Origin of the sequence: Paenibacillus sp. FSL R5-0519, from assembly GCF_037974275.1 — a bacterium.
GTDB lineage: Bacteria > Bacillota > Bacilli > Paenibacillales > Paenibacillaceae > Paenibacillus.
In genome coordinates this window covers 6,052,450-6,110,120 of sequence record NZ_CP150234.1, presented here as the reverse complement: position 1 = coordinate 6,110,120, position 57,671 = coordinate 6,052,450, and the positions used below count along the sequence as shown (strand labels likewise).

At 47.6% G+C, this 57,671-nt stretch carries 55 protein-coding genes and 2 riboswitches (2 of these 57 only partly in view); of the genes, 42 read left to right on the top strand and 13 right to left on the bottom strand.

Going from position 1 to position 57,671, the window contains the following annotated elements; all coding sequences use genetic code 11:
- From MKY73_RS27385 to nfsA, 4 genes are all read left to right on the top strand, one after another.
- Positions 1-747, top strand: partial view of a heavy metal translocating P-type ATPase gene (locus tag MKY73_RS27385; RefSeq protein WP_339308771.1) — the final stretch only. Its footprint begins 1,740 nt before the window's first position; only the last 747 of its 2,487 coding nucleotides appear in the window; its start codon lies beyond the left edge, outside the window; its stop codon occupies positions 745-747.
- 353 nt (positions 748-1,100) lie between these two features.
- Complete coding sequence (locus MKY73_RS27380; protein WP_339304551.1) at positions 1,101-2,261, top strand: ABC transporter permease; 1,161 nt, start codon at positions 1,101-1,103, stop codon at positions 2,259-2,261.
- A 169-nt stretch (positions 2,262-2,430) separates the two neighbouring features.
- Positions 2,431-3,030, top strand: a complete 600-nt coding sequence (locus MKY73_RS27375; protein ID WP_339304549.1) for a TetR family transcriptional regulator — start codon at positions 2,431-2,433, stop codon at positions 3,028-3,030.
- Positions 3,023-3,766 (top strand): oxygen-insensitive NADPH nitroreductase, encoded by a 744-nt coding sequence (nfsA, locus tag MKY73_RS27370; protein ID WP_339304547.1) that lies wholly within the window; start codon positions 3,023-3,025, stop codon positions 3,764-3,766. The genes MKY73_RS27375 and nfsA overlap by 8 nt, the downstream gene beginning before the upstream one ends.
- A gap of 124 nt (positions 3,767-3,890) precedes the next feature.
- On the opposite strand, the gene MKY73_RS27365 is transcribed toward nfsA, so the two are convergent.
- The 5 genes from MKY73_RS27365 to MKY73_RS27345 form a co-directional block, all read right to left on the bottom strand.
- Entirely contained in the window at positions 3,891-4,697 is an 807-nt protein-coding gene (locus tag MKY73_RS27365; protein ID WP_339304545.1) for a TatD family hydrolase, read from the bottom strand.
- Between the two features lie 105 nt (positions 4,698-4,802).
- The gene (locus MKY73_RS27360; protein WP_339304543.1) at positions 4,803-5,711 is read right to left on the bottom strand and encodes an ABC transporter ATP-binding protein; all 909 of its coding nucleotides are present in this window, start codon (positions 5,709-5,711) and stop codon (positions 4,803-4,805) included.
- A gap of 39 nt (positions 5,712-5,750) precedes the next feature.
- Positions 5,751-6,509 (bottom strand): ABC transporter permease, encoded by a 759-nt coding sequence (locus MKY73_RS27355; RefSeq protein ID WP_339304541.1) that lies wholly within the window; start codon positions 6,507-6,509, stop codon positions 5,751-5,753.
- Positions 6,509-6,799, bottom strand: coding sequence for a thiamine-binding protein (locus tag MKY73_RS27350; protein WP_017690996.1), 291 nt, complete (start codon positions 6,797-6,799; stop codon positions 6,509-6,511). The genes MKY73_RS27355 and MKY73_RS27350 overlap by 1 nt, the downstream gene beginning before the upstream one ends.
- Before the next feature lie 264 nt (positions 6,800-7,063).
- Positions 7,064-8,104 (bottom strand): ABC transporter substrate-binding protein, encoded by a 1,041-nt coding sequence (locus tag MKY73_RS27345; RefSeq protein WP_339304539.1) that lies wholly within the window; start codon positions 8,102-8,104, stop codon positions 7,064-7,066.
- Positions 8,105-8,323: 219 nt separating this feature from the next.
- Positions 8,324-8,436: riboswitch (TPP riboswitch) on the bottom strand.
- A gap of 244 nt (positions 8,437-8,680) precedes the next feature.
- Between MKY73_RS27345 and MKY73_RS27340 the strand changes: the two genes are divergently transcribed.
- The gene (locus MKY73_RS27340) at positions 8,681-10,081 is read left to right on the top strand and encodes a phospholipase D family protein (RefSeq protein WP_339304537.1); all 1,401 of its coding nucleotides are present in this window, start codon (positions 8,681-8,683) and stop codon (positions 10,079-10,081) included.
- A gap of 893 nt (positions 10,082-10,974) precedes the next feature.
- Here MKY73_RS27340 and MKY73_RS27335 read toward each other — a convergent pair.
- Positions 10,975-12,210, bottom strand: a complete 1,236-nt coding sequence (locus MKY73_RS27335; protein ID WP_339304535.1) for an MFS transporter — start codon at positions 12,208-12,210, stop codon at positions 10,975-10,977.
- Between the two features lie 388 nt (positions 12,211-12,598).
- Here MKY73_RS27335 and serS point away from each other — a divergent pair, with 388 nt between their 5' ends.
- On the top strand, positions 12,599-13,897 hold the full coding sequence (gene serS, locus MKY73_RS27330) for a serine--tRNA ligase (protein WP_339304532.1): 1,299 nt from the start codon (positions 12,599-12,601) through the stop codon (positions 13,895-13,897).
- Positions 13,898-13,962: 65 nt separating this feature from the next.
- On the opposite strand, the gene MKY73_RS27325 is transcribed toward serS, so the two are convergent.
- Positions 13,963-14,580, bottom strand: coding sequence for a hypothetical protein (locus tag MKY73_RS27325; protein ID WP_339304529.1), 618 nt, complete (start codon positions 14,578-14,580; stop codon positions 13,963-13,965).
- 16 nt (positions 14,581-14,596) lie between these two features.
- Positions 14,597-14,800, bottom strand: a complete 204-nt coding sequence (locus tag MKY73_RS27320; protein WP_339304527.1) for a hypothetical protein — start codon at positions 14,798-14,800, stop codon at positions 14,597-14,599.
- 181 nt (positions 14,801-14,981) lie between these two features.
- Between MKY73_RS27320 and MKY73_RS27315 the strand changes: the two genes are divergently transcribed.
- The 25 genes from MKY73_RS27315 (at position 14,982) to sdaAA (ending at position 40,175) form a co-directional block, all read left to right on the top strand.
- Entirely contained in the window at positions 14,982-16,088 is a 1,107-nt protein-coding gene (locus MKY73_RS27315; RefSeq protein WP_339304525.1) for an Ig-like domain-containing protein, read from the top strand.
- 381 nt (positions 16,089-16,469) lie between these two features.
- Entirely contained in the window at positions 16,470-17,021 is a 552-nt protein-coding gene (locus MKY73_RS27310; RefSeq protein WP_339304523.1) for a GrpB family protein, read from the top strand.
- 4 nt (positions 17,022-17,025) lie between these two features.
- Positions 17,026-17,433, top strand: coding sequence for a DUF2809 domain-containing protein (locus tag MKY73_RS27305; RefSeq protein ID WP_339304521.1), 408 nt, complete (start codon positions 17,026-17,028; stop codon positions 17,431-17,433).
- Positions 17,434-17,461: 28 nt separating this feature from the next.
- Positions 17,462-18,019, top strand: a complete 558-nt coding sequence (locus MKY73_RS27300) for a GNAT family N-acetyltransferase (RefSeq protein WP_339258532.1) — start codon at positions 17,462-17,464, stop codon at positions 18,017-18,019.
- 51 nt (positions 18,020-18,070) lie between these two features.
- Entirely contained in the window at positions 18,071-18,400 is a 330-nt protein-coding gene (locus tag MKY73_RS27295; RefSeq protein ID WP_339258533.1) for a DUF952 domain-containing protein, read from the top strand.
- A 67-nt stretch (positions 18,401-18,467) separates the two neighbouring features.
- Complete coding sequence (locus tag MKY73_RS27290; protein WP_339304519.1) at positions 18,468-19,058, top strand: DUF1572 family protein; 591 nt, start codon at positions 18,468-18,470, stop codon at positions 19,056-19,058.
- Positions 19,055-19,648, top strand: coding sequence for a histidine phosphatase family protein (locus tag MKY73_RS27285; RefSeq protein ID WP_339304517.1), 594 nt, complete (start codon positions 19,055-19,057; stop codon positions 19,646-19,648). The genes MKY73_RS27290 and MKY73_RS27285 overlap by 4 nt, the downstream gene beginning before the upstream one ends.
- Entirely contained in the window at positions 19,649-20,482 is an 834-nt protein-coding gene (locus tag MKY73_RS27280; RefSeq protein WP_339304515.1) for a DUF2785 domain-containing protein, read from the top strand. It abuts the gene before it with no gap.
- Positions 20,483-20,519: 37 nt separating this feature from the next.
- Positions 20,520-21,236, top strand: coding sequence for a 5-oxoprolinase subunit PxpB (pxpB, locus tag MKY73_RS27275; RefSeq protein ID WP_339304512.1), 717 nt, complete (start codon positions 20,520-20,522; stop codon positions 21,234-21,236).
- Positions 21,233-22,267 (top strand): biotin-dependent carboxyltransferase family protein, encoded by a 1,035-nt coding sequence (locus tag MKY73_RS27270; RefSeq protein WP_339304510.1) that lies wholly within the window; start codon positions 21,233-21,235, stop codon positions 22,265-22,267. Before pxpB ends, MKY73_RS27270 begins: the two co-directional genes overlap by 4 nt.
- Complete coding sequence (locus MKY73_RS27265; protein ID WP_339304508.1) at positions 22,264-23,061, top strand: 5-oxoprolinase subunit PxpA; 798 nt, start codon at positions 22,264-22,266, stop codon at positions 23,059-23,061. The genes MKY73_RS27270 and MKY73_RS27265 overlap by 4 nt, the downstream gene beginning before the upstream one ends.
- Complete coding sequence (locus MKY73_RS27260) at positions 23,058-23,516, top strand: NUDIX domain-containing protein (RefSeq protein ID WP_339304506.1); 459 nt, start codon at positions 23,058-23,060, stop codon at positions 23,514-23,516. Before MKY73_RS27265 ends, MKY73_RS27260 begins: the two co-directional genes overlap by 4 nt.
- A 693-nt stretch (positions 23,517-24,209) precedes the next feature.
- Positions 24,210-24,626, top strand: a complete 417-nt coding sequence (locus tag MKY73_RS27255) for a pyridoxamine 5'-phosphate oxidase family protein (protein ID WP_074093246.1) — start codon at positions 24,210-24,212, stop codon at positions 24,624-24,626.
- 475 nt (positions 24,627-25,101) lie between these two features.
- On the top strand, positions 25,102-27,351 hold the full coding sequence (locus MKY73_RS27250; RefSeq protein WP_339304504.1) for a bifunctional 2',3'-cyclic-nucleotide 2'-phosphodiesterase/3'-nucleotidase: 2,250 nt from the start codon (positions 25,102-25,104) through the stop codon (positions 27,349-27,351).
- Between the two features lie 216 nt (positions 27,352-27,567).
- On the top strand, positions 27,568-28,626 hold the full coding sequence (locus tag MKY73_RS27245; protein ID WP_339304502.1) for an EAL domain-containing protein: 1,059 nt from the start codon (positions 27,568-27,570) through the stop codon (positions 28,624-28,626).
- A 173-nt stretch (positions 28,627-28,799) separates the two neighbouring features.
- A complete protein-coding gene (locus tag MKY73_RS27240) occupies positions 28,800-30,890 on the top strand; it encodes a methyl-accepting chemotaxis protein (RefSeq protein ID WP_339304499.1) in 2,091 nt (696 codons plus the stop codon).
- Between the two features lie 186 nt (positions 30,891-31,076).
- A complete protein-coding gene (locus tag MKY73_RS27235) occupies positions 31,077-32,369 on the top strand; it encodes an arsenic transporter (RefSeq protein WP_339304497.1) in 1,293 nt (430 codons plus the stop codon).
- A gap of 568 nt (positions 32,370-32,937) precedes the next feature.
- Positions 32,938-33,864 carry a phosphate ABC transporter substrate-binding protein PstS family protein gene (locus MKY73_RS27230; protein ID WP_339304495.1) on the top strand — a complete coding sequence of 309 codons (927 nt, stop codon included), beginning with the start codon at positions 32,938-32,940 and terminating at the stop codon, positions 33,862-33,864.
- Positions 33,865-34,006: 142 nt separating this feature from the next.
- Positions 34,007-34,915 carry a phosphate ABC transporter permease subunit PstC gene (gene pstC / locus MKY73_RS27225; RefSeq protein ID WP_339304493.1) on the top strand — a complete coding sequence of 303 codons (909 nt, stop codon included), beginning with the start codon at positions 34,007-34,009 and terminating at the stop codon, positions 34,913-34,915.
- A 2-nt stretch (positions 34,916-34,917) separates the two neighbouring features.
- Complete coding sequence (gene pstA, locus MKY73_RS27220) at positions 34,918-35,805, top strand: phosphate ABC transporter permease PstA (protein WP_339242887.1); 888 nt, start codon at positions 34,918-34,920, stop codon at positions 35,803-35,805.
- A gap of 12 nt (positions 35,806-35,817) precedes the next feature.
- On the top strand, positions 35,818-36,573 hold the full coding sequence (pstB, locus tag MKY73_RS27215; RefSeq protein ID WP_253429470.1) for a phosphate ABC transporter ATP-binding protein PstB: 756 nt from the start codon (positions 35,818-35,820) through the stop codon (positions 36,571-36,573).
- A 240-nt stretch (positions 36,574-36,813) separates the two neighbouring features.
- Positions 36,814-37,791, top strand: coding sequence for a phosphotransferase (locus MKY73_RS27210; RefSeq protein ID WP_339304491.1), 978 nt, complete (start codon positions 36,814-36,816; stop codon positions 37,789-37,791).
- Between the two features lie 353 nt (positions 37,792-38,144).
- Positions 38,145-38,267: riboswitch (glycine riboswitch) on the top strand.
- Positions 38,268-38,309: 42 nt separating this feature from the next.
- Positions 38,310-38,456, top strand: a complete 147-nt coding sequence (locus tag MKY73_RS27205) for a hypothetical protein (protein WP_339239268.1) — start codon at positions 38,310-38,312, stop codon at positions 38,454-38,456.
- Between the two features lie 62 nt (positions 38,457-38,518).
- Positions 38,519-39,208, top strand: coding sequence for an L-serine ammonia-lyase, iron-sulfur-dependent subunit beta (gene sdaAB / locus MKY73_RS27200; RefSeq protein ID WP_253429474.1), 690 nt, complete (start codon positions 38,519-38,521; stop codon positions 39,206-39,208).
- Positions 39,198-40,175 carry an L-serine ammonia-lyase, iron-sulfur-dependent, subunit alpha gene (gene sdaAA / locus MKY73_RS27195; protein WP_339304489.1) on the top strand — a complete coding sequence of 326 codons (978 nt, stop codon included), beginning with the start codon at positions 39,198-39,200 and terminating at the stop codon, positions 40,173-40,175. The genes sdaAB and sdaAA overlap by 11 nt, the downstream gene beginning before the upstream one ends.
- A gap of 167 nt (positions 40,176-40,342) precedes the next feature.
- Here sdaAA and MKY73_RS27190 read toward each other — a convergent pair whose 3' ends face one another.
- Positions 40,343-42,103: an alpha-glycosidase gene (locus tag MKY73_RS27190; protein WP_339304487.1), complete on the bottom strand. Its 1,761-nt coding sequence runs from the start codon at positions 42,101-42,103 to the stop codon at positions 40,343-40,345.
- A gap of 233 nt (positions 42,104-42,336) precedes the next feature.
- Here MKY73_RS27190 and MKY73_RS27185 point away from each other — a divergent pair, with 233 nt between their 5' ends.
- The 5 genes from MKY73_RS27185 to MKY73_RS27165 all read left to right on the top strand — a co-directional run bounded on the left by MKY73_RS27185 (position 42,337) and on the right by MKY73_RS27165 (position 47,037).
- The gene (locus MKY73_RS27185; RefSeq protein WP_339304485.1) at positions 42,337-43,020 is read left to right on the top strand and encodes a response regulator transcription factor; all 684 of its coding nucleotides are present in this window, start codon (positions 42,337-42,339) and stop codon (positions 43,018-43,020) included.
- Between the two features lie 56 nt (positions 43,021-43,076).
- Positions 43,077-44,588, top strand: a complete 1,512-nt coding sequence (locus MKY73_RS27180; protein ID WP_339304483.1) for a HAMP domain-containing sensor histidine kinase — start codon at positions 43,077-43,079, stop codon at positions 44,586-44,588.
- A gap of 85 nt (positions 44,589-44,673) precedes the next feature.
- Positions 44,674-45,588, top strand: a complete 915-nt coding sequence (locus tag MKY73_RS27175) for an ABC transporter ATP-binding protein (protein WP_339239272.1) — start codon at positions 44,674-44,676, stop codon at positions 45,586-45,588.
- The gene (locus MKY73_RS27170; RefSeq protein ID WP_339239273.1) at positions 45,585-46,301 is read left to right on the top strand and encodes an ABC transporter permease; all 717 of its coding nucleotides are present in this window, start codon (positions 45,585-45,587) and stop codon (positions 46,299-46,301) included. The genes MKY73_RS27175 and MKY73_RS27170 overlap by 4 nt, the downstream gene beginning before the upstream one ends.
- Position 46,302: 1 nt before the next feature.
- Positions 46,303-47,037 (top strand): ABC transporter permease, encoded by a 735-nt coding sequence (locus tag MKY73_RS27165; protein WP_339304481.1) that lies wholly within the window; start codon positions 46,303-46,305, stop codon positions 47,035-47,037.
- 95 nt (positions 47,038-47,132) lie between these two features.
- On the opposite strand, the gene MKY73_RS27160 is transcribed toward MKY73_RS27165, so the two are convergent.
- Entirely contained in the window at positions 47,133-47,693 is a 561-nt protein-coding gene (locus MKY73_RS27160) for a DapH/DapD/GlmU-related protein (protein ID WP_339304479.1), read from the bottom strand.
- Between the two features lie 335 nt (positions 47,694-48,028).
- On the opposite strand from MKY73_RS27160, the gene MKY73_RS27155 reads away from it, so the two are divergent.
- Complete coding sequence (locus MKY73_RS27155) at positions 48,029-50,737, top strand: PAS domain S-box protein (protein WP_339304477.1); 2,709 nt, start codon at positions 48,029-48,031, stop codon at positions 50,735-50,737.
- A 155-nt stretch (positions 50,738-50,892) separates the two neighbouring features.
- Here the strand turns inward: MKY73_RS27155 and MKY73_RS27150 are convergent, their stop codons facing one another.
- The gene (locus MKY73_RS27150; protein WP_339304475.1) at positions 50,893-51,846 is read right to left on the bottom strand and encodes an L-lactate dehydrogenase; all 954 of its coding nucleotides are present in this window, start codon (positions 51,844-51,846) and stop codon (positions 50,893-50,895) included.
- A gap of 543 nt (positions 51,847-52,389) precedes the next feature.
- On the opposite strand from MKY73_RS27150, the gene MKY73_RS27145 reads away from it, so the two are divergent.
- On the top strand, positions 52,390-53,076 hold the full coding sequence (locus MKY73_RS27145; protein ID WP_339304473.1) for a hypothetical protein: 687 nt from the start codon (positions 52,390-52,392) through the stop codon (positions 53,074-53,076).
- Between the two features lie 137 nt (positions 53,077-53,213).
- Positions 53,214-54,035 (top strand): protein kinase, encoded by an 822-nt coding sequence (locus MKY73_RS27140; RefSeq protein WP_339304471.1) that lies wholly within the window; start codon positions 53,214-53,216, stop codon positions 54,033-54,035.
- A 221-nt stretch (positions 54,036-54,256) separates the two neighbouring features.
- On the opposite strand, the gene MKY73_RS27135 is transcribed toward MKY73_RS27140, so the two are convergent.
- Complete coding sequence (locus MKY73_RS27135; protein WP_017690946.1) at positions 54,257-54,466, bottom strand: hypothetical protein; 210 nt, start codon at positions 54,464-54,466, stop codon at positions 54,257-54,259.
- A 206-nt stretch (positions 54,467-54,672) separates the two neighbouring features.
- On the opposite strand from MKY73_RS27135, the gene map reads away from it, so the two are divergent.
- On the top strand, positions 54,673-55,419 hold the full coding sequence (map, locus tag MKY73_RS27130; protein WP_339304469.1) for a type I methionyl aminopeptidase: 747 nt from the start codon (positions 54,673-54,675) through the stop codon (positions 55,417-55,419).
- Positions 55,420-55,593: 174 nt separating this feature from the next.
- Positions 55,594-56,607 carry an NADP-dependent oxidoreductase gene (locus MKY73_RS27125; RefSeq protein ID WP_339304467.1) on the top strand — a complete coding sequence of 338 codons (1,014 nt, stop codon included), beginning with the start codon at positions 55,594-55,596 and terminating at the stop codon, positions 56,605-56,607.
- Positions 56,608-56,726: 119 nt separating this feature from the next.
- Here MKY73_RS27125 and MKY73_RS27120 read toward each other — a convergent pair whose 3' ends face one another.
- Positions 56,727-57,212, bottom strand: a complete 486-nt coding sequence (locus MKY73_RS27120) for a cytochrome c biogenesis protein CcdC (protein ID WP_339304465.1) — start codon at positions 57,210-57,212, stop codon at positions 56,727-56,729.
- Between the two features lie 217 nt (positions 57,213-57,429).
- Here MKY73_RS27120 and MKY73_RS27115 point away from each other — a divergent pair, with 217 nt between their 5' ends.
- A protein-coding gene (locus tag MKY73_RS27115; protein ID WP_339304463.1) for a HEAT repeat domain-containing protein crosses the window boundary here: on the top strand, positions 57,430-57,671 show its start. The gene runs 913 nt beyond the window's last position; only the first 242 of its 1,155 coding nucleotides appear in the window; it begins with the start codon at positions 57,430-57,432; the stop codon falls past the right edge of the window.

Sequence of the window (57,671 nt, the reverse complement as noted above, 5' to 3'; positions counted from 1 at the left end):
TTTGAGAACATACCGGGATATGGCGTGCGAGCTTCATTAAAAGGGCAGGAAATTCTGGTCGGCACACGGCGGTTGCTTGCGGATGAACAGGTAAATGTCTCAGAGGAAACCGTTCAGCAGATGAACCGACTGGAAGAGCAGGGACGTACAGCGATGTTGGTTGCGGTGGATGGTCAGTGGGCAGGGATCGTGGCTGTGGCTGACACCATCAAGGATACCTCTCGAGAAGCCATTGGTCGTCTTCAGGCGATGGGGATTGATGTCATCATGATCACGGGAGACAATGAGCGGACTGCTCGCGCTGTAGCAGAACAAGCAGGGATTGGTAAAGTTCTGGCTGAGGTTCTGCCGGAAGGCAAAGCCGCGGAAGTGAAAAAACTTCAGGAGAGTGGTCTGAAAGTTGCCATGGTAGGTGATGGCATAAATGATGCTCCGGCACTCGCTACTGCTGACATTGGGATGGCCATTGGAACAGGAACGGATGTAGCGATGGAAGCGGCGGATATTACCTTGATGCGTGGTGATCTGAACAGCATTGCAGATGCGATTGAGATGAGTCGGCGCACGATGGGTAACATCAAACAAAACCTGTTCTGGGCACTCGGATACAATGTTATTGGTATTCCTATTGCGGCAGTTGGTTTCTTGGCTCCATGGCTGGCAGGGGCGGCGATGGCGTTCAGCTCCGTGTCGGTTGTCCTGAATGCGCTGCGTCTGCAACGCATGAAGCTGAATAGAAATGGCTGACCGGCCCATGTTTACAAAGATATTCAATACCTCATTGTAACAAAGTGAGGATAATACATGCGCGGTTCGCTGCAGGCGGGCCGTGCTTTTTGTTGAGAAGAAACAGTTTGAATCGTGAGAGAAGTACGGCCTGAATCGTTGGTCTAGATGTCCTTTTCTATGGAGAAAAGTTGGTATTATGCTATTTTGTGAAAATGAATTAATTACATTCATGAATAAATCTTATATTTTCTGAATATTTCAAAAATGAGTTGACAATATGGTCATATTCACATAAAATTTAAACGATCGTTTGATTCAAACAACTGTTTAAATCAAATTAGAACTATTTTGAGTAATGGAGGACACCTTTTATGTTACAGGCTTTACGTACATTGTTTAAAAAACCGCCAGTGATTGTAGGGATCGTAACAGCACTTATGTTCCAAGTGATCTTTAGCGTGATCTGGATGACCGCATATTCTGGAGTAAATGACCGTACGAAAGAATTAACGGTTGCGATTGTGAACGAGGATGGTGAAATGTCCAAAGGAATTGCGGATTCGCTAGCAGGAACACTGCCTTTTCACACCGTATCCAATCTGAGTGCAGCTGAAGCGTTGGATCAGTTGAATCATCACAAAGTACACATGGTGCTGGATATTCCGGCTGGATTTAACGAACTGCTTCAGACGGCTGGCTCAACCGCCGAGATTAAATACACCATTAATGAAGCGAACCCGGTTACGATCAAAAGCATGATGCAAGGTGTATCACAAAGTGTGACAAACACGATTAACAAACAAGCTACAGCACAAGGCGTTCAGACGGTGTTAACTGCTTCAGGTGCGCCTGCCGATCAGGCTGCTGAAGCTGCTGCGAACCTGGCTACCCGAGTGGAAGGAACGACAACATCGATCAACCCGGTTAACGGGATGAATAATCAGATGGTGCCGATGATGATGGTACTGGCTTCCTATGTAGGTGCCATGATCATGGGGATGAACCTCCAGACAGCCATGGGTATGCTGTCATCTACCTATTCCCGATTGACTTTGTTTGGCGCGAGAGTAGTCATTAACGTGGGTTCTGCATTGGTCGTTTCCTTGCTGGGATCTTCACTGATTGTGGCACTGGGAGGACAGATTGCACAAGGATTTGTCGCATTTTGGTTGTTCCAGGCGCTCTTCCTGTGCACGTTCATGTTCTTCTCCCAGTTCTTCCTGATCTGCTTCGGACCTGCAGGAAGTCTGTTCAACATTATCTCACTGTCCTTGCAACTGGTATCTTCCGGTGCAATGGTACCACGTGAATTGCTGAACAGCTTCTATAGCGGCATTGGGCAGTACCTGCCTGCAACATACGCCGTTCAGGGTATTCTAAGCGTGCAGTTGGGAGGCCCAGGGGTTCAGTCTGCTGCGGGCTCTATCGTCATTGTACTGTTGGTTGCTGTTGCTTTGTCACTGGTCGTGACGTTGTTGAAAAAACAACGCATGCCAGCTGGTGCACCACGCCCGGTTCAAGCACACAACTAATACAACAGATGCATGTAACGGCTTCATAAGATAGGACAATAGGATAGGACAAGCACCCCGATGATTTTCATCGGGGTGCTTGGTGTAATATAATAGACAGATGATTCGCTGGCTGCAGTCCTTGAGCTAGAGGCGAATGAGATGAACGGACAAGAGGGAGCGGGACGGAATGACGGAACCGGAGTTGGATATCAAAACGAGGATATTGCTTGCAGCCAAGAAGCTTTTTGCACAGCAGGGGTATGACGGGACGAGTGTTCGTCAAATATGTGATGAGGCAGGTGCCAATGTATCGCTGGTGTCTTATCATTTTGGCGGCAAAGAAAAGGTGTTCGAAGCATTATTTGAGCATTTCTTCCCGGGGCATATGATGAACGCGCTGGCTGAAGAGTCCATGTCCTCGCCTGTGGAAGGTATCCGACGGATTATTGGTGAAGTTGTGAAGTTCACGATGACGGACCGGGAGATGAGCGATATTGTGCAGCTGGAGATTACACTGCGTACACATCGCACAGCTACCGTATTTCGTTTTTTGGACCCCGTCTGGACCCGAGTCAGGGAACTGCTGCAAGAGGGTAAGGATCAGGGATTGTTCCAGATCGAGTCCGTGTCTTATGCGATGCTTCAGGTTATGGGTGTGGCTTTGGCGCACAAACGGGCCAAGAATTCACGATTTGGCTTTGATTATCAGCATATGAATACAGACGAACTCGCTGAGCAGACCATTGAGTTCGTACTTCGAGGATTGGGAGTGAACCGCCATGAATGAAACCATTGAGTTGATGATGAAACACCGCTCTGTACGCAAATTCAAGCCAGACCCGGTAAGTGAAGAGCAGCTTGCAGCCATCGTAGCGGCTGGGCAGATGGCCTCCTCTTCTAGCAGTGTACAAGCATATACCGTAATTGCCGTGACGGACATAGAGCAGAAAGCCAAGCTGGCTGGATTGGCAGGCAATCAGGCCTACGTTAATGAATGTCCCGTGTTTCTCGTATGGTGTGCTGATCTGTATCGACTGAGTGATGCTGCGAAACGTCATCTTCCTGAGAAGGAATCGTATGCCGATTCGACCGAGAATTTCATGGTAGCCACCATTGATGCTGCACTGGCTTCCCAGAATGCTGCTCTTGCAGCAGAGTCGCTTGGTTTCGGAATCGTATATATTGGGGGGCTTCGTACCCGGATTGAAGAAGTCGCTGAGCTGTTGGGATTGCCGGAGGGCGTATATCCAGTGTACGGCATGTGTATTGGTGTTGCAGATCAGGAAACGGGGATTCGGCCACGTCTGCCACTGGATGCAGTTCTGCATCATAATCGCTATAATGCCGAGCAGAGCATCAAAGGTGTTGAGCAGTATGATGTGACAACGACGGCGTACATGAAAGAACGGACCAATGGTGAGCGAACGACTCCATGGTCCGAACTGATGGCGAAGCGCCTGACTGAGCCGGCACGGTTGCAGGTGAGACCGTTCCTGGAAAGCAAAGGATTCTTGAAACGTTAAATTATATATGTAAAATTAGAAGCCAGTCGTGGTGAAAACGACTGGCTTCTTTGTGCTTTGTTGTAATTCGCTGTGTTAGTAGGGCAAGCGAGAGTGCTTGCTGCTACCCAATTTTGAATTTGAATTAAGTTAAGCCGTAGAAACGCTTTGTATTCTGATAAAAGAGACGGGCGGCCCGCTCGGTTCCCATGCCGGTGATCTCACTCCATGCCTGAATGACCTGTCTGGTCATGGCCGGGTGTGTCATTCGTCCCTGAAACGGCCCTTCGAAGGGCCACGGTCCGTCGGTCTCGGCCATGACTTGTTCTGCCGGATATTGCCGGGCGAGTTCACGAATCTCTTCTTCATAACGAATATCCGGCGTGAAAGAGATGAAATAACCGTTGTCTGCCATGCGTTTTACCGTTTCGGGGGACCCTTTGAACCAGTGGAAATGAGCACGTCGGAAATGATTTTGCTCCAGCAGATCACAGACGATATCCGCATCTTCGTATACCGCATGAAGGACAAGCGGTTTGTTGTGCTTTTTCGCGAGTTGGATGAAACGTTCAAGCAGCTCGATATACCCGCTCTGATCGAAGCGCTGTCCTGCTTGCTCAGCCTCCAGTCGATTGTAATAGGGAAGGCCGACTTCTCCGATGGCTGTGGCTTGTCCCATATGCTGCTCAATCCATTGGAAGAACAGGTCCATCTCTGCGGTGGATGGCAGTTCCTGTTCCGGATGAAAGCCGAAGGCCGGATATATAGTGCGTGGATATTGATTAGCAAGCTCCAGATTGGCCTGGGCAGAAGCCAGATTCATGGATACCGCAATGACCGCTTCGACCTGCTGAGACGGGAAGGATAGAAGCATCTCGCGTTGTTCGTCAGGGGTATACTGATCCAAATGAATATGAGCATCAATTAATGGTGCAAAAGCTTGAGAATGCACGAGGGGATTCCTCCTTGTATTCCTATATATTTTAACTATGGTACGTCAGATTTCCTTTAACGGATCACCCATTAAAGGAAAAAAATAACTTAAAAGCCCGCGCTATTAGGATAGGCGGGCTTTCTGCTGTTCTTCTCTCATCCACTGTGCAATCTGCCGTTTACGTTCAAGAAATGCCGATTCCTCCGTAATTTCTTCTCGTCTGGGGCGATCAAAAGGAACGTACACCTCGTGCAACACCGTTGCAGGCCGGTTGGATAATACATAGACTCGATCCGCAAGCAGCAATGCCTCTTCGATATTATGAGTGATGAACAGCACCGAACGACGGTTCTGTTCCCAGATATCGAGCAGCCAGCGCTGCATGTCGCTACGTGTGAGTGCATCCAGCGCGCTGAAGGGTTCGTCCAGCAGCATCAACTCCTGCGGACTAAGCAGGGCGCGCAGGAATGCAGCGCGTTGCTGCATACCGCCCGACAGCATATGCGGGTATGCCTGCTCGAATCCGGCAAGACCCACGCTGCTTAACCATTTTCGAGCCTCCGCAAGTGCTTCGGCCCGGGGTGGAGCATCCATAGCTACTTCACCAGCTAGCAGTACATTGTCTTCAATGGTACGCCAAGGGAAAAGGGCAGGCTGTTGTGGCATATAACTGATCTTGCCTCGCTGCCCAGTAACATTATGACCGTTCATGAGCACTTGCCCTTCCTGTGGCTTCAGCAGACCACCGATGATATGGAACAGGGTGCTTTTGCCACAGCCGGACGGCCCAACGATAGCGACAAACTCACCTTGCTTCACAGTCAGGGACAGGCCGTTCAACACTGGTAGCCTGCTCCGTCGTTCACGGAATGATGCATGAACATCCACGACGTCCAGTGCAGGTGGAACCGAAGCAGCAGTCGTATATGTCGGTAGCCCAGAATTAGTCGAGTGAATTTTTTCACCGTGCTTTGGTTCCAATGTGCGTGCTCCCCGTTCAGGCTGGACGTGTTCGTCCTGTTGCTGATTCATATGCTCATCACTTCCTAATATATAGACTTACATGCTTTGTTATCGCTTCTGTGGCCGCCAGCGTACGAACAGCTTCTCCAGCAGCGCGATGAGCAGGAAGAGCAGCAAGCTGAGCGCAACAATAATCATGATTGCCACGAATAAGCGATCTGTGCGATAAGCTGATTTTTGCAGCATCATATAATAACCAATGCCCTTGTCTGCACCAATCCATTCGGCAATGATGGCGCCCATCACGCTATAGGTAGCGGCGATTTTGATACCGGAGAATACTGATGGTAGTGCATGGGGAAGCTCTAGCTTCCAGAAGATATGACGACGTTTGGCACCAGCCATGCGCATATAGTTCATCATGGCCGCGTCAGTACGGGTCAAGCCGTCCATGGCCGCCACCGCAACGGGGAAAAAGCAGACTAATATGATGGTAATCAGCTTGGGCAACAGCCCGAATCCAAACCAGATTAACAGGAGCGGTGCGAGCGCGATGGTCGGGATATTTTGACTAAGAATAAGTAAAGGATACAGGGCTGACTTGAGAAAAGGGACCAAATGCAGCACCATCGCAATCAGCAATCCGACCGCTGTGCCAGCTGCGAATCCGATCAGGGTTAACTGAATGGTTGCGGAGGCATGCATGCCAAGTCGCTCGGCCTGGGATGCTGCTTCGCGGGCGATATCGGACGGTGCGGGTAGCATCCATTTCTCGATATGGAACAGGGAAACGGCTCCCTGCCATATCGCTATAAAGAGAATAACCGCCACGAAGGGCGGCCATACACTTTTGAAATAGGCATTCATTAGCGGTACTTCTCCGTCAGGGTATCCATGCTGAAACCAGTAGGGCTATGGGCGATTTTGATCTGGGAGATGATGCTTGGGCTGCCAGCCTCCACAAGTACCTCGTGCATCTTACGGACAACCTCCAGCAGTTCCTCCAATTCCCCCTCCATCGTGGTGTCGAGCGCGTTCACCTGATATTTCAGGCCAGATTGCTGAATAACTTCAATGGCGCGATCTACGTATGGATATGAGTTCTCGCCATTTGGCGTTTTTGGAATAACCTGAATGCTAAGTAGTGTGCTTGCCATGAGAGATCACTTTTCCTTTCGGGTTGGGTTATATAAGCTGAACCTAGGGAATTTACACTTTACCACTTCGATTGCAGTACCCTCTTCCGATCGCTGTTATCCCCAGATTTCTTGAATCCATTTTCAATGGGGAAATCCGGGGATAGCGTATGCTTCCGATGAAGCTTTCTTTCAGAAAGCTTTTAGGCGAACACTCCGTTTCTTCAGATGGGTTCTGCATTCTTCGTTCTTGTGCACATAAAGGTCAACTTAACAGCTAGATTATTATTGGGGTAGAAACTCGTTCGTATATGCTTTGCTCACATCGATCTGTTCATCCAGCAGTTTTTTGCTAAACATCCAGTCCGTGTAGTTCTGCCACACTTCCTGTTTCTGTTCTCCCCAGCGCGGGGCGTCATCCGTGTACTTCGGACTCAGCCATTTCTGGCTTGCCAGTACCAATTCCTTGTCCAGATCCGGGACGGCTTTGACCAGGATGTTCGCTGCTTCTTCGGGATGATCAATCGCGTATTGATACCCTTCGGAAGTGGCTTTCAGGAATGCTTTCACCAGCTCAGGGTCGTTCTGAATCGTCTGCTCGTTCGTTACGAGGACAGGCGTGTAGTAATCCAGTGCATCGGAATAATCCTTCACATATAACATGTCGATCGGTTCCCCGCGCAGTTCAGCTTCAATCCCCGTCCAGGCATAGAAAATCCACGCAAAATCAATGTCCCTTTTTACTGCGGTGAAAAAGTCGGCGTCACCCATGTTAATGTTTTTTACTTTGGATACATCCGCACCTTCGCCCTCCATAATGGATTGCATCACGGCTTCTTCCACAGGGGAACCCCACCCGCCATAGGTTTTGCCTTCAAAATCTTTCGGCGACTTGATATTCCGATCCGCAGGAGCAGCGAACCCGGATGTATTATGCTGAATCACTGCTGCGATGGAGACGAGTGGAACACCCTGTGTGCGGGCTTGGGTTACACTCTCCTGATAACTTACGCCAAAAGGCACTTCATTGGATGCAACCATCGTATCTGCGCCGCCGGCACCTGGCTGAACAATCTCCACGTTCAAGCCTTCGGCCTTATAAAAACCTTGGTCTACGGCCGCATACAAGCCGGTATGATTCGTGTTTGGTGTCCAGTCGAGCACCACTTTAATATCCTTCAGGGCTGCGTTGTCGCCCTCATTGCTGCTCTCCGTATTCGTGCTGCCGTTCTGTTCAGCCGGGGCAGCTTCTTTACCGCCACATGCGGCCACAGTCACCAGTAGTACACATAAGAGCAATAGTCCCATTGTTTTACGCCATTTCATCTGTGATTCTCTCCTTCGGTATGTCCGGCCAGTGGCACGGGTACTCCTTGGCTTCATATCCAAGCTTCTTGCATAAATCGACAGATTTATACCAGCTATGATCCGGATAACGTCACTTTTTTTAGCTCTCTGGCTATATAAAAGAACATTAAAAAAGCGCCCCGTAATCCGGGACGCGTGCAGGCGTTAGAGAGGTGGCGTTCAGCCATAGGGCTGTGCCATTTCGATATACTCCGATTCCTACGCTGGCATGATCCAGATCAGGTCTAAGGGTTAGTATCTTGGTGGGATACACTCTCAGCCGGCCAATTCCGACTCCCCTGGGAAACTATGAAGTTACGGGCATTACTAGGTGTAATTATAGGCCAGAGGCCCAGTTGTGTCCAGTCAAGAACTGGATGGGAACGGATTTCGGGTCATCGTCTACTTGCTTCTAAGCCGCTTCGGTGATTAGTTTTTGATCGTTTGGCCTTGAGCCGAGCAGCTTGATTCATTTAAACAACATAATTTAGAGACAAAAGGAGATAGTACTGCTATACCAATAATTACTTTTACATAAAAATGGGGGAGTACTGAATGATCCTTAAAACCATAATCGCAATGATTCTGTGTTATAGTGCCTACGTTTTTTTCACAGCCTACCTTTTATTTTTGGTTCCGTCTCCATCTGCTATTGAAAATACGGATATACAAAAATCGTTAACAGAAGGAAGTACAACAGATCGTGTAATGCTCCTGGAGGACGGCTTTCAATCGGGTCAGGTGAGAATCCAGACCATTCGAGAGGCAAAAACAAGCATCGACCTGGCCTATTACTCCATTCAAAAAGGAAAAACATCTCAGCTTTTTTTTGCTGCTTTATTCGATGCGGCTGATCGGGGGGTTCAAGTTCGAATCATTTTAGACGGGATTTTTCACAGCATGCGCGGAGAATTGCGTGATATTCCAGATGCCATTGCAGCTCATCCCAATGTGGAATTAAGATATTATGAACCACTCCACCTATTTATGCCATGGACATGGCATAATCGTCTGCATGACAAGATCCTTCTTGTAGACAACACATATGGCATCATTGGCGGCCAAAATATTGGTGATAAATACATGGCATTGCAACCCCCAAAAGACTATGTTTTTGATCGCGATGTCCTTGTTTACAATGCAAACGATAATACGAACAGCACGGTTGTTGAAATGAAACAATATCTAGATCAGTTATGGAACCATCCATTCACCAAACCAGAAAAACATGCAAAACGTCAGCATCATGCAAAAGGGTTAAAAGAGCTGGCTCAACTGGCCGAGTTATATAAAGAAGCACAGGCTCAGAGCGATCCTTTTGTGAAAGTGTTGCCTAAGGAGTGGGTTCGAGGAGCGCTTCATTCCGACCACGTTGCTTTCATTCACAATCCAATCAAAAGACTGTATAAAGACCCGATCATGTGGAGAGCATTTGTTCATTTCGCCAATCAAGCAAACTCGAAAGTATACTTTCAGACGCCATATGCCATTCCCACTAAGAAAATGGAGAAAGCAGTACATCTGTCGATGAATCCAAAAGCAGAATGGATCATGCTAACCAATTCAATCCAGCAGACCCCTAACCCTTTGGCTTTCGCGGGATACTTAAGCTCTAAGGAAATGTTGCTTGATACCAGTCTGGCCATTTATGAATACCAAGGCCCTTATTCCATACACGGCAAATCATTTGTCATGGATGATTACCTCAGCATGGTTGGTTCGTATAATCTTGATCCCAGATCTGCCTTCCTCAATACCGAATCCGCTGTGGTCATTTCCGGTTCTGCATTCGCCAACCAACTAACAGAGGCTATGGATATCAAACGTGCGCATAGTACACTTGCGGTTAAAGGTGAACATCCAGCAGAATCTACGAATCAGAAAGGCTCTGTTTTCAAACGAATAGCAATCACAGCGTTATCCAAACTGTCTTTTCTCTGGAAATTTATGTTGTAGTAAAAAACAGGGTAAACAGAGAGGATGAGAGAATTGCCAACGAGCAAGAAGGAACAAATTATTTCGGCTTAATGATGTGTACAGGAATGGTCCTGGTGATGATGACTTTCAATCTGTGGCACACTGGGATACTTGGCAAGTTGTCCCCGCTTGAGATTCTGTTTCAATTCCTATTGTGTTTTGTCGTCGCTTTTCTGGTGGAGTCCTTCATTGTTGGCCCTGTAGCGAGAAAAATTTGCATTTTCCATCCCTTTTGACAAGTCCAACAAGATCCTTGGTGTGCTGGTCATGTCATTTTTCATGGTGATTGGTATGGTTCTGATCATGTCCTTGTATGGAATGATCTCGGCGTATCTCGCGGACCAATTAAATGGGTATCTGTACTTGGTACGTATCTTCATACTATTACTCGTAATTTCAGTCTGGCACTTCCATATCAGTTGATCATTCTGGGGCCACTCGTCCGATATGTATTCGGTAAATTCATCAAGAGCAACGGTCATATAATGCCTGCTGTTAAAAAAAAGTATGTAATTCCGATGGCCTAAAGTATTTCCTGGGCAATCTTGTGCAAATGAATAGATCGTAACGAATCGAGAACACCTTATTAGGTCGGTTCTTGGGAATGAAAAATCTAACGAATCTCAGCGGCGTTAATATGCCAAAAAACTGCAACAAGACCTTGATTTGAAGCTAATTATCTACAATAACGTTTCTGGGATTCGTTAGATTTCAAACATACAGAAATGGAGCGGAATAGCGTGTGATGGGTTCGTAAAAAACAGAGTAACGCTACCAAAAATGTCTACCGTCAAGTCATGACAGTAGACATTTCGATTTCTTTAATAGGTAATTCTGATTCTATGGCTCTGGACTCTATCGACCCATAGCTGTTAAGTCGCTGGATCGACAACATGTTTGTTCTGCCAATGATACGTGATCACGCTAATGACAAGCAGGCCAACTGCAAAGATAGCAAGCATCCATGCAGACTGATTAACTTCCAGATGATCAAGACTCCATCCCGTGGTCAAAGGCAAAATGGCACCGCCAACCCCACCTGAGGCAATCAAAATGCTGGGTGTGGATTCTTCGGTTCCAGGCAACAGTTTACTGGCGAAGACAAGGGCAATGGAGAAGATGCCTGACATCGCAAGTCCGAGTAGCAAGATAATGAGAAACGCAGACCAGATTTGGTCTGTAAATGGAAACACCATTAACAAAAGCACAGACGCAAGACAACTGTACAGCACATAGACGCGGTACTGGAATTTCTCTGCGATATATCCCGCGAAGAGTCGTCCTACAGACATGGCAATCCAGAAGCAGGTGACACTAAGCGCTGCTCCGGCTTCCTTCATGTTCATTTTCTCAATCAGGATCGCTGGCATGAAGTTTGCAAGGCTCATCTCGGTGCCAACATAAAGGAAGAAGAACAGGACGAACAGAACCAGAAGAGTCAGGTTGCGTCCACGATAGGTTGAACCGGGTATACGGGGATCTGCGGAATGCGGTTCACCTGATGCCCCGGCAGTGTGACTGTGTCTCGAAGCATCGGCTGGCTTCCGTCGCTCCAGAACCTTGTCCAGCTCACCGAATGATCCTTTCGCCCAGAAAGCAAAGGTCAGCGCTGCACAGATCGCAACAACGAGAAAGGATAAACGCCAGTATCCGGCAGCAATCAGACCGCTGGCCATGAGCGGCATGACCATCGCTCCGATCCCGAATAACACTTCCAGTCGGCTCATGGCAACGGCGGTATTGTCTTTGATTGCAGCGATGATAATGGTGCCAATGACAGCTTCAACCATTCCGAATCCGAAACCGGCAGCGGGTGCGATGACGAACATCCAGCCCCATGGCGGCAGCAGCATGTAGGATAATTCTGCAATACAGAGCAACGCTGTGGCGATTAACAGGCCTCCCCTTTTACCGAAGCGTCGGTTCAGCCACGGAGATAACAATACACCGCCCAGGAATCCGGCAAATTGAGCAAAGATCAATGTCCCGCCCTGGCTGTAATCTTTGCCGTAATGTTCAAGTGCAACGGGCAGAATGGAACCGAGCACAACGTGGGCAAGTCCAATGAGGAAATAGGAGAGACACCCGATCCAAAGTAATTTTTTCATAAAGAACTCCTTCTAGATGTATACATAGATTGAGGATCACGATAAAGCGCAACCATGAAGACAAAGTCTATCATAACAGGACAGGTTACGTTGTGCCATGAATTCCTGATTGATCCAAAAGGTTGCAATTGGGTCTATCGTTCGTATATACTGAGACACAACAATTACAGATCGGACCATGCCGTTGAAGAGCATCCAACTCGGAGGCGTTTTCGCCAGGGGAGCGATATTTCCCCAAGTTAACCGGAACCGCCCGTTATCGCGGACCAAGAGGCTGGAAGCAGGATATCCTGATTCAGCAAGTTGGGTGGCACCGCGAGCAGAGCGCTCCTCGTCCCAAGGGATGAGGGCGCTCTTTGTATTTTTACAGCCAAAGGAGACGGTGACCATGTTGGAAATGAAGTGGATTCGTGCACATGCTGATGAGGTTCAGGCAGCAGCAGACGGGAAAAAAATCAAGATTAACATTCGCACATTGCTGGAGCGGGACGAGGAACGCAGAGCGCTTTTGCAGGAATCGGAAGAAGGGCGCAGATTGCGCAATACGTTATCCGCAGACATTGGCAAACTCATGCAAGCCGGTGATCGGGAAGAGGCCGAGGGTTTGCGGGCGCAGGTGAAACAGATCAATGAACAGTTGGAACAGGTGGAAGCGAAGCTCGCCACTGTGCAGGAGGAAGTAACCAGGCTGCAATGGCTGGTACCTAATATCGTATCCCCGGATACCCCGAAAGGCACGTCGGATGAGGATAATGTGGAATTGCGACGTGTGGGAGAGGTTCCAACGTTCGAGTATACCACCAAAGATCACGTGGAACTTGGGGAGTTGCATGATCTGATCGATATTCCCCGTGGCGTTAAGATTGGTGGTACAAGAAGCTATGTATTGAAAGGCGCTGGCCTGTTATTACATCGGGCAGTACAACAACTGGCGCTGGATCTGCTGCTGAAGCACGGCTTTACACCAATGGAGGTTCCGCTGATGGTCAGGGAGGATGCGCTGGTGAACACCGGATTCTTCCCAACGGGTCGAGATCAGGTCTACGAACTCGAAGGGGAGAACAAGTGGCTGGTGGGGACTTCTGAAGTACCGCTCGTCTCGTATTATGCGGATGAGATTGTCGATGTGAAGGAGCCGGTGAAGCTGGCCGCGGTATCGACGTGTTTCCGTAGTGAGGTTGGCTCCGGCGGACGTGATGTACGCGGATTGTACCGTGTGCATCAGTTTGCCAAAGTCGAGCAGGTCATTCTCTGTGCCCCTGATGCGGAAGAATCGGAGCGCATGCTGCAAGAGATTACGGGACACGCTGAGGAATTGCTGCAATTACTTGAACTGCCGTATCGTGTTGTCGCCGTGTGCACCGGAGATATGTCGCAGAAAACGTACAAACAGTATGACATCGAGACCTGGATGCCGAGCCGTGGTGCATATGGGGAAACCCATTCGTCGTCGAATCTGCATGATTTTCAGGCTCGCCGTTCGAATATTCGTTGCCTGGATGCCGAGGGTAAGTTGGCCTATTGTCACACGCTGAATAATACGGCGGTGGCATCGCCGCGTATCCTGATTCCGTTGCTTGAGAATCATCAGCAGGAGGATGGAAGCATTCGTATCCCCGTAGCCCTGCGACCCTATATGGGCGGCGTGGAGAGCTTGATTTTACCAGAGCAGGATGAAGCGAAGTAGAGAGGATATAATGTTTTAAGAAATGAAGAAGAATCAGAAAAGGAACCCCTTGACGGGGGTTCCTTCTAATTAAACATATGATCTGTTACCCACTGGTACTCTTGTTCAAGTCGAGCTGCCAATTTGGGATCCTCCTCGGCTGCAACTTTTCTCATGTATGTTAAGTCAATCGTATCAAATTGACTGTAAATCAGGTAACGTGCCCATTCCAAGCTTCGGGCATCTGTCCAGTACTCGGAGGCTCTCAATCGATCCAAAATAAGGTCGTCTATTCCAATTACGTAACAGTAGCCTTCAGGTGTTAATAATTTGATAATCTTATCTTTTGAACCTTCCAGTGTATCAGAAGGAATTTCGATAGGGATGTCCATTTCGGAGACATAATAATGTCTTCCCTCGCGGACGAAACCCAGATGATCAAATAAACTTCGGGCCAAATCATCTCTGATCATGACCAGATCAACATCAGCTGTCTTGTAACTTCCAGAAGTGTATAGTTCAACAGCATGTCCTCCAACAATAATGGCTGGATCTGCATCTAATTCATCAAGAATAGGAGTAATAATACCCATCACATAGAACTCTTTTAAATCATTTTTGGTCACATCAGCTGCAAGTTCCTTCAATTTTCGTTTAGCCCATTTAATTCTTTCCTGCATTTCTGGTGTTTGAATACGTTCCATAGTTCACCTATATTCTTTAACGCAGCTTCCATTCACGCTCGTTAATGATTTCAATTTGTCCAGATTCAAGGGCTTTTTTGAAACGATTGCGGGCTGTTTTCATCAATACAACCATTTCGTCTTCAGGACGAATCTTGGTGGATGTCGAAGTGACGATGGCTTTCATACGTTTACGGTTATTTTTGGGTGAAACCATATCAAGCAAATTCTTTTCAATCATATATATCCCACCCCCATCTTTTAGGACTATTAAAACAGTATTACGCGACCTTCCCATATTATACAATGAAAATCATGAAATGTTCCAAGACTCCCACTTATGTTATTCAACTTTATGCCAATCGTATCCGATATAATATAATAGAAGTAAAATATTGGATTATGGGAGATGGAGATAAGAAATGAGTAGAATCAAACTGGCGCTTCGAGGCACGCTTGCCCTTATTATGGTATTAACATTACTTGTTCCTTCGTTGGCCTTGGCGGCTACAGGTGATGTGACATCGATTGAAATAACCAATACCAGTCCGCAGAAGATGAGTGTAGCCGAAACAGCTACACTTCAGGTGATGGCAACGGTAGAAGGTTTTGATAACAAGCAGGATGTTACCGAAGGTGTGACTTGGTCCACCAGTAATGCAGCGGTTGCGACGATGGTGAAAGGCAAAGTCAAGGCTGTGGCCGCGGGCGAAGCAACCATTTTTGCAGAGGTAGACGGGTCCAAAGCCCAGTTGGTTGTACAGGTGCAGGAGAAGATCAAAAGCATCAAAGCATCCCCAAATTCCTATAATTTCGTTAAAGGCAGTGAAAGCACCCTACCGAAAGTAAGCATCACCCGTGCGAATGGTAAGGAAGAGGATGTGACGTCTGAAATTGTATGGTCCGTATCAAGTAGCTCGGCTGTGCTGGAAAACGGTAGAATTAAAGGTGTTACGCCTGGCAGAGTATTGCTTCAAGGCAAATACGGAACAACGATCGTGAAAGTGCCCGTTGCAGTGACGGACGAGATTACCAAAGTTGAGGTTACCCCTGCCTCAATGCAGCTGAACATCAAGAAGTCCAAAGCGTTGAAGGTGATCGGCACCTACGCGAATGGCAAAACGATCAACTTGTCGAAACAAGTGATATGGACCTCTTCCAATACAAATGTAGCTATCGTGAAAAATGGAGCAGTCAAGACACTGACTGAAGGACAAGCGACCTTGACAGGAACTTATCAAAATCAGACAATAAAGGCAGAGGTTACCGTTGTACCTTTGCTCAAAAAGCTGATTACGGGCCAGAAAAAACTGGTCTTGTCTCCGCAGGGAAGTACAACGCTGAGTGTGATGGCCCAGTATGATACGGGCAAGACCACTGTTGTGACCAACAGTGCGGTGTGGAGCAGCACAAAGCCGGGCGTAGCGACAGTAACAAATGGCAAGATTGTGGCTGTAGGCAAAGGTAAAACGTCCATCACCGCCAAGTGGGGCAACAAAAAAGTGACGATCCCTGTTACGGTAAAATAAATATATATATAATGAAGCACTTTGCATCAATCCAAAAATTCAGTACATCATCACGTTAAATAGCATTATATGATCAAGGGTATCAGACAATTAGGGGCGTAGACATACGCTCCTTTTTGGATATATAGAAATAGGGATCTGGAATGCCTTCTGTTCTAACAACAATATAAAGGGAATGGGTGGGATGAATATGAAAGCTTCGATTATAAGCGCGGACCCTAACTCTAGTGATCTGGCTTACCTGAAATATCTTCTTCTATCCCTAAGTTCCATACTTACATTTCAACGGAGTACTACGATTAAGCGCATGAAGCAACGCACCTATGAAAAATACAGAGAAGGTTACCATTTAAAATGTCATGGTGAAGAGGAGATAGCTAAATGACAGATCCAATGCAACCGGAAAGCTGGCCGGCCTGGGCGACAGAGTCGGTAGAGATCGCTCCGGCCAACCCCAATTGGGATGCACAGGCTCAGGAAGAAATCCGGCAACTTAAACTTCTTCTACAGCAGTTTAATATCCATCAATTTGAACATATCGGAAGCACTTCCATTCCGGGATTACCCGCCAAACCCATTATTGATCTGATGGCACAGGTACAATCATGGGATGACATGGATCGGATTGCCGATCAATTGAATCCGGTGGGCTGGAACTACGTTCCGCCTGAACTGGATGGTCGGGATTATAGACGATTCTGGGTGAAGGTTAAGGATGGCAAGAGATCTGTACACCTTCATCTGATGCGCCCGGGAGAAGAACGTTGGGATCGTCAAATCAGGTTTCGGGATGTGCTGAGAAAACGCCCTGATCTGGTGGAAGCTTACGCCGCCCTTAAAATGAGGCTTGCTGATGAGAATAAGGAAGACAGGGAATCGTATACCGCTGCCAAAACGCAATTTATTTTACAAGTGCTTAATGAAGGCGTGTGATTGATTGAAAAGCGTACTTATCAGAGACAGGCTGATCTATTTCTTCGCAGTCATGATAACCATGGCGGCAGGACTCGCCTCTAGACACTTTGGTGATCAATTGCCGAATTGGGTGCATGAACATGCCGGAGATGCATGTTGGGCGGGTATGATTTATTTCGGAGTACGCATGGTGTGGCCTCGTCGCAGATTGGTATGGGCGATGTGTTTGAGCTGTGCATTCAGCTGGATGATTGAGTTCTCACAGTTGATTCAGACGCCTTGGCTGATTGAAATACGTTCAACCGTATGGGGTGCACTTATTTTGGGACATGGTTTTCTGATGATCGATCTGATTCGATATACGGTCGGTATTCTATGCATGGTTATGATCGATCGTTTTTTCCTGAGAAATAAGATGGGTGGAACCTGAACTCAAGTGAATCACGGAGGTATACTGAATGAATGTAGAAAAACTTTTTGCCGAATCACCCGAATTCGAAACACAGCGCTTAAGACTGAGACGTCTTACGATGGATGATCTCGATGAATATTATGCGTTTGCCTCTGATCCAAGGGTGAGTCAGCAAAGCTTGTGGAATTGCCATGAGACGGTTGAAGATTCAATGCAATATATTCAGCGGGTATTGGATAATTATGAACGGAAAACGGTCCATATCTGGGCTTTTGTCCTGAAGGAAACAGGGACGTTAATCGGGAGAGGTGGCATTTTTCATCTCAACGAAGACATGCAAAGTGCTGAACTGGGATACGCGATAGCCAGCAGTCAATGGGGCAAGGGGCTCGCTGTAGAAGCGATGCAACCCATCGTGGATTATTGTTTTCAGGAACTGGACTGCAACCGGCTGGAAGGGAAATGTAATGCAGGCAACATAGGCTCAGCACGTGTCATGGAGAAACTGGGCATGTCGTATGAAGGTTTGCTGCGTAAACAGTTGAAGATCAAAGGTATCTTTACAGATCAAAAAATGTACTCCCGTATCCGGGATGATCTATAATATTTCCAACGACACATAGGGTATATCGCAGAAAATGAAGGAGGCGGAACCATGATCTACAGTATTATTTCCCGTTCATTGTGGGAGGAAGTGTCCAAGGGCAGTGAGTATGCACCAGACAGCCTGGAGACAGACGGATTCATTCATTGTTCCACCAAGGAACAGATTCCATGGGTAGCCGGGCAATATTATGCAGGTCGTACGGATCTGTTATTGCTTAGTATTGATGAGAAGGCGTTAAAGCCGGAACTGGTGTATGAAGATCTATATGAATTGAATGAACTATTTCCACATATTTATGGAGAACTTAATTTGGATGCGGTACGTAAAGTCATTCCATTTGAACCGAATGCTGATGGTACATTCTCATTTCCTGAATAAAGGCAAGAGACGTATCGGGCTGAACGTGATAAGGGCGATATTACTTTTTTCGAAGGGTGGTTAACGGATGGATATGAATCAGGTTTTTCTGGAAACGGCGGAGAAGCAATTTCTGTATTACAAGCAGCTCGGGGAAAAAGCTATGGCGCAACTGGAGTCCGAGCAGTTGTTTCAATCCTGGAATGAAGACGCGAACAGCATCGCGGTGATTGTAAAACATCTCTGGGGCAATATGCTGTCCCGTTGGACAGATGTACTGACAACAGATGGAGAGAAACCTTGGCGTGAACGGGATGCCGAATTCGTGAATGATATTGCTTCCCGGGAAGAGTTGATCGCCAAATGGGAGGAAGGCTGGACATGCCTACTCGAAGCCATTCGTTCATTTACCCCGGAACAATTGTCTCATATCATATATATTCGCAATGAAGGGCATACCGTCATGGAGGCCATTATTCGGCAATTGGCGCACTATCCATATCATGTCGGACAGATTGTATTTGCCGCAAAAATGCTTAAAGAAACAGCGTGGGACAGTCTCTCGATCCCGAGAAACGGGTCTGCTCAATATAATGGCGGTAAATTTGCCAAGCCAAAGGCACGCAAACATTTTACAGAAGATGAACTTCATATCGAAAAAGGTGAGGAACAACAATGACTGAAATTGCACTGATTCGCCATGGAAGCACAGCGTGGAATAAGGAAAAACGTTCTCAGGGCCAGACGGACAATCCGCTGGATCAGGAGGGAAGGGAACAAGCGGTTTTACTTGCAACGAGACTTGCCGAGGAATCCTGGGATGCCATCTATGCAAGTGACTTGGAACGTGCAAGTGAGACGGCTCGCATCATTGGTGATCGCTTGGGCATTCAGGAGATTCATCTGGACTCCAGACTTCGCGAGATGGGCGGAGGACAGGTCGAAGGAACGACGGAAGAGGAACGGTTAGCTAAGTGGGGAGCGGACTGGAGTACCCTGGATCTGGGACGGGAGCTTGCAGATGCAGGGACTGTTCGAGGCAGTGCAGTGCTTGAAGAGATTGTACAGCGGCATCCTGATGGAAAAGTAATCGTGGTCAGTCACGGAGCAGTCCTGCGGAATACATTACGAGGTCTGGTGCCAGAGCTAGATATTAGCGTGAAGCTGTCCAATACATCCATTACGCGGATTGCCAAGAAAGATGATACATGGCAATGTGATCTGTACAATTGCAGCGTGCATTTGAATTCGTCCAAGGATGCACAATAGATGCATGCTCTGACGTTAAAGCAAAAATTACAGCATATCCAGTCAGCTAATCGGTCCATAGACTATGTGGAACAGCCTTACGAATTGGCGCTGCATATGATGAAACATATTGGCAGTCCTGACCCTGTGCTGCGGGATGAATTGATCTATACCACGTTTGCAACCTGGATTGGAAAGGGTGTATTTACGGAAGGCGAGCTGATCCATCTGTTGCAGTTGGCTCTGGATGATGAGCACCTCTTCCATGGCATCGGAGAGCAGGGAACGGACAGTGTGTTTACACGGACGTTCTCCATATTGTTACTGCCTCCAATCCTGAATCTGGATCGTAAGAAACCTTTCCTGAACAAGGTGGATATCGCAGGGATTCATCATCGGTTGATTACATATCTGGCATGTGAAAAAGATCTTCGCGGCTATGCCGATGATAAGGGCTGGGCGCATGCCCCCGCACATGCGGCGGATGCGGTTGAAGACCTGGCTCAGTCACCATATCTGGAGCGAATGGAACTGCTGGAACTTCTGCATACAATCAGTCGGAAAATAACCGAATCAAGTGAAGTTTACATCCATGATGAAGATCAGCGAATAGCGCATGCTGTAGTGACCATTCTTCGTCGCAATCTACTGGAGCAAAAAGATATTACGTTGTGGATCGATTCCCTTCATCAAGAAGCTAAGGCAGTAAACAGATCATTTCTGGATACCAGTCATAGGGACCTGAATATGCGTCTGTTTTTGCAGACACTGTATCTTGCGATACGTACAGAAGAAGACGAGCCGTTTCCGGCGGTTCGTTCACTAGTATTGCTGACATTGGAGAGAGAGAAATAACGATACGCTAAACGTGTGGACAAAGGGGAGATCGCGCATGAGCGAATTACCGTATGCATGGACAGAGGAGAGCTTGTTTCCGCTGGGTGAGACAGCCGTTATCATCCAATGCGGGGATCACTTGTCTGTCGCGGTACAGCGCAGAGTGGCGTCTGTATGTGCTTTGCTGGAAAAAAGAACTCTGCCTGCCATGATCGAATGGGTGCCTTCATACACATCCGTTACACTATTTTATGATCCGTTCATCTCCCCGTACCCCGAGTTATGCCGCGCTCTGCTTCAACAGTTGAACCAAATGAAGGAATCCGTACAAGACAAGGCCAGAACGGTCACGATTCCCGTATGTTACGGTGGCGAATGTGGGCCTGATCTGGACTATGTTGCAAGTGAGCATGGGCTGACCTCAGAGGACGTTATTGCAATTCATACATCCGGGGATTATCTCGTCCATATGATTGGATTTGCCCCAGGTTTTCCGTATCTCGGTGGGTTATCTGAACGGATTGCTACGCCCAGACGGGCAACGCCAAGGCTTCGGGTAGAGGCCGGTACAGTAGGGATTGGGGGCAAACAGACGGGAATCTATCCGGTAGATACACCCGGAGGATGGCAATGTATTGGACGAACGCCCCTCCGGTTGTTTCAGCCGGATGAGAAGGTACCAAGTTTGCTGGCAGCAGGTGATCGGGTTCGATTTGAACAGATTACGAAGCAGGACTATCTGGCGTTGAAGCGGATGGAGGATGAACGATGAGTGTCGAAGTGATTCGTCCTGGGCTGTTATCTACCATTCAGGATGAAGGCAGAACCGGCTATCGCAGGTATGGTATTCATCCTGGCGGAGTCATGGACACCTTTGCAGCCAGAGCCGCCAATATGCTTGTGGGCAACCCCCGCAATGCGGCCGTGCTGGAGATGACGATGACGGGGCCGGAGCTTCGATTTCAGGAGAGCCAGCTAGTCTCATTATGTGGGGGAGATCTGACAGCAACGGTGGATCATCTGCCTGTACCTTTGTGGCGTCCTGTGCTGGTGCGGGCTGGAAGTGTAATGAAATTTGGCCCGTGTCGTCATGGCTTGCGTTGTTATCTGGCGTTAGCGGGTGGAATAGCTGCACCGGAAGTGATGGGCAGTCGAAGTACAGATCTTAAGACAGGTATTGGCGGTGTGGAAGGAAGAGCCCTGCGTGCGGCAGACCTGTTATCTACAGGTGAACCTTCTGGTGAAGCACAAGGTTGGATGAAGCGTATGGAGCAGCAGGTAGAAGAAAGTGAGCAGGGCCGCCGAATATTGGCGCCTGCGTGGTTCTTATCTGAACGTGAAAGACCTGACTATTATGGTAGAGCTGTTATTCGTGTGATGGAGAGCAAGGACAGCTCGCTGTTCAGCGAGGCAAGTCTGGGACATTTCTATGCCGAAAAATACGTAATCTCTCCGCAATCCGATCGGATGGGCTATCGCCTGCAAGGCTCTAGACTGGAGTTGAATCAGCCGCTGGATCGGCTGTCGGAAGCCGTTACCTATGGCACGGTGCAGGTGCCACCAGATGGTCAGCCGATCATCTTGATGGCAGACCATCAGACCATTGGAGGTTATCCTGTCATAGCACAGGTAGCTCAGGTGGATATGCCAATCCTGGCTCAGGCTAGGCCGGGAACTCGAATTTCTTTTACACAGATTACGCATGATCAAGCCCGGCAGTTGTACATGGAACAGGAGATCAATATGCAGCTCATGGATAAGCTGATACGCAGAAGAATGGCAGGAATGGAGGGCGCTCAATGAATACCTCAAAAACCTTGGATATCAATTGTGATCTGGGCGAAAGTTTTGGTATATATCGCACGTTATCGGACGAAGCCATTCTGCCCTTAATTACGTCAGCCAATATAGCCTGCGGGTTTCATGCAGGGGACCCGGCTACGATGCGGATCACGGTGGAGAAGGCATTGGAGCATCAGGTGGCAATTGGCGCTCACCCCGGATTGCCGGATCTGCAAGGGTTTGGCAGAAGACGTATGGACATTACGCCACGGGAAGCATATGACATGGTAGTGTATCAGATCGGTGCGCTGGATGCCTTTGTCCGTGCAAGTGGGGGGCGAATGCATCACGTGAAACCGCACGGCGCCTTATACAATATGGCTGCGGAAGATACGAAGCTTGCTGAAGCCATCGTGGAGGCGATCTATCAAGTACAACCCGAGCTGTATTTGTATGGTCTGGCGGGCAGTGAACTTATTCAAGCTGCGGATCGCATCGGCATGCACAGTGTGAGTGAGGTGTTTGCGGATCGAACCTATGGGGCGGATGGTAAGCTAACCCCTCGAAGCCAAGCGGGGGCTGTCATTGAAGAGTGGGGACAAGCGATTGCTCAAGTGCTCCAGATGGTGAAAGACGGCGTGGTTGTATCCACGGATGGTACACGGGTTCCCATCAAGGCAGAGACGGTCTGTATCCACGGTGACGGAGCGAACGCGTTGACATTTGCGCAAGAGATTCGTCGTGTGCTGGAATCGGAAGGCATTGAGTTATCCGCGCATAATTTTGGAATGACAAGGAGTGAAAGAACAGAATGAAACCCATACGCAACTCGGCGAAGGCGGTTATTGTGCAGGATGGACGATTGCTGGTCATCCGGCTGGAAGACCAATATGGTACCGCTTATGTGTTCCCGGGTGGAGGACAGGAGAAAGGTGAAGAACTCAAGGATGCGGTCGCGCGTGAATGTCTGGAGGAGATTGGTCAGGCTGTGAACGTGGGAGAGTTGTTGCATATTAGAGAGTATATCGGAAAAAATCATGAATTCGCAGAGTGGGATGCAGATATCCACCAGGTTGAATTTTATTTTGCGTGCAGCCTGATCAATCCGGAGGCAACTAATTTTGAAGGCTCCAATCCTGACGACCATCAAGTCGCCGTGGAATGGATTGCTCTGGAAGAGCTATCTCAGGTTCGTTTATATCCAAAAACCATTGGTGAGTTACTGCTTCAATCAGGCTCATCTTCTATTTATCTTGGAGATTTGAATTAAATCAGATATGAAGAAAATGACGCGCTAATCCCTGTATGTAAACATTTCCATAAAGGACTTTTCCAATTTTGTCACGTTTGCAAACAGGTTCATGGGATTCACCATAGGTGAGGTGGGTACACTATAAGTACAGGCTTATTAAACCTAACGTAAGTTGACTGTACTTATACACAACAATGGAGTGGATAAAACCTAAAGAAACGAAACCTGCAAAGTTAAGTACAGGTTTCTGTTTGAACTTTAACTTACCCACTCCTCAAATTGGGAGAACAGTAGACGTAGTGGAGGGGACGGAATCGATTCTGAGGAAGAGAAGCGTTCGCATGTATCTTGAATTTTTATTCATATATCCTTTGGAATTAAGCATTCACACGATAACGGAGAGGACAGAAGAAACCTGAAAAAGCGAAGTGGTCGCCTAAAAGCTTTCTGAAAGAAAGCTACATCGGAAGCATACGCTATCACCGGATTTTCCCTTTAGAAAAAGGAAATCAAAAAAATCTGGGGATAACAGCGATTGGAAGGTTGTTCTGACATCGTAGTGCCCGTGTGAATCGGTTTTAATCCAATGTATATGAGGAAGAGATCAGGATCATGGTGAGATAACAGCGATCCAAAGAACGATCCGTACCCGGAACGGCCTTCTACATGGTTCTCTAAATATCCCCCCCAAAACCGAAAGGAGCACTTCCCATGAACCAGACTGAATTGGAACAAAACATTGTAAAAGCATTGGAAAACAACCCTTTTTGCAGCTTCTCGACTGTAGAGAATGGTAAACCGAAATCCCGCTATATGGCGCTTTTCAACGATGGACTGAACATTCATCTGGCAACGAACCGCCGTACACACAAAGTAGAGGAACTGGAGAATAATCCGAATGTTAGCCTGCTGCTTGGTTATGAGGCTGGTGGTTCCAAGGAAGTCGTTGAGATTGAAGGAACCTGTGAAGTGACCAAGAACGAAGGTTTGCGTGAGCAAGTATGGAATGACGAACTGAAGGCGTGGTTCGATGGACCTAATGATCCGAACTATGTCATTCTGGACATCACTCCGACTCGTATTGAATATACAGGGAAAGATCATGAACATCATGTGTGGGAACAATAATCCAACGATGAAAATAACCTCTGCAAAATAGCGTCCTTATGCGGAATGCGCGCAGAATTCACTCCAACCGTGAAAGCCTTTAAGGTTTCACGGTTTTTGATATGAGTGAATAATGATGAATGGATATACATGTAAGAAACATGTAATATACGTATTTTAAAGCTAATGAGCACTAAATAACTACTAAAATGTTGAAAAAAATGTCGAAATCACGCATGATAATGTAAACCGGCCTAGATATGTGCGGGTAATGTAAAAAATAATGCTTTTCAATGGCTGAACATTGCGTTATGATTTGGAATGTAAACGACAAGCACAGACATAAATAGATGTTCATGTGAGATAAACTTACCTGAAGTTCCGATGCATGTCATCAGAGCGTCAGTTCGCACAACCCATGAAATCTATCTTTTTTCTGCGCTCTTCGTTTGCCCAATAATGCATGATTCAATGTACATAACCGGGAGGGGTTATTTTGAAAACGAGTAAAAAAGTATTATCAAGCCTGACTGCCGCTTTGGTTGCATTAAACGTGCTTGCGGTGTTTCCGGTACCTGTATCGGCTGCGGATGCTGCCAAAGTTAAACTGCGGATCATGGAGACAACAGACATTCATGACAATCTGATTAACTACGACTATTATTCCGACAAAGAGACAGACCAGTATGGCCTTGCCAAAACAGCTACACTGATCAAGAAAGCGCGTGATGAAGCCAAGAACAGCTTGCTGTTCGACAATGGTGATCTGATTCAGGGTAACCCGCTGGGAGACTATGTGGCGAAGATTGATCCACTGAAAAAGGGTGAAACTCACCCTGTATATAAAGCGATGAATCTGCTCGATTATGATGCAGGTAACATCGGTAACCATGAGTTCAACTATGGTCTGGACTTCCTGGACATGACGCTGGAGGGAGCGAACTTCCCTTACATTAATGCCAATGTCTATGTAGACGATGGTGATGATGATGAGACGAATGACAAGAATTACTTCACACCGTATGAGATTTTGGATAAAAAAGTAACGGACGAGACTGGCAAGGAACATACGATCAAAGTGGGTGTGATCGGATTTGTGCCGCCACAAGTCATGCAGTGGGACAGCGCTAACCTTGAAGGCAAAGTCATCGCCAAGGATATTATTGCTACCGCTAAAAAATTCATTCCAAAAATGAAGGCCGAAGGTGCGGACATTATTGTAGCCATTCCTCACTCCGGATTTGAGGATATCCCTCAAACGGACCTGATGGAGAACTCCGTACTGTACCTGAGTCAGGTAGAAGGCATTAATGCCATTCTGTTTGGACATGCTCACAAAGTATTCCCAAGTGCTGATTTTGCCGGCAAAAAAGGGGTAGACCTTGAGAAAGGCACAATCAATGGCGTTCCTGCTGTTGAGCCAGGTTTCTGGGGTGATCATCTGGGTATTATCGATCTGGATCTGGAGCTGGTAGATGGCAAATGGAAAGTGGTGGATTCCAAAACGGAAGCACGCCCGATCTATGACACTGAGAACAAAAAGCCACTGGTAGATGCGGATAAAGACATCATTGATGCGGTTCATGAAGAGCATGAAGGCACATTGGAATATGTTCGTGGTCCAGTAGGCGAAACGACAGCACCTATTAACAGCTTCTTCGCTCTGGTTCAGGATGATCCATCCATTCAGATCGTAACGAATGCACAGAAATGGTATGTCGAAAAACATATGCAAGGTACGGAATATGAGAAAATTCCTGTATTGTCTGCAGGTGCTCCATTCAAGGCCGGTGGACGTTCAGGCGCTTCATATTACACGAATATTCCTAAAGGCACCATTGCGATCAAAAACGTTGCTGACCTGTACGTGTATCCAAATACGGTACATGCTGTAATGGTTAACGGCGCAGAACTGAAAGAATGGCTGGAATGGTCTGCAGGCCAGTTCAACCAGATCGACCCGGCTAAAGGTGGACAACAGCAACTGATCAATAATGACTTCCCAACGTACAACTTCGATGTTATCGATGGGGTAACGTATCAGATTGATGTGACCCAACCAGCCAAATACGATGGCAAAGCTGCGATCATTAATGCATCTGCAAGCCGGATTAAGGACCTGAGCTTCAACGGCAAACCGGTTGACCCAGCGCAAAAATTCATTGTAGCGACAAATAACTACCGTGCTTCTTCATCCAAACTGGCTAACCCGGACGGCAAACGGATCGTTCTGGCTGCACCGGATGAGAACCGTCAAGTGATCATCGACTACATCCGTGAAAATAAAACGATTAATCCGGCAGCGGACGGTAACTGGTCCCTGGCACCAATCAAACCATCTGCGGGTGTAACTGCAGCGGCGTTGAATGATCTTGAAGTTGTGTTTGCTTCTTCCCCGGATGCGAAAGGTCTGGTTGAAGCGAATCCGGCGATGTCGTTCATCGGTACGAACAAAGAAGGTTTTGCAGAGTATGGCTTGAAACTGACAGGTGAAGCACCGACAACACCTGAAACAGGTACGGAGCCAGCACCGACGCCTAAACCAACTCCAACACCAACGCCTAAGCCACAACCTGAGAAACCGGCAACGAGCAACAAGGTTGTATACGTGGTGAAAAAAGGGGATAACCTGTACCGCATCGGTTTGAAATATGGTGTGGACTGGCGCAAGCTGGCAACAGCTAACAAAATATCAAATGTGCATAACCTGAAAGTTGGACAGAAAATCGTGATTCCCGCTTCATAACGTTTAATAAGCGGAGAGGAGGAGACCGACAGTCATCAGACTGTCGGTCTTTTTTCTGCAATTTTTGAATATATTTGTTTCAACAACCGTCATATACGAAGTCATCAAAACAGTAGAGATTAATTTTAAGACCCATGATATAATATTTACAAACTTTGGGTATATACCAGTAATCATTAATGGACATGGAATCATAAATTGGCAAGGGGGTCCTACATGAATTGCAGTGGCTGCAGTCCAATCTATCCTATAGAGGGCCAAGGTACCTTGTACCTGCGTCCCATTTCCCCCGCTTTGCTGGAAGCGCTGCAAACGCCGGGAAGACTTATCGAGACGTCGGATGATATGATGTGGATGCATTTTTCGAATCTTGAGGCGGTTCAGAGCTTAATAGAAAAGATCGGCGAAATGGATTCGACATTACGTGATTCCCTAACCGTTCAGATTATGCCTTTATACGAACAGGCGAATGAAGAAAGCTGGATTAGTCTAAGCATGCAAGAGTCCCGTTTCAGGCATGCGGAGCTTGTTTCCATTATTCTGGAGCATGAATTCAGCAGTCATATGCAGCCCATCGTTGATGCATCGGAGCAGATTATCGGATACGAGTTTTTGCTTCGTCCTGCTGAGAATGGCAAATCCTTCAGTTCCTATGAATTATTTGAAGTTGCACGCGAGACTGGACTACATTCTTTTCTGGATCGAATGGCGCGAATTACTGCCATTGAGACCAGTGCTGTTTTTTTGCCGCATGGCGTGAAACGCTTCGTAAATTTCCTGCCTTCCTCCATATATAATCCCGAATATTGTCTGACACATACGTTTGAAGCGATTGAACGTCTTTCGCTGGACCCTAAAGATTTTGTGTTTGAAGTCGTGGAAACAGAGCAGATCCAACATATGCCCATCTTGCAGCAGATATTTGAGGTGTATCGCTCCCGTGGAATGTCGGTTGCACTGGATGATGTGGGTGCTGGATATTCAACAATAGAGTTGATGAATCGGTTAGAACCGGATTTTGTCAAAATAGATCGAAGTCTTATTGATCGTTGTGATCAGGATTCGACCAAACAACAGCAAATTCTTCATATTGTTGAGATGTCGAGTCGATTTGGAGGTCAAGTCCTTGCCGAGGGGATCGAACGGATGGAAGAGTTTGAATTCTGTCGCTCCATAGGTATTGAACTTGCACAGGGCTACTATTTTGGTAAACCCTCGGCACAACCTCCAGGCGAGCCGTACTCTAATACTTCATCTAATACATGGAATAATTAGTAACCCGTACCTTGTACAAGTCACTTCTGATCAGAGGTGGCTTGTTTGGCGTGCCTGCACATTTTTCTCTCAAATAAATCCCCTCATTTAGCCGATATATAAGATAAGCCTTTTAGATTCATTCATACATACAAAGAAAGAGGGCATTTTTACATTTAGAGGGGGATAAAGACATGAGTGAAACTCAGGATAACAAAACAATGAAAGCAGCGAAACCTGCCAAACCAAAACATACTCAAAATAAAAAGAAGAAGAAAAAGAAAGGTTTCTTCTGGAATATAAGGAACAAACTATTGGTCTCCTTCCTGGCCGTTCTGCTCCTGCCAAGCTTGGCGATCGGCCTGATCACACTAACGATGGCTGAAGATGGCGTACAGGGACAATTAGTGGATAGTGCCAAGCAAAGTGTGAGTACGGCCAATACCATTGTAGAAAGCCAAGTGAACTACAAGATCCATGACATTAACTATTTTGCGGATGCCCTTGATCCGAGCCTGGTCAAAGGGGAGAACGATAGTCCAGAGCTTCAGTTGAAGCTGGAGCAATATCTGGGCTTGCATCCCGATGCCATGAACATTTTTGTGGGAACAACGGAAGGAGTCATGGTTCGGGGTAAAGCAACAGCGAGCAGCACACGAGGAGATGCATATGATCCTAGGGAGCGGGAGTGGTACAAACTAGCGATGGAAAAGCCGGGTACAGCCGTTGTATCCGCTGTTTCTGTTAATACCGATGGCGTTGCCGTTGTATTTATCTCCAAAACATTAAAGGACCAATCCGGTGTTGTCGGTTTGTCTCTGGATCTAACAGACTTGCAAGAGCAAGCATCCATTAAGGTGGGTAAAGAAGGCTACGTCATTATTTTGGATGCAAACAAAAATTATGTCGTATCGCCTGTAGCAGATGCAGGTACACAGGAAGCTAGTGGTTTGCTTGATGAAATGTATGAGGGTAAAGAAGGTCAATTCGATTATGTATTCAATGAGCAACCGAAAATGATGATCTTTGCTACCAATGAAGCAACGGGCTGGAAAATTGCCGGCACGATGTTCAAAAACGAAATAACCAATGCGAGCAAGGACATTCGCATGATTACATTTATAGTGATCCTGGCGGCCACGTTCCTTACGCTCATCTTCATTATCTGGTTTACACGCTCCATGCTGCGTCCAATCAAACGACTTCAGGAATCGGCCAGAGCGGTGAGCAAAGGTGACTTGACCGTGAAAATGGAAACAGGGCGTAAAGATGAAGTAGGGGAACTGGCGAAGTATTTTGAACGTATGGTCGATAACCTGCGGATGATGATTCTTGGTGTACAGGAAACGACAGAGCAAGTATCTGCTTCTTCTCAAGAGTTGTCTGCCAGTGCAGAACAAACCACCAAAGCGATTGAACATTCAACACAGGCCATTCAGGAACTGGCCGAAGGTGCTGAGCAGCAGGTAAACAGTGTGAAAGACGGGTCGGGACAGATGAGCAGAATGGCAGAAGATGTCCGGATGATGTCAGAGCGTGTGCAATCAATTACGGCGAATATGCGGAATACATCCGGAGCGGCTTCTTCTGGTAATGAGGCAGCAGGACAAGCTGTGGAGCAGATGAACAGTATCCAGGAAACGGTGGAGCAGCTGGGAAGTGTGGTTCAATCTCTGAATGCCCGTTCCGTTGAGATTGGTAGCATGGTGGATGTCATTGCATCCATCTCCAAACAAACGAACTTGCTTGCATTGAATGCGTCTATTGAAGCGGCAAGAGCAGGGGATGCGGGTCGTGGATTTGCAGTTGTAGCCGGTGAGGTACGTAAACTGGCAGAAGAATCCGGAAGCTCGGCAGCGCAGATCGGTGAGGTCGTTCATAATATCCGTCAGGACATGGATGCCGCTCTAATCGCCATGAATGCGGCGCAGACTCGTGTGGGAGAAGGGATTCAGGCCGTGAATACGTCTGGACAATCCTTTGCTCAGATTCGGGAGGCGGTGGAAGAGGCGGTTCATACATTGGATGACTTGTCTGAAACAACGAAACAACTGGAGAGTGGGGCATCCCACGTTGCCAAGGCGATGAGCGATATCTCGAATGTGACCCAGGAATCGGCTGCGAATACAGAATCCGTATCTGCATCTTCGCAAGAACAACTGGCATCGGTAGAAGAGATTGCATCCTCGTCGGCACATCTGAACAGTATGGCGGAACAACTGCAGGGATTGCTTGGCATGTTTAAGATGGTAGAGGATACGCCCAAAGAAAAAGGCAAAGAATAAATCCCAACACTTTGAACCATAATTTACCATGACTTTTATAATAAAAGAAAATAAAGATAGACAATGTTCCTGTAGCCCTGTATAAATATATCGTCTGGTTATTCCGAGCATATAGCGGTGTAATCTAACAACATAAGATTGAATTAACGAAATAATATATGAATACAGGGTACAGCAGGAGGCTTTATGGTATACGTAGCAATACTGATTTTTGTAGTGACAATCACTTTGGTGATCTGGCAACCTCGTGGGTTGGGAATTGGTTGGACTGCATCGGGTGGGGCATTGGTTGCCTTGCTGTGTGGAGTCGTCAGCTTGAACGATGCCTCGGATGTAGCGTCCATTGTATGGAATGCAACGTTGGCCTTTGTCGGTATTATTATGATTTCTCTCATTCTTGACGAGACGGGTTTCTTCGAATGGGCCGCTCTTCACATGGCTAGACTCGCTGGAGGGAACGGTCGCAGATTGTTCTTCTACTCCATTTTACTCGGTGCCGCAGTGTCGGCCCTGTTCGCCAATGATGGTGCAGCGCTTATCCTGACACCAATTGTGCTGGCGATGGTGCGTGCATTAAAGTTTGATGAGCGGATGGTACTGGCTTTTGTAATGGCGAGTGGATTTATCGCAGATACCACATCGTTACCGCTGGTCGTCAGCAATTTGGTTAACATTGTGTCTGCCGATTTCTTCGGCATTACCTTTGTGGAGTATGCGGTACGCATGGCCGTGCCGAATCTGATCTCGATCGTAGCGAGTACGGGGATGTTATTTTTGTTCTATCGAAAAAGCATCCCCCTTCGCTATGACATCTCTGCGGCTCGCGACCCGAAAGAGGCAATACGTGATCCACGGATGTTTCGCATTGCCTGGTTCATGCTAGGGCTGCTATTGGTGGCTTACGCATCCAGTGAGTTCCTGCCGATTCCCGTGTCGGTGATTGTGGGCTCGGTTGCACTGCTGTTCGCTTTACTGGCACGCAAGAGCGAGGCAGTTGATCTGAAACGGGTCATCAAGGAAGCACCGTGGTCGATTGTGGTGTTCTCCGTGGGTATGTACATCGTCGTATATGGACTGCGTAATGCTGGATTAACGGCTCATCTGAGCCGCTGGCTGGATGCCATAGCAGAGCATGGCCTGCTGGCCGCTTCGCTCGGAATGGGCATTATAGCGGCCGTATTGTCATCGCTGATGAATAACCTGCCTACCGTATTGATTAACCTGCTAGCCATCCAGGGTGCGCACACCGAAGGGATCATCCAAGAGGCATTCATCTATGCCAATGTCATTGGTTCCGATCTGGGTCCCAAAATGACGCCGATTGGTTCACTTGCCACATTGCTATGGCTGCATGTGTTGTCCCGTAAAGGTGTGAAGATCACATGGGGGTATTATTTCAAAGCAGGCATCATCCTGACCATCCCAACCTTGTTCATTACCCTAGCTGGGCTGGCATTGTGGTTATGGATTCTGGGTTAGAAAAAGTATTTTTACATTAAGTATCCATAAGATAATTCTGTTGTAATGTAAAAAGCTGCTCTTACAGCCGGTGCTACGCACTGGCTGTGGGGCAGTTTTTTGTTTCCTACTTTTGTACCTTCTTATAGAAGAAACAGATTTTATTGCTCTATCAAAGAATCAACAAAGAAATTTACGTAAGGCCAGCCCTTGTAGGGCTGGCCTTCTTTGCCTACCTCCCAGGCTAATCTTTGAAATGCCTGAGATCCAACGAGCGCTGACACAGCGAAGGGAACGGAACGATTGTGGAAAAGCGAAGCGTTCGCCTTTATCTCCGGATGTATTCCTTAGAAAAAGTAAATCATATAAATCCGGGATAACAGCGATTGAAACAACGTCCGTTACCGAAGCGCCCACTTCAGCGCAATTTGTCTCAGATGATTTTCAATATACAGCCGATATTTTTAACATTGCGTTTACAAAACACTGATTTTAAGATGACATACCGAAACTACAATGAGTAAAGAGTTGATGGTGAACAAACAAATTCACAAAACGCCATCACTACATTGGGGGAGGAAAACAAAACATGTTTAAAAAGTTGCCGTTTATTTTGATGACCTTAACGTTCGTACTGGTGCTCGCTGCATGCGGATCGAAAAATGACGCGGGTACAGAGGGTGCTGCAAGCAATGGTTCAGGGGAAGCTACTGCTGAGCTTAGCGGTAACATTCTGGCAGTCGGATCGACAGCATTGTTACCTCTGGTAGAACAAGCTGGACAGAAATTTATGGCAGTTGATGAATATAAGAACGTAACGGTTCAAGTTCAAGGTGGCGGTAGTGGTACTGGTTTGACACAAGTATCTGACGGACAAGCTACAATCGGTAACTCTGACGTATTTGCAGAAGAGAAGCTGGAGGACGAAGCCAAAGTCAAAGAACTGGTTGACCATCAAGTAGCCGTAGTAGCTATGGCTCCAGTTAGCAACAAAGATGCAGGTGTAGAAGATTTGACGAAGCAGCAACTGGTCGACATTTTCTCCGGTAAAGTGACGAACTGGAAAGACGTTGGTGGCGCGGATAAAGCAATTGTTATTGTAAACCGTCCAAGTAGTTCCGGTACGCGTGCAACGTTCGAGAAGTATGCATTGGGTGCAAAAATGGATGATATCCAAGGTTCGATTCAAGAAGATTCCTCTGGTAACGTCAAAAAATTGGTAGCTGAAACACCAGGTGCTATTGGTTACCTTGCCCTGTCTTACTTGGATGACAGCTTGCAAGTGTTGAAATACGAAGGTGTAGAAGCAACAGTTGAGAACGTGGAAGCAGGAACTTATCCAGTGTGGGCTTACGAGCACATGTACACCAAAGGTGAGCCGGATGCAGCAACAAAAGCGTTCCTGGACTATATCCTGAGTGACGAAATTCAACAAAATGACGTGACTGAACTTGGATACATTCCAATGTCAGGCATGAAAGTAAAACGCGATGCAGCAGGTAATGTGGTTGAGTAATCTTTGAACTTGCGCATACAGCGAAAGAGGCGGACTTAGGTCCCGCCTCTTTACGCGGTTTGCTCTGAAATAATCCCATATTTTGCATTAATTCTACTATAGAAGGATGGTTGTTATGGAACAGACCGAAGGGGGAACGGTAATGAATAACAAGTTGAAACCGCGCCGGCCCTTAAAAGAAAAACATTATTGGGAAGAGTGGACGGGACGGATCTATACGTCGATTTGTGTCGTTTTCCTGATCGTTGTCATGTTTTCCATTGTTTATTTTGTAGCGTCCAAGGGACTGTCCACATTTTTCACAAATGGAATAAGCATAAGTGAATTCCTTGGTGGAAAGACGTGGAATCCAACTGGAGAACCTGCGTTCTACGGGGCATTGCCGTTCATTACAGGTTCTTTCATTACAACCTTGCTTGCAGCATTGATCGCTAGTCCACTTGGCCTGTGTGCAGCACTCTTCATGACAGAGATTGTGCCGGGTAAAGGGAAAAAGATATTGCAACCTGCGATTGAGCTCTTGTCCGGAATTCCGTCCGTTGTGTATGGATTTATCGGTCTGAGTGTCATCGTACCTTTGCTGCGCAGTATCTTTGGTGGAACAGGCGTCGGGATTGCAGCCGGATGTCTTGTTCTCGCGGTAATGATTCTTCCTACGGTAACAAGTATTATGGCAGATGCGTTGTCCGCGTTGCCTAAAGGATTGCGTGAATCCTCGTACGCACTGGGTGCCACTCGCTGGCAAACCATCTACCGTGTCATCATTCCAACGACTTTGCCAGCTTTGTTGACAGGTGTCGTATTGGGTATGGCCCGTGCTTTTGGTGAGGCCCTTGCTGTGCAGATGGTTATCGGTAATGCACCGCATGTTCCAACATCCTTGCTCGAATCGGCTTCAACATTAACAAGTGTAATTACACTCAGCATGGGTAACACCACGATGGGTTCTGTTCATAACAATGCACTGTGGAGTATGGCGCTTGTCCTGCTGGTGATGACATTTGTCTTCGTCATTCTGGTTCGCCTGCTTGAAAGGAGGAACCGGGTATGAAAATGAAGGCAAAGACGGTAGATAAAATTGCAACATCCGTTATCGTTGTATTGGCCCTGTTCATTGTTATTATATTGCTCGGTCTGCTTGGTTTCATCATGTATAGAGGCATTGGACATATTAGCTGGAACTTCCTGACGAGCGCACCCCAGTTGCTTAAAGGTGGCGGGGGGATTGGTCCACAGCTCTTTAACTCCGTATTCCTGTTGATTCTGACGTTGATTGTGACCATTCCACTCGGATGGGGTGGCGGGATATACATGGCGGAATACGCCAAGCCAGGCAAGATCACCAGCTTCATTCGTCTGGTCGTTGAAGTGTTGTCATCATTCCCTTCCATCGTTATCGGTTTGTTTGGTCTCTTGTTGCTAGTCAATCAATTTGGTCTTGGTTTCTCCCTGATCTCGGGTGCCTTGGCTCTGGCGATCTTTAACTTGCCGCTGATGGTGCGGACAACGGAGCAGGCCTTCCGGGCCGTTCCGAAGGAACAGAAGGAAGCAGGTCTGGCTCTTGGACTGTCCAAGTGGAAGATTATCACTTCCATTTTGCTGCCTGTGGCATTGCCGAGCTTGATTACGGGTACGATTCTGGCATCGGGCCGGATCTTTGGTGAGGCGGCAGCATTGATGTTCACTGCAGGTATGAGTAGTCCGCCATTGGACTTTACAGATTGGAATCCGACGAGTCCGAGATCACCGCTTAATCCGTTCCGTCCGGCAGAGACACTTGCTGTCCATATCTGGAAAGTGAACAGTGAAGGTATTGGGCCAGATTCCAAAGAAGTGGCAGCAGGGGCATCCGCCGTGCTTGTCATTCTCGTGCTGGCGTTCAATCTAAGTGCGCGCTGGATCGGTCGGGTTGTATTCCGCCGCATGACAGCTTCGAAATAAGGAGGAACCAACATGGCCATACCTTTTGGTACGGAACAGTTAAGCATATATTATGGACATTTTCAGGCGGTCAAGCAGATCAGTCTGACGTTCCCTGAAGCAAGCGTAACGGCGCTTATTGGGCCGTCGGGTTGCGGTAAATCTACGTTCCTTCGGTCGCTCAATCGGATGAACGACGAGATTGCCGGTTCCCGCACAGAGGGACATATCTGGATGGATGGTAACGATCTGAATGAGCCTGGAACCGATGTAATCAAGCTTCGCCAGAAGATTGGCATGGTGTGGCAGAAGCCGAACCCTTTTCATAAGTCCATCTACAACAATATCGCGTTTGGCCCCCGCTACCGTGGTACGAAGAGTAAGAAGGCACTGGATGAGATTGTGGAAAAAAGCTTGCGCCGTGCTGCGCTCTGGGACGAAGTGAAAGACAGGCTGAATGAATCAGCCCTGTCTCTCTCAGGTGGACAACAGCAGCGGTTATGTATCGCCCGCGCCCTGTCTGTTGATCCGCAGATTCTGCTGCTCGATGAGCCTGCATCTGCACTAGACCCGGTATCCACGGGTAAAGTTGAAGAATTGATTACCGAGCTCAAGAAGGAGCTGCGGATTGTTATTGTTACCCATAACATGCAGCAGGCAGCACGTATTTCGGATTATACAGCTTACTTTTATCTGGGCAGCATGATTGAACACGGGGATACAGAGCATATTTTCACGAACCCGGACAATCGTCTGACGCAAGAATACATTATGGGTCGTTTTGGTTAATTGGATCATGGAGTGGAGTGTCACATAGAGCAACAGACAGAGAAATGAAGAAATAAATAGAGACAGAAGCACAATGCCTGGACGTTTGTTCGGGGGTTGTGCTTTTTTATTTTATAATTACAGTGGGATTTTCTGTATGCAGGATCAACATTATGCTACGATATTTAGTACTAAGAGAGCGTTTACATAAATTTAAAGGAGATGTTGATAATCACTACGGATCAGAGGTCTTACGACCATGTGGCAACACAGGTCATACAGAATTACGCGATTGAAAAACCTGTCGTTTCCTATATTCGTCACAATGAGAATCTGACGTATCATGTCGTTGATGAAGCAAGCGGGCAGAAGTATCTGCTCCGTATCCATCAAGCTGCATATGCAAGTATGTCAGGCATTCAGCACACGCCTTCTGCATTGGAGGCAGAGATGAACCTGCTTCATGAGTTAAATGCAACAACAGCATTACGCGTCCAACATCCGGTACGCAATGTATCGGGAGATTGGGTCACGTTATGGACAAGTGAAGAAGGTAAAGAAATCTGCTGTACAGTACTGGAGTGGATAGAGGGCAGGGACATCCAACAGGGAGAACGCCTGACAACAGAGCAGATATATGATCTTGGTGCGCAGCTGCAGATGCTTCATCAATATGGACGTGTGCAGAATCAGACAGATCGAACTAAGGTACGCCCGGCATATGGCACTGTCCATGAGAATTTGGTCATGCTAGGGCAGCTGGAAGAGGGAGTCCGATTGGGAATTTTTACAACGGAAGACTTCGATCTGCTTCGGGAGACGTTTGAGAACATTAACGAGCAGTTAGGAGCGTACCCTCTCGATGAAAAGACCTGGGGCGTTATTCATGGAGATATTACTCGCAATAATCTGCTGATAACGGATCAGGGGATGTCCATGATTGATTTTTGTCTACACGGTTATGGTTATTATCTTTTCGATGCCGGAGGGGCAGCGCTTATATTCAATCGGGAGGAACGTGACATATTCTTATCTGGATACACAAAACAGATCGCACCACTGACGGATCGAGATATCCGTTTAATGGAAGGGTTCATGCTGATCTTTACACTTGGTTATTATGCTTTTCAGATGGCGAACGAGTCTAGGCACGAATGGATGAAAGACCGCATGCCGAAGTTATGCAGCAAGTATTGCAGACCTTATGTACAGAACGAGAGTATCTTCTACGAACTGTGAATTATAATTCAGATGTGCAGATCCGGAAGGGCTATGAACAGGTAGTTCAAAAATTATGGTTGCCTGAATACCCGAACAGTTTAGTGGATAATATCATAAATAGTAGTAAGCGCTTTATGAATTGAAGGGAAATGAAATAATCTGTTTAAAAAGTTCCTTTTACCGAATTAATGTGATGAAAGCTGACAAAATATTCTGGTTTTCATCGATTCAATCGAAAATGAAGGAAATACATCCAAAGAAATCGTTAAGTTTGTTGACACTGATCTTCCGGTCGATTAATCTTAATGAAGAAGAATGAACGATTTCCATTACTGTTCTGACATACACTCAGAATGGTTCCATACAGCGGATGATAACGAGCGGGAGAGACCTGAGTTAGCCGAGCAATGGCTAGTGTTCAGGCACCGAAGGAGCAAGCTGCTGCGCACCCGGCCCAGTGGTTAATCTCTCAGGTAAATGTACCATCGTTGGACGCAACTCTGGAGAGTGCGCGAACTGCGCCACCCAAGGGGTATATGATCAGTCAGTCTGGTGACTTGTCTGCAATTGCAGGGCATGCACCTTGTCGTGAGACACTGCTGATCGTGAAACTCTCAGGTATCGAGGACAGAGAGAGGGCCTGTGGCCTTCTTCTGTCCTTTTTTGATGTCATCATTCAGTAATAAAGGAACATTATGGCATGGGATCTGGATGGAAATGACGAATACAATTGGAGGGTTATGAGGTGCGATTTAAAGATGTTTTCTCAATTATTGGTCCGTCGATGACGGGGCCTTCAAGTTCACATACAGCTGGAGCAGCAAGACTGGGAAGAATTGCGCGTCAGTGGCTAGGTTGTACGCCTGAACGTGCCCGGCTGACGCTCTACGGTTCATTTGCTGATACGTATCAGGGCCACGGAACTGATCTGGCACTGATCGGCGGTCTGCTGGATTATGTTACAGACGATCCGCGTATCCCGGATGCGGAGCAATACGCAGAGGAAGCGGGTATGGAGGTTGAGTTTTATACAAGCGGTCTGCCTGCTCCTCATCCCAATACGGTCAAAATTGAGTTGTGGCATGAAGGGCGTACATGTTCCTTAATCGGTGCTTCTATTGGTGGTGGTAGTGTGTCGGTGCATGCAATGAATGATTTTCGTGTCCAGATTAGTGGTGAGTTTCCGACACTCGTGCTGCGACATGCAGACAAGGCAGGGGTGCTTGCCTCGGTAACGTCCACGATCAGTTCATCTGGGGTTAACATCGGGTATATGCAGGTGGATCGGAAAGCCCGTGATGGCGAAGCACTTACTGCGATGGAGATGGACGGCGTGCCGAATCCTGATATGCTCAAGCGTCTAAAAGAGCTAGATCATGTACTGGACATTCGTGTCATCGATTTGAAGAGAGGAGTTGATTCGGATGCGATTTAAACATTTACATGAACTGAATACGATCTGTACAGCGGAATCCAAAACGATTGCTCAATTGATGATCGAAGAGCAGGTTCAGGAGACCAATACACCGGAAGCGGATGTTGTGAAACAGATGTCTGAATATTATCAGGTGATGAAGGAAGCGGTGCGTAAAGGGTTAACGGAAGATACCACATCACGCAGTGGATTAACGGGTGGTGACGGTAAAAAAATGGCCGAGTACATTCGCAAAGGTGAGACTTGCTCAGGAGATGCTTCCGCACTTGCCATGGCGTATGCCCTGTGTGTATCTGAAGTGAATGCCTCTATGGGCCGGATTGTGGCAACACCTACAGCCGGTTCCTGCGGCATCATCCCTGGTGTTTTTATCAGCTCACAGGAGCGATTTGTCTGGACGGACGAACATTTGGTGAATGGGTTGTTCTGCGCGGGAGCGATTGGTTATGTTATTGCCAACAATTCATTTATCTCTGGTGCAGAAGGTGGCTGTCAGGCAGAAGTGGGTTCCGCGATCGGCATGGCTGCGGGTGCCATGGTTGAACTTCGTGGAGGTACACCGGAACAGGTCGTTCATGCCGTTGGTCTAGCGTTAAAAAATACACTGGGCCTGATCTGCGATCCGGTCGCAGGTCTCGTTGAAATTCCATGCATCGTACGTAACGGACTGGGTGCCGTTACGGCGCTGGCTGCGGCCGACATGGCATTGGCCGGAGTGCGTAGTGCTATTCCGTCAGATGAAGTCATCGACGTGATGCTGGAAGTAGGCAGTGCGATGCCGAGCCGCCACCGGGAGACAGCCCAAGGTGGGTTGGCTCAGACACCAACGGGTCGCAAAATGATGCAGAAGCTGGCTAAACCGAAGGCCAAGCGTGCAGAGCCTGAGACGGAGTCGAAGCCAGCGGATGCTGACACAACTACAAGTGGGGCGGATACTGTTCAAGCGGAAACGGACCCTCAGGTTTAATCTGAACGGGGGTCACCGAGGAATAACCAGTGACATGATAATGTATAACGTAAAAACAAGCGTCCGCGAACCCGAATTCGGGTTCTGCAGGACGCTTGTTTAATGCCGCCAAATGATGTGAAGCTAGGCTACTTATAAGTGACTTCAGATATATCTGTATTATGAATCTAGACCTGGCTTACAGCCGTACTAAGTACGGCATATCCATACGCGGGCAATTCAATGGCAAACACGCCATCATCCTTGGCGGTACGATGGTTTCCACCGAATAGCTCGGTCCATTCCTCGTCACCCGCCTCCAGCTCGACAATAGCCGTCTCTTCCGAGCGATTGAACAGAACCAGAATGCGTTCCTCTTCATTCTGCCGTTCGAATACCAATTGGCTGCCATCTGAGCGAGCCTGCAGGAAACGAACGGTGCCTTCTGCACGCAGGGCAGGATGAGCATGACGCAGGGAGATCAGTTTCTGATAAAAGTCGAGCAGCTCACGGTCCTGCTTCGCTTCATCCCATTCCATGCATTTACGGCAGCCCGGATCATGGTCACCGTCCATGCCAATCTCGTCTCCGTAATAGATGCACGGCGCGCCCATGTAACTGAACTGGAATAACGCAGCCAGCTTCATCTTGCGCTGGTCGCCTTCACATAGCGTCAGCAGCCGCGGGGTATCGTGGCTGTCCAGCAGGTTGAATGCAACTTCGCTGGCTTGAAGCGGATAACGGGACAACTGTCGTCCGATGGAGTTCGCGAACTGTTCGGCGTGCATTGTGTTTTTCACAAAGAAAGCATTCACAGCATCGGTAAACGGATAGTTCATGGACGCATCGAACTGGTCGCCTTGAAGCCAGGAGGAGGACTCATTCCATACTTCGCCCAGAATATAGGCATCCGGATTAGCAGCTTTGACTACTCGGCGGAAATCACGCCAGAAGGCATCATCCACTTCGTCGGCAACATCCAGTCGCCATCCGTCTGCACCCACTTCCTTAATCCAGTACTCGGCAACCTCCAGCAGATAGGCCTTAACCTCGGGATTCTCCGTATTCAACTTAGGCATGTGCGCTTCGAATCCGAAAGTCTCATACGTAGGAATGCCGTCTTTCACGTCCAGCGGGAATTCATGTACATGGAACCAGTCCTTGTATTTGGATTGTTCTCCGTTCTTCTGCACATCCACAAACGGGGCAAACGTCTTCCCGGAATGGTTAAACACAGCATCCAGCAAGACGCGAATTCCACGTGCGTGGCACAGCTCGACCAGTCGCTTCACGGTATCTGCATCACCAAAATGTCGGTCTACCCGCAGGTAGTCTTCGGTATCGTATTTGTGATTGGTGGTAGCTTCAAAGATGGGTGTGAAGTAGATCGCATTAATGCCCAGATCACTGATGTAATCCAGATGGTCGATCACACCCTGAAGGTCACCGCCGAAGAAATTGAAAGGTGTCGGCTCGTCACCCCACGGTTCCACCTTTTCCGGACTAATATCCGGGTTGCCGTTCGCGAATCGTTCAGGGAAAATCTGATAGAACACGGCATCTTTAACCCATGCAGGGGGTGTGAATACAGCTCCTGCATGAATATAAGGGAACTGGAACATACGACCCGGATCGTCCGGTTCTTCTTCCTGGAAGTCCGTCTCGGTCATCCAGATCTGTTCATCTCCACTTTTAAGAAGAAAAGAGTATTTTAGTCGGTGGTAGGGAGGTTTCACCTCGCCCTCGAAGTAATCGAACATCGAGTCAGAGGTGAACTTTGTTAAAGGAACCAGCGCTTTGGTTGCATCCCACGCATATTTGTCTCCAGTCAGGGCATGTACCTCAGTCAGATCATTCTTTTTGGCGCGCAGACGCAGATGAATTGTGTCTTGGTCATAGGCATAGGCCCAATTGCGTTTCGGTTGATGATAGATGGCTTCCAACAGCATAATGAAATTCCTCCCGTCAGGTGTAGGTATAATATGTACTTGGTCGATTTGATTGATATAACATTCCCCACGTTAATGGATAAGCTATAATTAGAATGTGTGGTAACGTAAAGGAATTCAACATGGCTTCAACAAGATAACAAGATATGAGTCCATCTGTTATAGATAGCTTTTATGATGATGCTCAGATATATCATTAACCCAATGGGGGCGGAAAGGAAACGAATATTTGGATGAAAACCAAACTGTTATACATTGAAGATGATACGGAAATTGCAACTTGGGTCAGAGCCGATCTGGAGGAGCGCGGTTATGAGGTGGTATGGCTCGGCAGTGGTGAAGGTGCAGCGGAGGCTGCTGTGGGTTGCTCACTCATTATTCTGGATGTCATGCTGCCCGGGCTGGATGGATTTACGGTGGGCCAGCGACTGAAAAAAGAACATCCAACCGTGCCCATTGTCATGCTCTCGGCCAGAACGTCCATTGACGACAAGTTGCACGGTCTCGATTTTGCCGATGACTATGTGACCAAACCATTTCACCCCGATGAACTGGCTGCCCGGATTGAGGTCCAACTGCGTAAGGCGGGAACTGCGGTCTCATCGGGTACAGCTCTGAAGCTGGATCATCTCTCCATCTATGAGAAGGACAACCGCATCGTCAATGAGGAGACGGGGGATGAGATTGTTTTATCGGGGAAACAGTTCCACATCTTCGCTTACCTGCTACGACATATGGGCATGATTCGAACCAAAGAGCAGATCTATGAAGCCGTCTGGAACGAGCCTTATCTGGATGGGGACAAGACTTTAATGGTACATATTCGACATCTACGCGAGAAGCTGGAGCTTGATCCGGCCAATCCAGTCGTTATTCAGACGGTCCGCGGTGTGGGATATCGTGTGAAGAAGCCATGATCCGACGGTTCAGAGCACGGAAGACGATGAATGGAGAATGGAAAGGAGAACCGCGCATGGATCCTAAGCATAAGCAAACCAGGCAGGGCAAGCTACGCTTTGGGCGGTCCTTGATGTCCAGATATATCATCCTGATTCTGGCGGCCGTATTATTCGTGCCCGTCGTTCTGCCGATTATATCCATCCTATATGTTGTCGTAGTGAACAACACAAATACGAATCAAGCGGCACCGTACGGTGATGTTACCCGGATCAGTAACCTATGGTCGCGTGAAGCGGTGAACCTGAATGGTGCTTCTGATGAGGAGATTAAGGCCCGTTTGGAGCAAGTACATGCATCGTATCCGAAGTCTTCCATGTATCGTGTGAATGCGAGCGGTGAGACCCTCTTTATTCTCGGTGGTGAAGATGTCACGCTTCTGAATTCCACATCGCCGGATGGCGGGACAGACACGACATTGAGATGGTCACTGGATTCCGGGAAAACGGCAGAGACTCGAATTCCGGCCATATGGAATGTGAGCAACACGGTGCAATTCATGAAAGAAGCTTCCTATCGAGATCCGCTAACCGTAGTTACATACATCGGCGGAGGTGAAAAGGACAAGGGACAGGGCTTCATGATCATAGAAGTGCCGCGATCACTTCTGCAAATGACACAGAGCAACTGGCCGATGGAGCTCCTGTATCTTGGCATTGTGATGACGATCATCTTCATGATTTTCATCATCATGTCGATTCTCTTCTTCGCGCGCATTCGCAAACGACTTATTCGCTTACAGACGGCGATGATGACCCCGGGCAAGGAAGGCATTCCGCTTCCGGTTGATATCCGCCGGTCAGATGAGATCGGTCAACTGGAGGAATCATTTAACCAGATGGTGCATCAACTGTCCGACAGCCGCCAGCGTGAGCGTGAGGAAGAACAATTGCGCAAACGCCTGATTGCGGGGCTTTCCCACGATCTACGCACCCCGCTAACGGTGATTCGTGGACATATGCATGCTTTGCATAAGGAAGCGCTAAGCGAGCAAGGTGACCGTTCATTACATCGCATGGAAGCGAAGATGGAGGATCTCGGCGGGCTCATTGACAACATGTTATCCTATAATTTGCTCACGAGCGGTAAATATACGCTGAAGCTGGAAGAGAAAGATATGCTGCGGATTGTCAGAGAAACGGCAGCGGCCTGGTATCCGGTCTGGGAGAAAGAGCAATTCGAAATTGATATTGATCTGCCGGATGAACCGTTGATCTGGCATATGGATGAACAAGGCATGCGCCGTATTCTGGATAATCTGTTCCAGAACGTGATCCGCCATGCCGCCAGCGGGAAATATATTGGCATCTCAACCCGGGAGATTCAGGGGGAGACGGCTATCGTTATTCAGGATCTCGGTCCGGGAATGCAGCAGGATTCCGACACCAAAGGCACAGGTCTGGGTTTATCCATTGTAGACCTGTTAATTCGTGAGATGGGACTGCGCAAGCGGGTAGACAGTTCCGATACGGGTGTTCGGACATACATCTACAGTGGTAAGGGAAGTAAGGACACAACGAACCCTTAAGATCTCTTTTTTAAACTAAACTTAAACTGGAGACCACCTTGGCTTTAACTTTGGAAGGTTACGATAGTTCCGAGGTGATCATACAGTGAGTGAAAATATTATTCAAACAGCGAATCTATGGAAAACATACCGGGACCGTGCAGCGGTCCGTGAACTTGATCTGCATATTAAAAAGGGAGATATCTACGGCTTCCTCGGTCCCAACGGTGCCGGCAAAACAACAACGATTCGCATGCTTCTCGGCTTGATTAAACCAACCAAAGGCGTGATCCGTGTCTTTGACAAGGATATCCGCAAGGAGCGCATGGACATTCTGCGCCGTGTGGGTTCCCTGGTGGAATACCCTTCTTATTACGGACATCTGAATGCGGTAGAGAATCTGGAAACTTTGCGCCGCATCCTCAATGTCCCGAAATCAAGAATTGCTGAAGTGCTGTCTATTGTAGATCTGACCAAGGATGCCAAACGTTCAGTGAAAGGGTACTCCCTTGGCATGAAGCAGCGTCTGGGTATTGCCAGCGCTTTGCTGGGTGAACCGGAGCTGCTGATTCTGGACGAACCAACGAATGGGCTTGATCCGGCCGGTATTCAGGAGATTCGTGAACTGATCAAACGCATGCCTCTGGAACATGGCATTACCGTTCTCGTTTCCAGCCACTTGTTGAGTGAAGTCGAACAGATGGCAAGTCGTGTCGGCATTATCCGTGAAGGCAAGATGGTGCTCCAGGATACCATTGCGAGTCTGCATAGTCAGACGGGTAGTTCTATCCGCTTAACGGTTTCCGAGCCGGAAGAGGCCATGAAACTGGCGAGAGAGCAGGGGCAATTTGGTCAGCGACAAGGTTCTGCGTTAACGTTCCCTTATATGGATAACCCTTCGGTTGCACTGCTTGTGCGCCGATTGATTGAACAGGATCATGATGTGTATCGTGTTGAGGAACAGCGTCAGTCGCTGGAAGATCTGTTCATGCGGGTCATTGGCGAGGGGGCTTCCATATGACCGGACGTGCATTATCGTCGGACTGGCTCAAGATTCGGGGCAAGGGAATTTGGTTTCTCGTTTTTCTGGCCCCGTTTGGATTGACAGCGATGCAGGCGCTTAATTTTGGCTTACGGTTGGACTATCTGAAAGAACAGTATGCGGATAACCTGTGGGGCGGATTACTCGGCAATGTAGTTGTCTTTGTACCGTTGTCCCTGATGCTGGGAGCAACCATTCTCAGCTCCATGATCGCGAGTGTCGAGCATGAACAGGGATCGTGGAAACAGTTGCTAGCGATGCCAATTTCAAGACCGGCCGTGTATCTGGCCAAGTTCTTGCTGGCTTGTCTGCTGCTGGTAATCTCCTGCCTGCTGCTAACCGCTGGAATTATAGGTCTGGGCCTGATCCTCGGATTCCATGCCAGTGAGATCCCTTGGACGCATGCCATCAAGCTGGGGCTGTTGCCATTAGCTGGTGCGCTTCCCGTGTTGTCGTTGGAGTTATGGCTCACAATGGTCAATAAAAATCAGGCGCTTCCCGTCACTCTGGGAATTGTTCTCGCGATAACAGGCATGTTCGCGCTCAGTATCTCACCGTATTTTCCACTTGCTTGGGCACAGATGGCTTGGAATGGACCTAATCCATATCTGTATGCAGGCATGGGGGCAGGTCTGGGGCTCTTGATCCTGTTGTTGGGTATGGTGCATTTTAGCCGGAAGGATGTGGCCTGATATGAGCTTTGCGACAACGTATTTTCGCATTCTATCGGCTGAGCGGCTAAAAATGGGCAAATCACCCATATGGCTCCTGATTCTGTTAAGTCCACTTATTGCACTGCTCATCGGACTATTGTCCACTCCATCGGGGAATTGGCAGGTATTGATGGGAACCATGGTATTCTTGCACGGATTACTCCTGCTGCCGGTGCTGACTGGCGTGTTTACGTCCTTTGTCTGCCGTTTCGAACATGCAGGAGGAGGGTGGAAGCAGATGCTGGTATTGCCACTCACACGTTCAGGTGTATATGCAGGCAAACTGACGATTGTACTTATGCTTCTGGCGGGTACACAAGTGTTGTTGTTGATATCCATTCTGCTGGCAGGCATGATCCATGGCATTACGATGCCAATACCTTGGGGATTCTTGGCGAGCAAATTGCTGCTTGGTCTGTTGGCCTGTGTACCACTGGCTGCCCTGCAGATGTTCGTTTCTCTCGTGTGGAGCAGCTTTGCTGCACCGCTCGCATTGAATTTTGCACTGACCGTGCCCAATATCCTTATCGTCAACTCAGCGGCATATGGACCGTATTATCCTTGGGCGCAACCGATGATTCTGATGACACCCGTAGACGGCGGAGGTTTCGGAGCCTATAACGTGCCGCTGCTGACGCTGCTGTCAGTCGTTGGGGGCAGTGCTGTCATTTTCATAGGAATTGGCATGCTGTATTTTGCGAAGAAAGAAATCTGAATAATTGAATATATGCCTAGTTATCCTATGACCAAGATCCTCTTTTAAGCAAAACATGCAATGTTCTATTGTATGTGAGCTTGAGGGGATTTTTTCTAATGTCTGACCCAACCGTCATGAATGGTCAGTTCCCGAATGATTTTGGCCGGCGCTCCAGCTACAAGTGTATTCTCGGGAACATCCTTGGTCACCGTGCTTCCAGCTGCCACGACGGCATTTCTGCCAATCGTCACGCCGGGCAGAATGAGCGAGCCTGTACCAATCCAGGCATTATCCTGAATCACAATTCGCTTGGCAGTCTGGCTTCCATCATCCAGTGAATCAATTCGGTGATAAGCACTGTCAAATATGCTTGTTCGAGGCCCGATCATGACGTTATTGCCGATGGTCACCTCTACGTTGGCTGCGATCCCCACACCGGCATTAATCAAGACGTCATCGCCAATGGTTAATCGCGCCCCTTTGACCACGGTTAATTGGGTTCCCCAAGGTTTACCTATGATGTTAAGCCGCTTTCCCACCTGCAAATCACCATGTTTATTGAGATATACTTTGCCCCTGATCCGTGGCAGTAGGCCCATTGAGGGCTGAATTTTACCAAAAATGGTCAAGCCTCTTAATTTGCCATAGGCAATCTTAACTCTGTTGGGCAGCATGATTCATTCATCCTCACCTTCGTCAAAAACGTTTTTTAAAGATTATAGCCTGTTTGATACAAAATGTATCGTTAATTTTATGTCGTGGCTTTTTACCTTGTATAACTTACATGGGGAAACACCTTCTAAGGAAAATTAAAATTCCAAGTATTACATCACACAACATGTGAATTAAATCATAGATTGTAAGCAAAATGAGACGAGAATCTGGTAAAATAAAAAAAGCTGTTTCTAGGCAGGCTTACATGGTTATTCGAGGGTAGGCCCATTTCGGCAAGGGATAATATATCTCTGTTGTTAGATGAAGATATTGGCTGAGAAAAGAGGGGTAAGCCTTGGATATTAATAAAACGGAAACCCTGAAGCGCATTATTTCTGAGGGAAGTTCTTACCAATCACTGTTTTTTAACCACCCGGATGCCATTTATGTGATGGACATCCATGGAAATTATATTGATGCTAATCCCTCGGTAGAGCGGATGTCGGGGTATACACTGGATGGCTTGATTCGTATGAATCAGAATCAGCTCTGTCCTCCGGACAGTGCAAATTTACGCAATGAATATATAAAAGAGGTACTGGCTGGACGTTCAGTCAGTAATTCCATTACCTTTTATCATAAAGATGGTTCCCTGAAACAAGCAGAGATCACGTATGTGCCTATAACGGATGGAAACGAAGTTGTAGGAATCTATGGTATTGCCAAAGATGTTACCGATATCCTAAGAGTGCAACGTGAGCTTAAGGAGGCACAGGAGAAATATCAGGTGCTGGCTGACCATGCACAAGATCTGATTACGACTTGTGCTATAGATGGAGAGTTGTTATATGTCTCACCTTCTGTGCACACCTTGCTGGGTTATAAACCGGAGGAAGTCACAGGAAAGTCCTTCAAGGATTATTGTTATCCGGGAGATTACCCGGATCCTATGGATCTTTCCAAGATCGGCAATGGCTGCAAGATGCGTGTGTTGCACAAGAAGGGACACTATATCTGGATGGAGACCTTGGCGAAGCCTGTGACCGAAGAGCGTGGCAAGAGTGTCCAGATTGTAAGCATCAGCAGGGATATTACCCAGCATAAGGATGCGGACAGACGTCTTCGGGAAAGTCGTCAGCGATACAGATCGCTGTTCGAACATAATCCGGCAGCTGTGTATTCATTGAATCTGGAAGGAAAGTATAGTGCTGTGAACAGCAAACTTGTGCAAATGCTGGAAATTCCGCGTAATAAGCTGATTGGCAAATCTTTTCTATCCAATCTGGATAAATGCGAAGTGCAGTACGGCGAACACTATTTTGAAATGGTGAAGCAGGGCGAACCTCAGTATTATGAGACCCGAATCGTCAATTCCAGAGGTCGGAAGATCGAAGTATCCGTTACGAATGTGCCCATTATTGTGGATAAGGAAATGGTAGGCGTCTATGGTATCGTGTCCGATATTACCGAACGTAAGGAATACACGGAACGAATTCAGGAGCTAAGCAAGCAACATGAGCTGATCCTTAACACGGTGACAGAAGGAATATATGGTTTGGATGCGGATGGAGTCACCATGTTTATGAACCCTGCAGCAGCTTCCATGTTCGGTTATGAGGCGCAAGAGTTCATTGGCAAGAATTCACATCCTATTATCCATCACACTCGTGCAGATGGAAGTCATTTCCCAATAGAAGAGTGCCCGATCCACATGACCGTGCTGGATGGACAGAGTCGTTCAATCAAAGAAGATGTGTTCTGGCGTAAAGATGGTAGCAGCTTTCTGGTGCAGTACCAGGTGACGCCGATTATTGAACAAGGACAGATTCAGGGCGCGGTGGTCGTGTTTAATGACGTGACTGGCGAGCGTGAAATTGTACGTGCCAAAGAGACGGCTGAGCTGGCAGCTCAGGCCAAGTCGGAATTTCTGTCAATGGTTAGCCATGAGATCCGCACACCGATGAACGGGATTGTGGGGATGACCGAATTATTGATCGGTACCGATCTGTCGGAAGAACAGCGTGAATATGCCGAGATTATTCAGGATAGTGGTGATGCACTGCTGAACATCCTTAATGATATTTTGGACTTTAGTAAGCTGGAATCTGGGAAAATGGCCTTGGCTTATGAGCCGTTTGCATTACGTAAGATGCTGGAACAGGTTGCCGAACTGTTTAAACCCCGCGCGGATGAGAAACATCTGGAAATCAGATATCGTCTCAATCCAAGCATCCCTGAATTCATGGTTGGTGACGCCATACGTATCCGGCAGATTCTGGTGAACTTGGTTGGCAATGCGCTTAAGTTCACGGATCAGGGAAGCATTGATGTTACCGTGGATATTATCAAAGGCAGAAAGCCTGAAGATAGCGTGCTTGATTTCGCTGTGCAAGATACGGGAATTGGCATCCCGGCTGACAAGCTGGATCAGTTGTTCCAGTCCTTCTCTCAACTGCATCCGGTGATTAACCGTAAATATGGTGGTACGGGGCTGGGACTGGTCATCTCCAAGCGACTCGTGGAGATCATGGGAGGTAGTATCAGTGTCGAGAGTACAGAAGGGGGAGGCTCAACCTTCCGATTTGCTGTTCCTGCGGCAAGTGTAGATGCTTCAGCCGAACAGACAGCAAGTCAGTTCCATCATGATCGTACACGTCAGAGTGACAAGGTCGCCATGCGTATTCTGGTGGCAGAGGATCATCCAGTGAACCGCAAGATTTTGCGAGAATATCTGGAGAAGCTGGGGTACCAGGCAGATGTGTGTACCAACGGCGTAGAAGCAATTGATGCCATCTCTCAGAATGCTTATGATATTGTTCTGATGGATATTCATATGCCGGTGATGGATGGACTTAAGGCAACAGACCTGTTACACCGCCTGATTCCACGGGATCGCATACCTCCAATCATTGCAGTTACAGGCAATGCCAAACGTGAGGATAAGGAAGCTTGTCTGGAGATTGGTATGCGTGATTTTATTAGCAAACCGGTCATGCTAAGTGAGTTGAAACGGGTGTTACAGCAATGGGGGCCAAGGGACGAACCCCAGCTTGCACCGAACTGAATAACGATCTGTTAACGATAACGATGTAGCTGTGAAAATAACAAACGCAAACACGCCAATCATACTCCTCAGATGGAGTATGATTGGCGTGTTTGCGTTGACAGGCTTTTCAAGATGAGCCGAAGCATATCGAAGTAGAGCGGTATACGAATGAGTTATGCCAATGTGAGACGATTGATATTGCCGGATAGAATCTCACAGGAATTATTGAATTTTTGGCGTTCCGCCGCATCCAGATTCAATTCGATAACCTCTTGAATGCCATCTCCTCCGATGATTGCAGGAACACCGACGCAGACATTATGTTGATTGTACTCACCATCCAGAATAGCGGATACGGCGATGATCTTGTGTTCATCATTGAGGATTGAACGGGTAATGTGCGCGAGGGCATTGCCGATTCCGAATTGAGTAGAGCCTTTACGGGTAAAGATCTCCCAACCGGCATCCTTCGTTTTGCGGGCAATATCATCCAGATCCAGATGTTTGAAGCGCTCCTTGTGCTGATCCAAAATGTGCATAATCGGTTTGCCACCAATGGTCACATGTGACCAGGCCACGAACTGGGATTCTCCATGCTCCCCGAGCGCATAACCATGCACACTGCGTGGATCGATGGAGAAGACTTCAGACAGCAGCGTTTTGAGCCTTGAAGAGTCAATGGACGTCCCTGTGCCGATAACATGCTCACGCGGAAGACCTGATAACTTCCATACCATATAAGTTACTATGTCAACCGGATTCGCAGCGACGACAAAAATCCCGTTAAATCCACTGTTCATGATGGGAACCACGATGTCTTTGGCGATGGACTCTGCTTCCTCCAAAATATCCAGCCGTGTCTGTCCTGGCTTCGGATTCGCCCCTGCGGTTAAGATAATCACATCCATATTGCTACAATCCGCGTACGTGCCCGCATATACTTTGGTTCGGTTATGTGTAAAGTCCATACAATGGGAGAAATCCAGTGCCTGTGCTACGGCACGGTCATATGTCCGGTCAACCATCATAATTTCTCTGCATATGGATTGATTGATCATGGAATACGCACAACTTGAACCGACAAGGCCCGCCCCGATCACCGCTACTTTACCTGATTTGCCTAACACTTCCGTTCAGCCCCCAATTAGATTGATATTTTCCGTTACTAACGTGTTCTATGTTAAGTATAGTCCTTTATTTTATGCCGGAATGCACTTCTACGTTACATAAGATAACACACGAAAAAGCAGTACAGCAATGATATCCGCTATCGCGGGAGCGTATTGGAGTAACGGAGTTAACAAAATTGACATGAATAATTCATAATCAGTTGATTTGACGGCGTTTGCACCTGTGTCATTCGACATGACAGCATTCATGCTCGTTGTCGGATTCGGGGTTATTTGTGCGGAATATATACCTGACAAAACTTCTTAGGAATCCGCAGAAACAGAACAAAACCGTCAAAGGGATCTGCCGAGAAGCCGACGAATACATACGGACAAGCAAAAGATAAACATACTTGATCGATGAGACAGGTTGCCCCGATCCGATGACGGTTCCAAAAAGGAACGCTGAAGCCGTAATGTTTTATCCAAGAGTCCATTTCATAACTCACTAAAGGTACTATGAAATGGATTCCCAAAAGACTTCATTCCGGGAGGGAATTAATGATGATTGAAGAAGCAGGAGCAACGACGGAAACGGCCAAGAGCCTGGGCATAGGTGCCAGTACTCTTCGTAAATATGCGGCGGCACTGGAAGAGCAGGGGTACCGGTTCGAACGTTCCGCCAACAAATCCAGACTATTCAAGTCCGATGACATCGAGTGCATTGAACGCCTGATGACCGAACTCAGAGAGCATAATCTGCCCTTGGCTGATGCTGTGGTGACTGTATTGGCCCCAGAGGCACCTGTAGCTGTAGCGGAAATAGATGTACCTGTGGTGGGGATTGAAGGTCTTTCCGAGTCCGAATGTGCAGCGACAGTCATGCCATCAACATCTCCTGAGGGCGCGGAATCCATCGGCAATCTGAGATCCTATGAGGGTCTGGGACAACTGGTAAGTGAGGTAACATACGGTGCTGTAGAACAGCAGCAGGACGATCGGGTGCAGCTGCTGCAACAGCGGGTTGATGAATTGGAGCTGACCCTTCAGCATCTGGCTGATACACATATGGCTCTTCAGGAACAGATGGAGAAACAACGCCTATGGATGAATGAGAAGCTGGAGGAAGAGCGAGATCGCGAACTCGTGACCAATCTGCGCAGTTTCCAGGGAAGAAAACGCAAACCCAAAGGAGTATCCCTGCGTATGTTGTTTGGGTTCCTGCCCAAGAAGCATAAGGAAGCTTAAGCAACAGACTATGGCTCATCGTGATTTTGCATGATCGGCCTGATATAATAAGCTCCATACAACATGAAGACTGGCCAAGGATCGCTCGGTATAGAAACAGACCGGGATGAGTTCGGAAAGCTGGTGTGGGAGGATCTGTGGAGCTGCGACGAAGTTGGCAAAGATTGCTCGGACTGTGGACAGACCGTCCTCGTCGGAAAGGGACGACCCTTGCTGAGCGATATACAATACAGGAATTGCTGGGTATGGGGAGCTATGGGCTGACATACCTGTGTACAGATGAGCAGAACGGCAGGGAAGTGGCGTTGAAGGAGTCCAAGCCCAGCAAGGGAAGACTCGCTGCACATCTGCTGGAGCGGGAGGCGGACGTGATGAAACTTCTGCATCATCCGGCGATTCCCGATCTATTGGATGTGTTCACATTCGGGAGACGAAGTTATATCGTTACCGAGTATATTCGTGGACAGACGCTGGAAGATTGCATATTTGAGCAAGGTCTTCGATATACGGAGCGGGAATGTCTGGAATTGGCAGGTCAACTGCTGGCGCCAGTGACTCATGTGCATGAGCAGGGATATATTCATGGAGATGTGCGGATTCCCAATGTTATTTTACGTGAAGGGAAGGTGCATCTAATTGACTTTGGCCTGGCGAGACGCTTGGGGGAGCCGTTGTTGCCTGAGCTAAAGCGACGTATGCGTGAAGTCCCTGAGCCTGAAGATGAACCCGCTACACCGGATCATGACTTGCAGGATATCGGCCACTTTCTTCTCTTTATGCTGTATTCGGCTTATGAGCCAGAGAAGGGTCGTGAACCTGCCAGCTGGCAGGAGGAACTTAAGCTTACGCCGGAATTGCACCAGATGCTGGAGCGGCTCCTGGGACTTCGCCCGGGTTATGAAGGCGGAGCAATGGAGTTACGGGCAGAGATGGAACGTGTGTTGATGAAGGTAAGATGAATAAGTTCTATAGGCGGACCTATATTGGTTATTCGTGACCTCTTCGTATGATATCTGTAGGGGTCTTTTTCCTTTTTACTATAAAGAAACAATAAAGGGGTGTTCTGTTAGCCGTGTGTATGGCTAGCGAACACCCCTTTGTTTTTGTTACATCATTGATATATGGACCTGTCCACTGAGCAGGCTGATTATTACTCTTTAGTAGCAGGAGTAAAAGCCGCTTAGCTGGAGCTGTATTTTCTGCTTTTGTAATACCCGGAGCCACTGCGGCTGTCCCTATATTTCACATCCGAAGAAGAATAGCGCTTGTAGGAACGCTTGCCGGAGGAACTGCTGTGACGTTTATATGAGCGTCTGTCCGAAGAACTGTAACGTTTGCGGTGAGATGAAGATTTGGAATCGATAAGTTTGCCGATGATTTTTTTGAACATGAGCTTTCACCCTTTCGACTTCAACTGTTTTAACCATATACGTGGCCAGATCCGAAGGGGTTTCGAGTTTTTCATGGATAATTGTATTCATTGGACAGGAGCTTGGCGTATAATAGGATGTTGCTGTTGCACGACATTTTTTATTTTGCACGTTTAGCGTTACAATAGAGGACAGGATAAGATTTTAACGGACAGGAGTAGTTGTTATGATTACGTTGAAGACCAAAGAGCAGATTGAATATATGAAAAAAGCCGGAGAAATTCTCGCCGCGTGCCATAGAGAAATTGCAAAGATGATTCGTCCGGGCATTACGACACAGGAGATCGACCAGTTTGCAGAGGCTTTTATGAAGAAAAATGGCGCTACGCCGGAACAAAAGGGATACAACGGATACCAATATGCGACATGTGCGTCGGTTAATGATGTGATTTGTCACGGGTTCCCGGGAAAATATGCACTGAAAGACGGCGATATCGTGACCATCGACATGGTGGTTAATCTGAATGGCTGGTTGGCCGATTCGGCCTGGTCTTACGCCGTAGGGGAAGTGACTCCAGAAGCGCAACATCTGCTGGACGTAACCAAGAACTCTCTGTACAAAGGCATTGAACTTGCCGTGGTAGGCAACCGAATTGGAGATATCTCCCATGCCATTCAAGTCTATGCAGAGGGTGAAGGTCTGTCGGTTGTACGCGAGTTTATTGGACACGGCATTGGTGAGAAGATGCATGAGGAACCACAAGTCCCTCACTATGGTCCGCCACATCGGGGTCCACGTCTGAAGGAAGGTATGGTTATTACGATTGAACCGATGTTGAACATTGGTACGTATCGCAGCAAGCTGGATTCGGATGGATGGACTGCACGTACTATGGATGGAAGTCTGTCTGCCCAGTATGAACATACGATTGCGATCACAGCAGACGGTCCTGTGATTTTGACAGCACAATAATAGCTAAAAGCAGCTACAATGTGACGTTATTTGCATATTTCAAGGCGGCCCACGTTTGTGATCCGCCTGTTTCGGTTTAAACTAATAAGAAGTGATAACACAGAGCCAGTGGTGAGGGATCTCAGCTGACAAGGGTTAACCTTGCGTCCACTTGGCAACAAGGAGGTAATTTTGGTGTCTGTAAATAAACAGATCGTACTTGCGTCTCGTCCCGAAGGTGCCCCATCCAGAGAGAATTTCAAATTTATTGATGCACCTCTTCCTGAACCGGAAGCTGGGCAAGTCCTGGTACGTACATTATATTTGTCGGTCGATCCGTACATGCGGGGCCGCATGAAAGATACAAAATCCTATGCTGCACCGTACGCGTTGAATGAAGTGATTAAGGGTGGAGCCATTGGGCAGGTTGTGGAATCTTCGGAACCTAATCTGCGCAAAGGAGATCTCGTATCCGGCATGTGGGGCTGGCAACAATACGCCGTAGTGAATACAACGGATCTGTCGCTGATTGATACCGAAGAGGCACCAATCACGGCATACCTGGGCGCACTGGGCCTGACGGGTCTGACAGCTTATTTTGGTATGGAAGACATCGGCAAGCCGAAGGACGGCGAAACGGTCGTTGTATCGGGAGCAGCCGGAGCGGTAGGCATGATCGCAGGTCAGATCGGTAAAATCGTAGGAGCACGCGTGGTCGGTATTGCAGGCTCTGATGAGAAATGCGTCTATTTGAAAGAAAAACTGGGCTTCGACGTGGTATTGAACTACAAGAAGGAGCCGGATATGTCAGCAGCCATTGAACGGGCTTGCCCGGATGGCGTGGACGTCTACTTCGACAATGTGGGCGGCGACATCTCGGATGCAGTCTTGCGCCACATTAATCGGAATGCACGTATTCCGTTATGCGGTCAGATCTCGTCTTATAATCTGGAGAAACCGGATATCGGGATGCGTCCACAGACGTTGCTCTTAACCAATACAGCATTAATGAAAGGGTTCCTGTTGGGTGACTACACCAAATCCTTCAAGGAAGGCCGCGCCAAGTTGGCGAAATGGATCAAGGAAGGTCATCTCCAGTATGAAGAAAACATTGTGGACGGGTTTGAACAGACGCCGGAAGCATTCATGGGCCTATTCTCTGGAGATAATCTGGGCAAGCAGCTGGTTAAGGTTGCAGATCCGGAATAGATATCGCATGATTTTACATTTAATAAGTAGATGAAGACGAAAAGACACGTTCTGCACACCGATGGTGTATCAGAACGTGTCTTTTTTCTGTAGATCTGTGGGTGGGCTGCTTATGATGACTAGTGTTCGGCAACCAGCACTTCTTTGTAGTGTTTGTACATATATACACGCCAGCGTACAATCATGCCGAAGGCCAATAGGAAGAATAGTCCGCCTGTTTGCGGAATGCTTACATATCGCTGAATGACTTCATGCAGAATTAAGCGTACGGCCAGCAATCCAAGCAGAATGAAAGCAAAGCTGCGGGAGCGCGTGGCGAAAATCTCTTCACCTACTCGTTCAAACCGTGTACTGCGAATGAGGGGATAGGAGAAAAGGAACCAGCCCACCAGGAACGCAATGAATGCCCAGAGTAAAGGAATATGTGTCTCCGGTACAACAAACATAAGAAATCCTGTGCTCATGCCGAGCGGAGGAATAAGGATTTTGCGAATGGTCACCGGTCTGTGACTGGCTTTCATACGGATGAAGATGGCAAGCAGTGCCATGACAAGCATGCCCACGGTTGCTCCGATTTGCAGGTAGTACGGACTGATATTAGCCACGTAGAACTCCCTCTTTCTGGAATGATATATTATCCGTAGATCCGGAACCCAGTACGAATTGCCGGAATTTTCAGTTCCTATTATATCACAAACGCATATAGCCGATAGAAAGCTTAGTGTATCATATACCCGATATGTATTCACAGGGTTTATTTGAAAATTTTGTATTATTGTGCCCGTTGTAAGGCCGTTTATTCGATTAAGGGGAAATCATACGATGATTGGACAACAATGGATGTATACTAAGCTCATCGGTTCACATCATACGGGATGGCTTGCAGGTAATACAGATTGGCTGGTACATGTGGTTAGCCTCATATGTGCAAGTGTACTGATTCTTTTGCTGGTTATCTATAGTTATATTTTATGGTTGAAGTATAACAGCAAACGCAGGGAAAAAGTTAAGACAACACTGAGGCAGAAATTACTTGCAGAAGGTTCATATCTACAGCAATATCT

Bases quoted from the DNA above. Each gene is read 5' to 3' on its own strand.
- map (WP_339304469.1), top strand. From the start codon at position 54,673: ATGATTACGTTGAAGACCAAAGAGCAGATTGAATATATGAAAAAAGCC.
- MKY73_RS27165 (WP_339304481.1), top strand. From the start codon at position 46,303: ATGAGCTTTGCGACAACGTATTTTCGCATTCTATCGGCTGAGCGGCTA.
- MKY73_RS27375 (WP_339304549.1), top strand. From the start codon at position 2,431: ATGACGGAACCGGAGTTGGATATCAAAACGAGGATATTGCTTGCAGCC.
- MKY73_RS27185 (WP_339304485.1), top strand. From the start codon at position 42,337: ATGAAAACCAAACTGTTATACATTGAAGATGATACGGAAATTGCAACT.
- MKY73_RS27240 (WP_339304499.1), top strand. From the start codon at position 28,800: ATGAGTGAAACTCAGGATAACAAAACAATGAAAGCAGCGAAACCTGCC.
- MKY73_RS27135 (WP_017690946.1), bottom strand. From the start codon at position 54,466: ATGTTCAAAAAAATCATCGGCAAACTTATCGATTCCAAATCTTCATCT.
- MKY73_RS27260 (WP_339304506.1), top strand. From the start codon at position 23,058: ATGAAACCCATACGCAACTCGGCGAAGGCGGTTATTGTGCAGGATGGA.
- MKY73_RS27190 (WP_339304487.1), bottom strand. From the start codon at position 42,103: ATGCTGTTGGAAGCCATCTATCATCAACCGAAACGCAATTGGGCCTAT.
- MKY73_RS27320 (WP_339304527.1), bottom strand. From the start codon at position 14,800: ATGATTGAAAAGAATTTGCTTGATATGGTTTCACCCAAAAATAACCGT.
- MKY73_RS27160 (WP_339304479.1), bottom strand. From the start codon at position 47,693: ATGCTGCCCAACAGAGTTAAGATTGCCTATGGCAAATTAAGAGGCTTG.
- MKY73_RS27295 (WP_339258533.1), top strand. From the start codon at position 18,071: ATGATCTACAGTATTATTTCCCGTTCATTGTGGGAGGAAGTGTCCAAG.
- MKY73_RS27310 (WP_339304523.1), top strand. From the start codon at position 16,470: ATGACAGATCCAATGCAACCGGAAAGCTGGCCGGCCTGGGCGACAGAG.
- MKY73_RS27270 (WP_339304510.1), top strand. From the start codon at position 21,233: ATGAGTGTCGAAGTGATTCGTCCTGGGCTGTTATCTACCATTCAGGAT.
- MKY73_RS27355 (WP_339304541.1), bottom strand. From the start codon at position 6,509: ATGAATGCCTATTTCAAAAGTGTATGGCCGCCCTTCGTGGCGGTTATT.
- MKY73_RS27180 (WP_339304483.1), top strand. From the start codon at position 43,077: ATGGATCCTAAGCATAAGCAAACCAGGCAGGGCAAGCTACGCTTTGGG.
- pstB (WP_253429470.1), top strand. From the start codon at position 35,818: ATGGCCATACCTTTTGGTACGGAACAGTTAAGCATATATTATGGACAT.
- serS (WP_339304532.1), top strand. From the start codon at position 12,599: ATGTTGGAAATGAAGTGGATTCGTGCACATGCTGATGAGGTTCAGGCA.
- MKY73_RS27285 (WP_339304517.1), top strand. From the start codon at position 19,055: ATGACTGAAATTGCACTGATTCGCCATGGAAGCACAGCGTGGAATAAG.
- MKY73_RS27300 (WP_339258532.1), top strand. From the start codon at position 17,462: ATGAATGTAGAAAAACTTTTTGCCGAATCACCCGAATTCGAAACACAG.
- MKY73_RS27280 (WP_339304515.1), top strand. From the start codon at position 19,649: ATGCATGCTCTGACGTTAAAGCAAAAATTACAGCATATCCAGTCAGCT.
- MKY73_RS27230 (WP_339304495.1), top strand. From the start codon at position 32,938: ATGTTTAAAAAGTTGCCGTTTATTTTGATGACCTTAACGTTCGTACTG.
- pstA (WP_339242887.1), top strand. From the start codon at position 34,918: ATGAAGGCAAAGACGGTAGATAAAATTGCAACATCCGTTATCGTTGTA.
- MKY73_RS27170 (WP_339239273.1), top strand. From the start codon at position 45,585: ATGACCGGACGTGCATTATCGTCGGACTGGCTCAAGATTCGGGGCAAG.
- MKY73_RS27205 (WP_339239268.1), top strand. From the start codon at position 38,310: ATGATCAGTCAGTCTGGTGACTTGTCTGCAATTGCAGGGCATGCACCT.
- MKY73_RS27255 (WP_074093246.1), top strand. From the start codon at position 24,210: ATGAACCAGACTGAATTGGAACAAAACATTGTAAAAGCATTGGAAAAC.
- MKY73_RS27315 (WP_339304525.1), top strand. From the start codon at position 14,982: ATGAGTAGAATCAAACTGGCGCTTCGAGGCACGCTTGCCCTTATTATG.
- nfsA (WP_339304547.1), top strand. From the start codon at position 3,023: ATGAATGAAACCATTGAGTTGATGATGAAACACCGCTCTGTACGCAAA.
- MKY73_RS27145 (WP_339304473.1), top strand. From the start codon at position 52,390: ATGATGATTGAAGAAGCAGGAGCAACGACGGAAACGGCCAAGAGCCTG.
- pxpB (WP_339304512.1), top strand. From the start codon at position 20,520: ATGAGCGAATTACCGTATGCATGGACAGAGGAGAGCTTGTTTCCGCTG.
- MKY73_RS27350 (WP_017690996.1), bottom strand. From the start codon at position 6,799: ATGGCAAGCACACTACTTAGCATTCAGGTTATTCCAAAAACGCCAAAT.
- MKY73_RS27325 (WP_339304529.1), bottom strand. From the start codon at position 14,580: ATGGAACGTATTCAAACACCAGAAATGCAGGAAAGAATTAAATGGGCT.
- MKY73_RS27235 (WP_339304497.1), top strand. From the start codon at position 31,077: ATGGTATACGTAGCAATACTGATTTTTGTAGTGACAATCACTTTGGTG.
- MKY73_RS27335 (WP_339304535.1), bottom strand. From the start codon at position 12,210: ATGAAAAAATTACTTTGGATCGGGTGTCTCTCCTATTTCCTCATTGGA.
- MKY73_RS27380 (WP_339304551.1), top strand. From the start codon at position 1,101: ATGTTACAGGCTTTACGTACATTGTTTAAAAAACCGCCAGTGATTGTA.
- MKY73_RS27345 (WP_339304539.1), bottom strand. From the start codon at position 8,104: ATGAAATGGCGTAAAACAATGGGACTATTGCTCTTATGTGTACTACTG.
- MKY73_RS27360 (WP_339304543.1), bottom strand. From the start codon at position 5,711: ATGAATCAGCAACAGGACGAACACGTCCAGCCTGAACGGGGAGCACGC.
- MKY73_RS27265 (WP_339304508.1), top strand. From the start codon at position 22,264: ATGAATACCTCAAAAACCTTGGATATCAATTGTGATCTGGGCGAAAGT.
- pstC (WP_339304493.1), top strand. From the start codon at position 34,007: ATGAATAACAAGTTGAAACCGCGCCGGCCCTTAAAAGAAAAACATTAT.
- sdaAA (WP_339304489.1), top strand. From the start codon at position 39,198: ATGCGATTTAAACATTTACATGAACTGAATACGATCTGTACAGCGGAA.
- MKY73_RS27290 (WP_339304519.1), top strand. From the start codon at position 18,468: ATGGATATGAATCAGGTTTTTCTGGAAACGGCGGAGAAGCAATTTCTG.
- MKY73_RS27245 (WP_339304502.1), top strand. From the start codon at position 27,568: ATGAATTGCAGTGGCTGCAGTCCAATCTATCCTATAGAGGGCCAAGGT.
- MKY73_RS27340 (WP_339304537.1), top strand. From the start codon at position 8,681: ATGATCCTTAAAACCATAATCGCAATGATTCTGTGTTATAGTGCCTAC.